Consider the following 57,500-nt stretch of genomic DNA (forward strand, 5'->3'; position numbering starts at 1 on the left):
GCGTCAGGAGGACGCTGGCCGCGAGGATACCGCGCCGCCGCCAGCGGCGGGCGCGCGGAGCGCCCGCCGTGGAGGTGGCCGGGGCGGTCAAGGACGCTTCGCGCCGCGATCGCGGATTTCCACGGTGCTCCATTGTTCGCCCACGCCGCGGATTTCCGGCCGGTACATGTCTTCCGCCACCGTCGACGGCACCGCGTAGCGGCCCGGCGTCACGACGCGCACCAGGTAGAACACGTCCACCTTGCCGCGGCCCAGCGCCACCGCCGCCACATACCGGTCATCGCGGAATTCGCGGTGCTTGATGTTGGGGTTGGACATGGCGTCGGCCACGCGCACGCCGCCGATGGTCCATTCCTGCATCTCGGGGCTTTGCGACAGGTTCATGTTCTCGACCTCGAAGCCGGCCGGCACGCGGTCCACCAGCAGCGCATCCGGGATGCTCTGGTTGGAGGATGCCTGCACCCAGACCACCAGCATGTCGCCGGTCTGCAGGGTGCCGCCGTCCCATGCGCGGCCATCCGGACGGTACCAGCCACGCTTGAGCTGGATCACGTCGCTGCGCGGCGACGGCGTCACGGTCGGGCTGCCCTGGATGTCGTACTCCACGAACAGGGACTGGCTGCCGCTGTTGGTGAGCTGCGTCGAGGCCAGCTCGGCGGGCGCCAGCGACACCGTGGCGTCGGCCTTGCCGCCGGTCAGCTGCTTGCGCACGCCGTTGACGGTCAGCGCGGCTTCCCACGGCGTGTTCTTGTCGCCGCCGATCGCGCGGGCCGCCAGCAGCAGGGCCATCTGCTCCTGCGTGGACAGGTAGGAACGGTTGCCCAGGCGGCTCGTCAGCTGCGACAGCAGCACTTCGCTGCGGTCGTGCTTCAGGCCGTACTGGCTCATCAGCGCATAGGCCAGCGCGTAATCGCGCACGCTGCTGCCATAGTCGCCCATCCACTCGTCGTAGTAGGAGCTGGTGCTGCGACGGACGATGCCGTACTCGCGCGCCATGGCCTGATCCAGCGCGGCCTTCATGCGCCCTTCGTCGCCCATCAGCTTGAACGCCACCGCCAGCTGCACCAGGGGCAGCGGCGAGCGCGCGCGCTCTTGATAGTTGTCGTAGAGCTGGCGCACCGTGGACAGCGGCGCCTTCTTGTCGCGCGCCAGGGCCAGCGCGGCCGTGGCCAGGCCGGCGAAGCGGCGATGGTCTTCACGCAGGGTGTCGACGTAGCCGCTGTCGATGCGGCCCGATTCAACGCTCTTGCGCAGGTTGACCGACCAGGTGCCGAAGGCGTTCGAGCTCTGCTGCACCTGCTCCAGCAGCCACTGGCGCGAACGGTCCAGCGAGACCTCGGGCGTGGTGAAGCCATGGTCGCGGGCATCCTGCAGGAAGCCCACGGCGTAGGCCGTCAGCCACACGTCGCGCGAGGACGAGCTGCCGCCCCACAGGTTGTACGAACCGACGGCGTTGCGCATGCCGGACAGACGGCCGATGGCGCCGGCAACCTTGGCTTCGCGCTCGGCCTGCGTGCGCGGCTTGAGCCCGAACTGCTTGGCGGCATCCTCGTCGATCAGCACCCACGGCAGGGTCGCGCTGATGGTCTGCTCGGTGCAACCGTAGGGATAGTTGAGCAGGCCTTCGACCAGGCGGTTGACGTTGAACGGCGGCCGGTTCGAGACGGTCAGGCTGACCGTGGTCGAGTCCGGGTAGTAGGACGAGATCCATGAAGCCTGCGGCGACTGGCTTTCGCCCGGATTCAGGCGCAGGCGGCGGATCTGGCGCTCGGCGGCGTGCGCGGGCTGCACCTGCAGCACGGACTCGCGCACGATGCGCACCGGCTGCGCGCCGCCCTGCCCGTCCACGGTCAGGCGCATCAGGCCCAGCCCGTAGGAACCGGTGGTGGTGGCGGTGAAGCGCAGCGTGACGCGCTGCTTGTCCTTCAACTGAACCGTGCGCGTGCCATCGACGATGGCCAGCGGATCCAGCGCCTCGAGCTTGACGGTGACCTTCTGCGGCGAGCCGCTAAGGTTGGTCACGTCCAGCGCGATCGCGGACTGGTCGCCCGGGGTGATGAAGCGCGGCGTGTTCAGTTCGGCCACGATGGGCGCGGCCACCACCATTTCGGCGTCGGTGCTGCCGAAGTTGTCGGCGGTGAATGCCACCGCCATCAGGCGCAGCGTGCCGTTGAAGTCGGGCAGGTCCAGCGGGATGTCGGCCTCGCCCTTGTCGTTGAGCTTGACCACGCCAGAGAACAGGTCGACCAGCTTGACCTTCTTGGGCAGGCTCTTGCTGTCACCGCGCATGGCGGCGTCGCCGCCCCACTTCAGCTTGCCCTTGGTGCCGTCCATCTTCTCGATGAGCTTGCCGTACATGTCCAGCAGTTCGGGCGCGTAGCGGTGCTTGCCGAAGAAGAAGTCCAGCGGGTTGGGCGTAGGGTACTGGTTGATGTTCAGGATGCCGACGTCCACCGCCGACAGCGTGACCATGGCCTGCTTGCCCTGGGCGCCGTCCACCTTGATGCGGACGCTGGCCTTGGTTTCGGGCACGGCCTTGGCCGGCGCCGTGATCTTCACGTCGAGCTTGCGGTCGGCGCTGGCGATCGGCAGGTAGGTCAGGCCCAGCGCGCGCGCCGGCGTGACACGGTCGCCTTCGCTGCCGGGACGGAACACCGCGGCCGAGACATACAGGTCGTGGCGCTTCCAGGCCTTGTCGATGGGGATCTCGACCTGCGTGCCGGTCGCCTTGACCGAAACCCAGGTGGACCACAGCATGCGGTCGCCCTCGACCATCACCAGGGCCTGGCCGTCATGCGGCGGCGTCAGCGTGAGCTTGACGCTGTCGCCCGGCTTGGCGGGCACGCCCTCGAGCTTCATCTGCACGCGGTCCGGGCGGTTGCCCATGGCGTCGGCGTCCTGCGCGTTCCAGCCCGCGTAGAAGCGGTAGCGCATGGTTTCGCCGGTTTCCGGATCGGAAATCTCCAGGCGGTAGCGGCCCCACTTGACGTTGACGGTCAGCTGGGCGCGATCGTTCAGCGCGATGGCGCGCGAATCCTGCAGTTCCTCGGTTTCGGTATAGCCGCTGTTCCAGCCGCGCTGGTCGTCGAAGCGCCAGTAGTACTGGCGTTCCTCGCGGTACAGGCGCATCTGGGCCTGGGCCAGCGGAGCCTTCTCGCCGGCCGACGTCACGCGCACCACTTCGAACACGGCGGGCGCGTTCTCGCGCGCCACGTCGCCGTCGAACTGCGGACGCACGGCGATCAGCGTGTCGGCGGGCCAGACGGCGCGCTCGATGGAACGCACCACCGGACGACCGCCCGATTCCAGCAGGCTGGCCGACACGCGCACCTTCATGGGCGAATGCGTGCCGTCGGTGTTCGGGTTCACTTCGATGATGGCCTTGCCGTCGTCGTCCAGCGCGAGCTCGGGCAGCTCGCCGAACGTGCGGCGCGAATCATCGGCCACGTCGCCGAAGATGAAGCCGGGCCATTGCTGCGGCAGGGCAACGCGGTTGCGCTTGACCTGGAAGGTCGCCAGCAGGCGGTTGCCGGCGGCCGGCGCGCCGTACAGGTAATCGCCCTGCACGTCGATCGACAGCTCGTCATCGGGGCTCAGCACCTGCTGTTCCGTGTCGAGCGTCATCTTCATGCGCTCGGGCAGGAATTCCTCGACCTGGAACTTCCACGAGGCATCCGGAGCGCGCGACGCGGGGTCGACGCGCAGCTCCAGCAGCCAGGTGCCGGTCTGGGCGTCCAGCGGCAGATCGATGGCGCGCTCGACGTAGCCCTGCAGGTCCTTCGCGGGCTGCCACAGCGTGGTCTGCACCACGCGGCCGTCGGGGCGCTTGATGGTGGCGGTCAGCGGCGACGGCGGCATCACGCGGCCGTCCAGGTCGCGCGGCAGCACCGACACGTGGAAGGTCTCGCCGGGGCGATACAGATTGCGGCCGGCGTAGACGAACAGGTTGTTGGGGCGCGACACATGGCCGCCGATGTCGAACTCGGACAGGTCCAGCGCGGGCTCGGCCAGCGCCAGCACGGTCATTTCCTTGTCGCGCGAGGCGCGGATCAGGCGCGCATTGGTGAAGCTGCCTTCGAAGCGCACGTGGCCCTGGCCATCGGCCGCGGCCTTGGCGAGCGACTTGCCGGCGCCGTCGACCAGCTCGAAGACCGCGCCGGAGATGGCCTGGCCGCTCTTGAGCGAGACGGAATAGGCTTCGATGCGGTCGCTGTAGCGGCGAGCGTGCAGGCCGATGTCGCTGACGTAGAAGTAGCTGACCTGGTATTCGTAGCGGAAGCGGCCGGGCTGGCTCATCACCGCGATGTAGATGCCGGGCTCCTGCAGTTCCTTGATGCCTTCGACCGGCAGGAAGGTGACGTGGCGGCGGTTCGGCTTATCGTCGGTGACGAAGCGGCCCTGGTAGACGCTGGTCGTCAGCGTGTTCAGGCGGTCCAGGTCCCAGTTGCTGACCGAGCCCTTCAGGCTGCGGTTGTCGGAATAGCGCCAGGCATCTTCGCCATCGTAGTCGCCGCCCTCATCGTCGGAGGACGAGGCGCTGCGGCCCAGGCCCAGCACGGAATCGAACAGTTCGGGCACGCGGTCCGGCTCGACGCGCAGGAACTGCACATCCACCTCGGGCACGTTGACCGTGGCCACGGGCAGGCCGCCGTTCTGGCCGGCGGGCAGCACCACGCCACGGCTGGCGAAGTAGAACGACGGCGGCATGGCTTCCGTGCTCACTTCGCAATGCGACGAGGAGACCAGCGTGGCCTTCTCGATGCCGGGCAGGCCGGCGCGCAAGGCGATGGAGTACGAGCGCTGCGGCTGCACGTAGGGGAAATAGATCATGCGCGGGTTGTCGCCCACGACCCAGCTGCCCTTGACGATCTTGCCCTTGGGCGCGGCGTCGCCGCTCTTGACCGACATGGGCTTGTCGCCGGCGCTGGCCGCCGACTCGTTGTCCTGGTCGGCCTTGCCCGAGCTCGAGCCGGTGTCCGTGACCTGCAGGAAGCCTTCAAGCTCGGCCTTGGCGTCGACCGGCTGGGTGAAGGTCACCGCCAGAGCCAGGCTGTCGCGGAACTGGCGCGATTGGCAGTTCAAGGCGGCGAAGGGATCGGCCTTGCCGACCGTCGCGGTCGCCGCCAGCGCCGGCTTGGCATCGCCGGATGCCGGCTGCGGCGAGGGGGAGCTGCCAGCCGGCGAGGACGTCGCGGCGGGCGTGGACGCGGCGGGCGGACCCGCATCGGACGGCGTGCGCCCCTGCCCCACCCACCAGCCCACGCCGACGGCGCCGGCTACGACTATTGCGCCGGCGATCGCCAGCCAGGACTTGCTGTTCTTTCCACTCACGGCAAACCTCCCCGTTTGCTCGACTTCAACGCTCCTTTGCGGCGGAGCTGCCGACCTGCATGACGCCGCGCGCCTCTCATTGCGCGGCCCGCGTTTTCAGTGACCGGAAAACGCGGCGCCGCCATCACTGGCGGCGGCCTGGTTCCTTGCTGCCTAGACGGGCTCCATCACGCATTGCAGCGGATGCTGGCGCGCCCGGGCGTACTGAGCCACCTGGGCGATCCGCGTCGCCGCGACGTCGCGCGGGTAGACGCCGCAGACTCCGCGTCCTTCGTGATGTACCTGCAGCATGATCCGCGTCGCGTCTTCATGGTTCTTGTTGAAGAACTTCTGCAGCACCTTCACGACGAACTCCATCGGCGTGTAGTCGTCATTGAGCAGCAGCACCTGGTACATCGGCGGCGGCGCGGCGCGTGCCGGCGCCTTCTCGACGGCCAGATCGTGCTGGGTATCCAAGGTAGAACTCATAGCGCGGGTATTCTATTTAAACTGGGGACGGTTTGCATGCAACTTACTCAAAATTACACGTAGAAATGCGTAGTTTCCATACTTGACGCACCAAAGAAAAGCGGCGCATTATCCACGCATTCTGGGGTTTTCAGCTCGCTGAAAAGCTGCCAGGAGGCCGGAGGGGGTAAGGGGTTTCGGCCGCGATGCCCTTCTGTCAAACATACGATTCAATGAGGCAGTCCGCATGTCTGATACGACCGCAACCGCCGTCCAAGGGGACAATCCCAAATCGACGGGCACCGTCAAATGGTTCAACGATGCGAAAGGGTTTGGCTTCATTACGCCCGATGACGGCGGAGAAGATCTGTTCGCCCACTTTTCGTCCATCCAGATGAATGGTTTCAAAACCCTGAAGGAAGGTCAGAAAGTCGCCTTTGAGATTATCCAAGGGCCCAAAGGCAAGCAAGCGCTCAATATCACTGCTGCCTGAGTTACCCTATATAGCGCAACCTCCAGGTTGCGCCATTATCCCAGGCGGGGCTTTCGGGCCCCGCCTTGTTATTTTCTTATTACCGTTCCCGCATATGCTGAAGACCGCCGTATCGAATCCTGTAAGCCGTACGCTGTTTGAGGCAGGACGTTCGGCACTGGCCGCCGCCCTGCTCGCCCTGCCGGCGCTGGCCGGCGCGCAGACCGGCCCGCAGCCGGAACTGCCGCGCACGCAGCTGTCCGCCGGCATCCACATTATCCGCGCAGAAGTCGCCAACACGGAAGAGAGCCGCCGCAGCGGCCTGATGTTCCGCCGCGAACTGCCCGGCAACGACGGCATGCTGTTCGTGTTCGAGAACCCGGACGTGCAGTGCTTCTGGATGCGCAACACGCTCTTGCCGCTTTCGATCGCCTTCATCACCGACGACGGCACGATCGTCAACATCGAAGACATGGCGCCGCAGACCGAGGATCCGCACTGCTCGAAGAAGCCGGTGCGCTACGCGCTGGAAATGGCGCAGGGCTGGTACGAGAAGCATGGGATCCAGGCCGGCCGCAAGATCGACGGATTGCCGTAGAGATAAGCCCACCCCCGAAGCGCTGCGCGCTTCCCCCTCAAGGGGGCGCCGCTGCGGACCGGCAAAGCCGGCTCCGCGCGGCCCGGATGGCGGTGGCTACGTCGGCGAGGGACCTGGCCTGCCGAACTGCTGATATACGGCGTATCGACGAATGCCATGCCTCAAGATAAAGGGAGCCTTTCGGCTCCCTTTTTGCTTGCGCGCTCGCTGGTTGGCGAGCGCGTTGCCTGGTCAGACGCGTTCGATGATCAGCGCGATGCCCTGGCCGACGCCGATGCACATGGTGCACAGCGCGTAGCGGCCGCCGGTGCGGTGCAGCTGGTTGATGGCGGTGGTGGCCAGGCGGGCGCCGCTGGCGCCCAGCGGGTGGCCCAGGGCGATGGCGCCACCGTTCGGGTTCACGCGCGGATCGTTGTCGGCGATGCCCAGGTCGCGCAGCACGGCCAGGCCTTGCGCGGCGAAGGCTTCGTTCAGCTCGATCACGTCCATCTGTTCCAGCGTCAGGCCGGTCTGGGCCAGCACCTTGCGGGTCGCGGGCGCCGGGCCGATGCCCATGATGCGCGGCGCGACGCCGGCGGTGGCCATGCCGACCACGCGCGCGCGCGGCGTCAGGCCGTGGCGGGCGGCGGCCTTTTCGTCGGCCAGCAGCAGCGCCGCGGCGCCGTCGTTCACGCCCGAGGCGTTGCCGGCCGTCACGCTGCCGCCTTCGCGGACCACGCCCTTGAGCTTGGCCAGCGCTTCCAGCGTGGTTTCACGCGGATGCTCGTCCTTGGAGACGATGATGGGATCACCTTTCTTCTGCGCGATCGACACGGGCACGATTTCGGCGTCGAAGTAGCCTTCCTTCTGCGCGCGGGCGGTCTTTTGCTGGCTGGCCAGCGCGAACAGATCCTGGTCTTCGCGGCTGATCTTGAAGTCGTCGGCCACGTTCTCCGCGGTCTCCGGCATGGAGTCCACGCCGTACTGGGCCTTCATCAGCTTGTTGATGAAGCGCCAGCCGATGGTGGTGTCGTAGATCGCGGCGCTACGCGAGTAGGCGCTGTCGGCCTTGCCCATGACGAAGGGCGCGCGGCTCATGCTTTCCACGCCGCCCGCCAGCATCAGGCCGGCTTCGCCGGCGCGGATGGCGCGCGCGGCGCCGCCAATGGCGTCCAGGCCCGAGCCGCACAGACGGTTGACCGTCGCGCCCGGCACCTCGATGGGCAGCCCGGCCAGCAGCGTGGCCATGCGGGCGACGTTGCGGTTGTCTTCGCCGGCCTGGTTGGCGCAGCCCAGGATCGCGTCGTCCAGCTCTTCCCAACGCACGCCGGGATTGCGGGCTACCAGGGCCTTGATGGCCACGGCGGCAAGATCATCCGGCCGCACGGACGCCAAGGCGCCGCCGTAGCGGCCGAAGGGAGTGCGGATCGCATCGCAGATATAGGCATGCACGGTCATGAGTCGCTCTGAAAGAGTAAGGAAAACGGGATCTTCCGATCGGATCGCAGGATCTTAACGCAGCCCATTTCGCGCCAATTTGTTGCCTGCATGGTGTGTCCGCCTTGCGGACGGTGTCCGGCTGATGTTCAGTCAGCGTATCGCGCTCCGCCGGGCACCGCCGCTCAGGATCCGCTCACGGGCGGTGCGGCCGGCTTGGCCGCGCGTCCCGTCTCGACCAGCGCCTGGCGCCTGAAGCGGCCGGCGGCCAGGTGATAGAACGGCTGCGGGCAGAACTGGCGCGACACGCCCGAAGCCAGCAGCGCGCCCACCAGCAGCCAGAACAGCATGGGCTGGCTGCCCGTCATTTCCATCACCACCACGCTGGCGGTCAGCGGCGCCTGCGTGGCGGCCGCCAGGAACGCCGCCATCGAAAGCAGCACCAGCACGCGCTGGTCGACGCCGTCGCCGGCCAATTGCCAGATGTGATGGCCGATGCCGGCGCCGGTCGTCAGCGCCGGCGTGAAAATGCCGCCGGGTATGCCGGCCCAGTAGGACGCCACGGTGGCCGCCAGCTTGGCCAGCCCGAAGCCGGCGGGCACGCCGTCGTTCCCCGACAACAGGCCGGCCGCCGAGCCATAGCCCGTGCCATACACGCTGCCGGCCGAGCACAGGCCGATCAGGGCCAGCGCCAGGCCCATGATGAACGCGGTCCAGACGGGATGCGCCCGGATCCAGGCGCGCCACCTGCGCGGCGCGGCGCCCGCCGCGCCCTTGCCCAGCAGGCGGGCGAAGATGCCGCCCAGCGCACCGTTGAGCGCGCCGCAGACCAGCACCCACATCAGCATGCCCTGGCTCAACGGCGCGCCGGCGAACACGCCGAAGTACGGGTTGTTGCCGGCCACGGCAACCACCAGGAAGCCGGCCGCCAGCACGCCGATCAGCACCAGCCGCTGCCAGCGCAGCACCGTGCCCCGCCCCAATTCCTCGATGGCGAAGATCACGCCGGCCAGCGGCGCGTTGAAGGCCGCGGCCAGCCCGCCGGCCGCGCCTGCCGCGATCAGTTCATTGGCGTGGAAACCGCGCAGTCGCAGGCCGCGGCGCTTCCAGAAATCGCCCCAGGCCAGCATCACGGCCGCGCCCACCTGCACTGACGGGCCCTCACGGCCGATGGAGGCGCCGGCCAGCATGCCGAGAAAGGCCAGCGGCACTTTCCACAACGCCTGCGCCAGCGAAACCAGGCTGGTCTGTCCGGGGCCGGGCGGCAGCGACAAGGCGCCGATGACTTGGGGAATACCGCTGCCGGCGGCGTTGGGCGCGAAGCGCAAGGTGAGCCAGCGCAGCGCGGCCAGCGCGGGCGGCAGGATCAGCAGCGCCAGCCAGCCGCGGTGCCCGACCCAGGCGCGGTTCCATTCCAGCGCCTTGTCGGCCAGCCAGGCAAAGCCCAGCGATACCAGGGCGACCAGCGCGGCGCCGCCCAGCAACAGGCCCATCTGCACGCTCTTGCGCGACAGCCGGTTGATCTGGCGCAGCTTGCGGCGCATCAGATGGCGCGCGCCCGCATAGGCGCGACGCAAGGGATGGAATGGGCTCATGGCGGTCACCTTACCATCGCAAGCTGACCGCCAGCCCACAGGCCCACCGGCGGACGGCGGGCCCGAAGCGTCAGAACGTGGACCAGTCGTCCTCGCCGGCATGCGCCAGCGCGGGCTGGGCCTGCGGCTTGCGCGCCGCGGGCACCGCGCGCGCCACGACGGGCTTGGCCTGCACCAGGCGCGCCTGCGCCTCGCGCGCCGAACCGCCGGCAGCGCCCGCGTCCACCTTGAAGCGGCGCACTTCCTGCGCCAGGCGGCCGGCCTGTTCCTGCATGCTGGCGGCGGCCGCGGCGGCCTCTTCCACCAGCGCGGCGTTCTGCTGCGTCACGGTGTCCATCTGCGCCACGGCCTGGTTGACCTGGCCGATGCCCGAGGACTGCTCGGCCGATGCGCTGGAGATCTCGCGCACCAGCGTAGCCACCTGACGCACGCTGTCCACCACTTCGCGCATGGTGCTGCCGGCCTCGTCGACCTGGCGGGTGCCGCCTTCGACACGCTGGACCGATTCGTCGATCAGGGCCTTGATTTCCTTGGCCGCGACGGCGGAACGCTGCGCCAACGTGCGCACTTCGCCCGCCACCACGGCAAAGCCTCGGCCCTGCTCGCCGGCGCGCGCGGCTTCCACCGCCGCGTTCAGCGCCAGGATGTTGGTCTGGAAGGCGATGCCGTCGATCACGCCCGTGATATCGGCGATGCGGCGCGAGCTGTCGGAGATGGCGCTCATGGTCTGCACCACGCCGTCCACCACTTCACCGCCGCGCAGCGCCACGGCCGAGGCCTGCTCGACCAGGCGGTCGGCCTGGCTGGCGTTGTTGGCATTCTGCTGCACGGTGCTGGTCAGTTCTTCCATCGACGCGGCCGTCTCTTCCAGCGAGGACGCCTGTTCCTCGGTGCGCTGGGACAGGTCAGAGTTGCCCTGCGCGATCTGCGAGGATGCCGAGGCGATGCTCTCACAGCCGTCGCGCACGTCGCGCACGATGCGAGCCAGGCTTTCGTTCATTTCCTTGAGCGCGCCCATCAGGTCGCCCGTTTCGTCGCGCGTGGCCACCTTGATATCGGTGGTCAGGTCGCCGGCGGCGACCTGGCGCGCGGCGCTCACGGCCTGCAGCAGCGGCTGCACGATGCCGCGAGTCACCAGCCAGCCCAGCAGCATGCCCACGGCCACGCCCAGCACGGCCAGCCCGATCATCAGCACGCGCATGCGCTCGTACAGGTCGGTGCCTTCCTGCACGGATTGCGCCGCCGCCTTTTCCTTGCTGACGGCCATGTCGGTCATCAGGTCATCGAGCTTCTGCGACGAGACGATGACGCGCTTTTCGATCTCCACGACGCGCGGGTCCGCCTGCGTCAACGCCATCGACTGGGCAGCCGAGAAGAACGCGGCGGCCTCGCGCTTCCAGACGTCTTCCATTTCCTTGAAGCGCGCGATCAGGCGCTTGCCGTCCTCGGTCTGGAAATTCTCGGCTGCGCGATCGCGCAGCTTGTCCATGTTCTGCACGGCATCGTCGAACTGCTTGCGGATGGCCTGCCGGTCCTGTTCGCTGGAGGCGGCCAGGAAGCTGTTGCGGGCCCGGCCCGCATAGATCAGGTTGATGTTCGCTTCCTTCAGATCCGAAAGCCCGCGCAGCTCGGTGTCGTAGAGGCGATCGTTCATTTCGTTGATACGGGCCAGGCCCCAGACGCCGAAGGCGCCGATCGCGCCGCCTATCACCGCCACAATTAAAAATGCGCCCGACAGGCGGGCGCCAATACGCAGACCAGAAAATAACCGCAACATGCTTCCCTTCCCATGAGGTACCCCAGTGTTATGGCGGCCATGCCGCAGTCCCAGGCTCCGAGGTTCAGTCATGGACTGGCGCCAACAATAGCGCTCGGGATTTTTAGGGGAAACCCTAAAGAAAAGGCTGTTTCTCAGGTAATTCGATGCAATGAACTCGACAATCGACAGGGCGATTGAAAAAACCTCACGTTATCAATGAGTTCCATTGATACAAAATCCCGTCCGAGATTCGTTCGCGCCCCCCGCGAAAAAACAAAACCCCTCGGCAAGGCCGAGGGGTCCGGGTCCGGCGTGGCGCGCGCGCCGCAAGGCGGCGAGCGCGTCTGGCGGGATCAGGCGAAGTTCTTCGCGGCAAAGTCCCAGTTCACCAGCGCCCAGAAGTTTTCCAGGTACTTGGGACGGGCATTGCGGTAGTCGATGTAGTAGGCGTGTTCCCACACATCACAGGTGAGCAGCGGCTTGTCAGCCGTGGTCAGCGGGGTGGCGGCGTTGCTGGTGTTGACGATGTCCACCGAGCCGTCGGCCTTCTTGACCAGCCAGGTCCAGCCCGAACCGAAGTTGCCGGCGGCCGACTTGTTGAAGGCTTCCTTAAAGGCGTCGAAGCTGCCCCACTTGGCGTTGATGGCGTCGGCCAGCTTGCCGCTCGGCGCGCCGCCGGCCTTGGGAGCCAGGCTGTTCCAGTAGAACGTGTGGTTCCAGATCTGGGCCGCGTTGTTGAAGATGCCGCCCGAGGACTTCTTGACGATCTCTTCCAGCGACAGGCTTTCGAATTCCGTGCCGGGGATCAGGTTGTTCAGGTTGGTGACGTAGGTCTGATGATGCTTGCCGTAGTGGAACTCCAGCGTCTCCTTGGAGATGTGCGGAGCCAGGGCGTCCAGTTCGTAAGGCAGGGGGGGAAGAGTATGTGCCATGTGATGGTTCCTTCTGTTGAGAGCACGATCAAGCCGGTCCATTGTATCGGCAAGACAATGAGGATACCGGCTTAACCCCGAGCTGGCGTGGGTTAAGCGGGCATGAGCAAATGCGCGCCGGCGCGGGTCGCGGCGCGCAAATGCGAACGTTACTCTTTCGCGTAGCGCAGCGCCCTGCCCCCGCGCGTTTCGACCAGCGAGCCATCTTCGCGCAACGTCATTGAAGTATGCAGCGGCGAGGCCGACGCGGCTTGCGGCAAAGCCAGGTCGATGCGGATGGCGCGCGCCGCCGGATCCAGCTTCGACACATCGACGAAATGCCAGCGCGCGCCCGAGGGCAGCGGCACGAACACGGCCAGCGCGCGCAGCTTGCCGGCGGAGGCAAGGGGCGCGCTGACGCCGTCCTCGCCTTCGGACTCGCGCGGCGCGCCGGCGTAGTCGTCGCTGGCCGAGGACATGGCCACATCCGCCCTGACCAGCCTGCCCTGGTAGTACACGCGCACGGTCAGATTGTCCGGCCGGGCCGGCTCGCCGCTGGCGCGCACGCCCGCCACCGCCGAGAACGGCTGCAGCGGCGGCGTGTCCAGGTAGACCTGCTTGCCGTCGCTGCGCCAGGCGCCGCTGGCGCTGATGTCCACCGCGCCGTAGCTCATCAGGTAGTCAAAGCTGCCGTCCTCGGACAGCACCAATTCGCTGCCGACCTCGCGCACGCCTTGCAGGTAGTAGTGTCCCGGCAGTCGCTGCGGCGCGGCCGACTTGCTGACCGCCTTGCTCGCGCCGCGGCCATGCTGCGCGGCGGCCTGCACCGGACATTGCGGCTGCAACGACACGCCCTGCGCGGCCAGCGCTTCGCTGAACGCGGGCGCGGCCTGGCACAGCAGGACCTGCGCGAAGTCCTGGCCCGGCGGCGCGGCGACTTGCGTGAAGCGCGCCTTGTGCGTAGCCAGCAGGGCCAGCATCTCGGGTTGCCCGGTCTCCAGCGCGGTCCAGGCCGGGCCGCGGCCCTGGCGATCGGGCGCATCGGGATCGGCGCCCGCCGCCAGCAGCGCATCGGCCAGATCCTTGCGGCCGAGCCGGATGGCGGCGTTCAACGGCGTTTCACCGTCTTCCTGCGGCGCCTGCAAGTCGGTGCCGCCGGCCTTGAGCCGCCGCAGCACGTCCACGGCCGTGTCGCGCCGCGCCACGATCAGCTCGCGGCCCTGCAGCAGGGCCGCCAGCACGCGCCGTCCCAACGGCGCGCCGCAATCAGCGGGGCCGCCGTTGAAGCCCGAGTCCTGCAGGCTGGCGAAATAGCCAGGCTCGTCGAGCAGGCGGAATTCGCCGCCGTCGGGCAGGCAGGCACGGTCCAGCCCCTGCCCCGTGGCCTGTGCAACGCGGCGCGCCAGCGCGATGTCGCCAGAGCCGGCGGCGGCGTTGATCAGGGCGTAGTGCGCGGGCGCCCGGGGCAGACGCGGATCATCCAGCCGCGCGCCGCCGCGCAGCAGGCGTTCCAGCCCCGCCTGATTGCCTTGCGCGATCAGCCAATACAACGCGCTCTGCCCGTCCGCGGCCAGGCCGGCCGGATCGGCTCCCTTGGCCAGCAGGCGGTCGACGATGGCATCCTGGCGCAGCGTCGCGGCGGCCAGCAGCGGCGGCTCGTCAGCATGGTCCTGCGACGCGCCGTCGCCACTGGCGTTCGCCGCCGGCGGCCGCGGATTGACGGGCACGCCCGCATCGATCAGATAGATGGCCAGCGCCTCGTTCCTGCTGCTCACGGCCTGGCGGATGGCATCCGCGTCCAGCGTCTTCAGGTCGAAACCGGCGTCCACCCACAGCCGCAGCATGGCCAGCCCGTCGGCTCCCGGCTGCCTCAGGGCCAGCAGCACCGGCGAGCGGGTCGGATGACGCATCAGCGCCTGCAAGGTGTCGGGCCGCGCCGCCTTCAGCAGCTCGCGCAACAGCGTGGTATCGCCGGCCGTCACCGCCTGATCCAGCGCCGAGCGGCTGTCGTAATTGTCCCGTTGCAGTGCCGGATCGGCCCCGGCCGCGAGCAGTATCCGGGCCGCCTCCGGCCGTCGCTGCGCGACCGCCTCGGCCAGCGGCGTATTGCCATGGCGCTCGTTGGCGTCGCCCTCGACCGGCGCGCCCAGCTCCACCAGCCTGCGCAGGGTGGCCGTGTCGCCCCGCTGCGCGGCCAGATTCATGATCGGGCGGTCGCCCCCCTCGATACGCAGGAACAGGGGATTGGACGACCCGGTGAGAGGACCGCGTTGCGCGTAGGGCATGCCTGCCTGCAGCAATTGCACGGCGATCTCCGGATGACCGCCAATCACCGCGGCCTGGGCCGCATCCAGCCACACATCGCGCACGCCCTTCTCGCCATGGCCGCTGGCTGGCACGGTCCTGGGCACCAGTTCCATCAGCGCGGGCACGGCGCCGGCGTTGCCGGTGTAGGCCGCCAGCGCCAGCGGACTCAATTCGTTGTCGAAGGCCGGGCGCGTGCCGGTGGCGGCGAAGGCCCGCAGCACGTCGCCGCCCTCGGTCAGTTCGACCAGCGGATTCCAGCTCAGGAAATCCGCCATGCGCCTGGGCTCGCCGGCCGCGTCGGTCAATGCGCTCGCGCCGCCCGGTTTGGCATCGTCCAGCCCCAGGAAGGGCCGCTGCGCGCCCGCCTTCAGCAGCGCCTGCACCATGCGGGCCATGTCCGGGCGATCCACCAGACGCGGCAGATAGGTCATGCGGACCGCGAACTCGAAATCGCGATCGAGCAGGAACTCCAGCGGCTTGCGCCCTTCGTCGCCGGCCTGGTTCGGATCGGCCCCGGCCGCCAGCAGCATGTCCACGATCTGCGGCGAGCCATAGAGCAATGCCAGTTGCAGCGCCGTGCGGCGCGACTGGTACGTGGCATCGTTGAGCGCCGGCTTGGTGGCCAGCAGCGCCGCCAGCATGCGCGTGCGCGCAGGCAGCGCGGCGCGGTGCTCGTCTCGCAGGCGCTCGGCTTCATCCTTCGGCATGTCCCAATAGACATGCTTGGAACGCAGGCCGCGCGGCGGCATCAGCAGCACGTGCAGCAACGGCCGGCCGTCGTCGGCATGGTCGCCGGGATGCGGGACGCCGGCCAGGGCGGCCGTGAATGCCGCCTCGTCGTTGGCCCGCGCGGCCTCGAACAAGGCCCGGACCTCGGGCGTTTCCGCCTTGGGATAGTCGCGGTACGGCGACTGGCAATCGCAGTCCCGGGCCGGCGCCTTCCGCGCCACGGGCGGAGGCGGAGGCGGCGCCGGCACCGGCACCGGCACCGCGCTATCCGCCACGGGCACCTCGAACGGGACGCTCGACGCGGCGGCGTCCGCGCCCGAAGCGGCCCAGGCCGGCATTCCTATCGTTCCAACGGCCAGCAGGCCGGCGACGGGCCAAGCAATCGCTTTTCGCAGCATGTGTTTGCCTTGCAAGAGACTGTCGAACCGGGCGCTTGCGGCCCGGACCAGGCATCCTGTTCAGGACGCGTCGGACTCCGGCCGGACCTGGGTGACTTCGGCCTGCGCGCCGCCGCGCGCGAAACGCAACTCCAGCGCCTGTCCAGGCTGCAGGCTGGCGGCATCGCGCAGGATGCGTCCCTGCGCGTCGCGGGCGATCGCATATCCCCGCGCCAGCGTATTGCCCGGATCCAGCGCGCGCAACTGCGCGCCGGCGGCGGCCAGCCGATTGCGCGCCTGCAGCCGCAGCCGCGCATGGGCCTGGCCCAGTTGCCGCGCGGCGTTCGCCACGCGTTCGGCGGCGCGGCGCGTGTCGGGCTTGCGGTGTTCCAGGCGTTGCGCCAGCAAAGCGACGCGCGCGCTGCGCGCGCCTTGCGGCGCGGACCAGGCGGACGCCAGCCGGAAGCCCAGGCTGTTCAGGCGCTCGCGCTGATGCTCCAGGCGCTGCGCCGGCGACACCAGCTGGCCGGCGGCGCGGTCGAGGCGCTGGGCGGCCCGCTCCAGCCGCCGCTGCTGGCCGCGCGCCAGCGTGCGCGCCGCGTCCATGACGCGGCCCAGCAGCTCGCCGCGCGGAGTGCAGGCCAGCTCCGCCGCCGCGGTCGGGGTAGGCGCGCGCAGGTCGGCCACGAAGTCCACGATGGTGAAGTCGGTTTCATGGCCCACGCCGCTGACCACCGGAATGGCGCTGGCCGCGACCTCGCGCGCCAGCGTCTCGTCATTGAAGCTCCAGAGATCCTCGATGCTGCCGCCGCCGCGCACCAGCAGCAGGGTGTCCACTTCGGCGCGCTGATTGGCCAGCCGCACTTGCGCGGCCAGCCGGCCGGCCGCGTCGGCGCCCTGCACCGGGGCCGGATAGATGATGACGGGAACTTGCGGCGCGCGGCGGGCCAGCGCCGACAGCACGTCGCGCAGCGCGGCCGCGTGCAGCGAGGTGATCACGCCGATCGCCCGAGGCAGCGGCGCCAGCTCGCGCTTGCGCGCCGGGTCGAACAACCCCTCGGACGCCAGCTGCTCCTTGAGCCGCAGGAAGGCTTCGTACAGGTTGCCCAGCCCGGCCCGGCGCATGGCGTCGACCTGCAGCTGGTAGTCGCCGCGCGGTTCATACAGCGACACGCGCGCCCGGATCTCGACCTGGTCGCCGGCGCGGGGGACGAAACCGACCGCGCTGGCGCGGCTGCGGAACATGACTGCCCGCACGGCGGCGCGGCTGTCCTTGATCGTGAAGTACCAATGCCCGGAAGCCGCCTGCGTGAAGTTGGAAATCTCTCCGCGCACCCATATTGCCGGGATGCTGCGCTCCAACAACTGCCCCACGGCTTGGTTCAGCTGGGCAACCGTCAGGATATCCCGCGCAAATACGTTGTTTGTGACCGAGAACTCAATTGTCATAAGGCTTTCCGGTGCATACCTGTCCACAGGGCATACGGGGCGGGCCGCAATCATACCTTGTTCAGGGCCTTGTGCGCCCATCGCCCCCAGAGCCAGCATTTACATAGCAAGTCGTTGATTTATATGGTATTTACATGAAAACAACACTGCGCGAAATTGAAGCAAAGGACTGTAAGCCCAGCGCCCATAAGCATTCCTGGCAACTTCTGCACAGAATTATCCACAGATTCTGTGGATAGTTTTGCCCGCCGGGCGGCCTTGCCACATCCCCGCCGCGCCGTTACAGTTCCGGCTTGCATCCGATGCCGATGCGCGTCGACGCGCGCCCCGGCACGCCCTGGAGTTCACCGCTTTGCTAACCATACTGCGCGAGGCCGGCTGGCCGATCTGGCCCCTGCTGGCGACATCCGTGCTGGGTCTGGCCCTGATATTCGAGCGCCTGCTGTCCCTGCGCCGCGGGCTGGTCATGCCACGCGGCCTGACCGAACAGGTCGCCGACATGCTGCGCAACCACCAGGACACGCCCGAATCGCTCGGCAAGCTGGAACGCAACTCCCCGCTGGGCCGCGTATTGGTCGACGTCATCCGCCACCGCCACCTGCCGCGCGAGGAATTGCGCAGCGCGGTCGAGGACACCGGCCGCGCCGTCGCCCATGACCTCAGCCGCTACATCGCCGCCATCGGCACCATCGCCATGGTGGCGCCGTTGATGGGCCTGTTCGGCACCGTGATCGGCATGATCGAGATCTTCGGCTCCTACACGCCCGGCGGCGGCGACCCGGCCCAGCTGGCGCGCGGCATCTCCATCGCCCTGTACAACACGGGCTTCGGCATCCTGATCGCCATTCCGGCCATGATCGCGCATCGCTACCTGCGCGGCCGCGTCGACGGCTACCTCAGCGCCATGGAGCAGGCCGCCGCCCGCCTGGCGCGCGCGGTCGCGTCCGGCCATGCCCATCCGCCCGGCCGCCACGAGGCGCGTCCATGAATTTCCGCGGTTCCCGCGGCGAGCGCGATGAGCTGGACATCAACCTGATCCCGCTCATCGACGTGCTGCTGGTCATCCTGATCTTCCTGGCCGCCTCCACCTCCTTCGCGCGCTTCACCCAGCTCAAGGTCACCCTGCCCCAGGCCTCGGCCGAGCAGGACACGCCGCCCGCGCTGGAAGTCGCCATCAGCCAGGACGGACGCTATGCGCTCAACGGCACCCTGATCGACGTATCCACGCCGCCCGAGATCGCCGACGCGCTGCGCCAGGCCGCGGCCGGCAAGACCGAGCCGCTGGTCGTTATCAACGCCGACGCGCAGGCCACGCACCAGTCCGTGATCAACGTCATGGAAGCCGCCCGGCTGGCGGGCATCGGCCGCGTCAATTTCGCCGCCCAGACCGCCCGGTGAGCGCCCCCCGATCCTCCGCCACGCTGCTCGCGCGCCAGTGGCAGCACGGCGGCTGGCTCTCCACCCTGCTGCTGCCGCTGTCGGCGCTGACCGCCTGGGCCGTCGCGAGAAAGCGCGCCCAATACCGCGACGGACGCAAGCCGGCCTACCGCGCTCCGGTGCCGGTGGTGGTGATCGGCAACGTCTACGTGGGCGGCACGGGCAAGACCCCCATGGTGATCGCCACTGTCGAAGGACTGCGCGCGCGCGGCTTCAATCCGGGCGTGGTCAGCCGTGGCTATGGCGCGAAGATCGGCCCCGAGCCGCGCGTCGGGCATGGCGCGGCGCTGGCCGCGTCGGCATTCGGCGACGAGCCCGCCCTGATCGCGCGCGCCAGCGGCGCGCCGGTCTCGGTGCATCCCAGGCGCGCGCTGGCCGCCCAGGCGCTGCTGCGCGCGCATCCCGACGTGGACGTAATCGTCTCTGATGACGGCCTGCAACACCTGGCGCTGGCGCGCGACGTGGAAATCGTGGTGCAGGACGAGCGCGGGATCGGCAATGGCCGCCTGCTGCCGGCCGGCCCGCTGCGCGAACCGGCCAGCCGGCTGCGCGAAGTGGATGCGGTAGTGACCAATATCGGCGTGCCCGGCGCGCAGGAAGCCGCCCCGACGGCGCGACCGCGCCAGGCCAGGATGTGGCTGGAACCCGGCGACGCGCGCCAGATCGAAGGCGGCGCGACCCGTCCGCTGGCAACGTTCGCCGGCAGGCCCGGCGTGGCCGCCGCGGCCGGCATCGGCAATCCGCAACGCTTCTTCGCGACGCTGCGCAGCGCCGGCATCACGCCCGAGCCCGCGCTGGCGTTGCCCGACCACCATGACTATGCGCAGTCCCCATTCCGGGACTGGTCGGCCGAGAGCATCCTGGTGACATCCAAGGACGCCATCAAGTGCGCGGCGCTGCACGACGCGCGCCTGTGGGAAGTGCCGGTGCGCGCCGGCTTCTCGGATCCGCAGCTGTTCGACTGGCTGGCGCAGGCGCTGCGCCAGCTTCCCGCGCGCCGCTAGCGCTGCGCGGCGGCCGGACCGGCGCTTGCCGGCCGGCCCCTGTCCGCTTCAGAAGAACGCCGGCTTGGCCGCGCTGCGGCGCGCCGAGTATTCGTCCAAGGCCCGCCGGCGCGCGCCGGCCTGCCGCAAGCGGATCACGGCCAGCGGCAGATGCACCAGCACCAGCAGCGCCGCCAGCAACAGCCAGGCCGTGTTGGCCAGCGACGGCCACGGCTCATCCAGGCTGCGTTCCGAGTCCACGCTCAACTCCAGCAGGCCCGACGCGTCGCGGCGCACGCCGGACACCAGGCCATCCACCCGGAACGGCAGCGGCTCGCCCTGGGCCACGATGCGCGACTGGCGGCTCCAGGCCGACAGCAGGTCTTCCTCGTGCTTGGCAATGATGCTGGGCAACATCGCGTGCGGACCCGGCCAGACGCGCAGGGCCACGCCGCCGGTCTGACTGGCCTGCGCCGCGGCGGCCGCGCGGTCCATGGCCTGCATGATGGCCGGAAAGGCGCTGGAGCGGGCGCGCGCACGGACCGTCTCGGCATTGCGCGAAATGATGGCGGACTCGTCGTTCAAGCCCTTGCGCTTGAACGCGCCGTCTTGCGCCAGCTTGAGCAGCTCGGCCCAGTTCTTCGGTTCGTCGTCGGCGAACAGCAGATGCTCGACCAGCGCCGCCTTCAGCTCACCGCAAGCCTGCGCCGCATCGCGGCCGGCCACGGCGCAGCCGCGTTCCACCGCCAGCACGCTATCGGTCAGGCCCGACACGCGGTAGAACGACAGGCCGCGCATGTTGTAGGCGGCCATGGGATTGGTGCGCATGCGCTGCGCCACCTGGCTCTGCAGCAGCATGTCCAGCATGGGATTGGCGCGCGTCCTCAGGAATTCGCCGGTATGCAGCGCCATGATGGCCGGATCGATCTCCAGCTCCGGCACCGTCGGCGCCGCGCCGCCCCAGCGCAGCCGGTCGCAATCGGCGCGCGCCGCCTGCTCGCTCGTGCCCTGCACCAGCTCGCAACGGGCCGCGCCGCGCAGCGACACGGGCTGGCCGAATCCTGGCGGATCCTGCGCCAGCGCCTCGGCCGAGGCGTAGCTGCGCGGACCGTCGCTCTGCACCCAGGCGCGCGTCAGCGCCAGATCGCCCGGCAGGTTGGGCGCCACGGCCCACAGCGCGCCCAGCGCCGCCAGGCCGGTCAGCGCCAGTGTCATGTGGCGGCCCCAGAACACGCGCGGGAACAGGCGCTGCTCTTCATCCACGGAATAATTGCCGCCCAACCGCAGCACCGCGTAGTCCTGCACGCGCAGGTCCATGTCGACGCGCCCGTCGTCGGGCAGTTGCAGATTGGCGCGCCAGTGGTCAGGCAGGTTGACGGGCAGCTTGTCGCCCAGGAACAGCTGGGTGGACACGGTCTGGGAATTGGACGGATTGCTCAGCACGATGGCGTTCAGCTCGCCGCGCGCGCGATTCACTTTTTGCGGCGCGTCCGGCGCGGGCCGGCGCCAGGTCAGCCACAAGGCCAGCGCGGCCAGCGCGCCCGCGCCAGCGGCGAAGGGCGTGCCGCCGCCGCCGCCCGCCAGTCCCAGGCACAGGAAGGCCAGGGCCCACAGCACCGACACCCAGAAGCCGAAACCGCGGCCCTGGCGCGCGGCCACTTCGGCCGGCGTCTCGTCGCGCTGCGCCAGGATCTCGACCCGCGTGGCGTCGTCCAGCTCGCGCTCGGCCTGGGCCAGTTGCTCGGCCGTGCGCGGCGCCTCGTCCGCCTCGGGCGGGTCGACCTCCAGGTCGACGACGTTCTGCATGGAGCCCGTCCGGCCACTGTTCCACTGCTGATCCCGCTTCTGCCGGCGCTGCTCGCGCTCGCGCCCGCCGGCCAGGTCGAACTCGCCGTTCAAGGCCACCACGATGGCGAATTTCTCGGTCAGCACCACCTCTGCATGGTTGTTCGCGACCAGGTAGCTGCGCGCGTCGTACGGCAGCACCACGTCGACATCGCCCAGCGTGTCGTGCATGGTGGTGCCGCCCTGGCTGGCCTCGATGCCGTGGCGCACGAAAGCGCCGTGCAGCGGATAGACGCCGTCGTTGATCAGCTGCGCCTGCTTCTTCGGCTTGGCCGGGTCGAACAGGAAGGGCTGCACCAAGGCCTGCTCTTCGTCCGTCAAGCGCCGCGCGGGCTGGCCGTCCCGCCGCAGATCGCGCAGGGCGTCCTTGTTGCCGCTGCGCCGGGCCATATAGGTGATGCCGCTGTAGATCGACCAGATCAGGATGATGAGCATCAGCCCCAGCTTGAGCATATTCAGATCCATCGTGCCTCTTTCCTCTGCATGTGATCGCGGCGGATGATAACGACGATCCGTCCCGCAACAGGGCTGAACCTACTTCAAAATATGACATTGCTTAACAATTGAAGGAGTCAGCCCCGATGCCAGCGGCGACGATCCGCCTGGCCGCGACCTGCCGGGCGCCAGGCTTTTCGCCGCTACCGCCGGCTTGCCGCCCGCCAAACTGTTTTAGAATCCCGGACATGGAATCCCGCCTTCTCGACATCCTCGTCTGCCCCCTGTGCAAGGGCCGCCTCGAACATGACCGGCAGCACGCCGAACTGGTCTGCCGCGCCGACCGGCTGGCCTTCCCGGTGCGCGACGGCATTCCCGTCATGCTTGAGGGCGAGGCGCGCTCGCTCGACGACGCCCCCGCCAGCTAATTCGTCCGCCGTGAGCTTCATCGCCCTGATCCCGGCGCGGACCGCGTCCACGCGACTGCCCGACAAACCCCTGGCCGACATCGCCGGCAAGCCCATGGTGGTGCGCACGGCCGAACGGGCCGCGCGCTCGGGCGCGGCGCAGGTCTGCATCGCCACCGACGACGCCCGCGTGCTGCAGGCGGCCCAGGCCCATGGCGTGCGCGCGCTGATGACGCGCGGCGACCATCCCACCGGCACCGACCGCCTGGCCGAGGCCGTGGCGCAGCTGGGCCTGCCGGACGACGCCATCGTGGTCAACGTGCAGGGCGACGAACCGCTGATCGAACCAGAGCTGATCGACGCCGTCGCGGCGAAACTGCAAGCCAGCCCCGACGCCGACATCGCCACCTGCGCCTGCCCGCTGGCCGACGCCCAGGCCCTGTTCAACCCGAATGTGGTCAAGCTGGTCTGCACCGCGTCGGATCGCGCCCTGTATTTCTCGCGCGCGCCGATTCCCTGGGCGCGCGATGCGCTGGCCGGCGGCGAACAGGTGCTGGCCGACGGCCTGCCCGCCCTGCACCATATCGGCCTGTACGCCTACCGCGTGTCATTCCTGCGCCGCTTTCCGACGCTGCCCCAGGGCGTGCTGGAACGGTTCGAGTCGCTGGAACAGCTGCGCGCCATGGAGCACGGCCACGCCATCGTCGTCCACCGGGCGTCCACGCCCCCGGCCGCCGGCGTGGACACGCCCGCCGACCTGGAGCGCGTGCGCTTGATCTACGGCAAGCTCTAGGCAGCGAGGCGGCGCGACAGGCCATTGATATAAGGGTTATTTCGTATGGCACCGCCCCGCAAAGGCTGTTGCGTTGCGGCATAATCCCCCGGATCACAAAAAATAATCCCCATCTCAGGAGCACTCATGCGTCTCATCTTGCTCGGACCGCCCGGCGCCGGCAAAGGCACCCAGGCCGCGTTTCTCACCCAGCACTTCGGCATTCCGCAAATTTCCACCGGCGACATGCTGCGCGCCGCGGTGAAAGCGGGCACGCCGCTGGGCATTGAAGCCAAGAAGGTCATGGATGCGGGCGGCCTGGTTTCCGACGAGATCATCATCGGCCTGGTGCAGGACCGCCTGAAGCAGCCCGACTGCGCCAACGGCTACCTGTTCGACGGCTTCCCCCGCACCATCCCGCAGGCCGACGCCCTCAAGGACGCCGGCGTCAAGCTGGACTACGTGGTGGAAATCGAGGTTCCCGAGGAAGACATCATCGAGCGCATGAGCGGACGCCGCGTGCACCAGCCCAGCGGCCGCAGCTACCACGTACGCTTCAACCCGCCCAAGGTCGAAGGCAAGGACGACGTCACCGGCGAGGACCTGATCCAGCGCGACGACGACCGCGAGGAAACCGTGCGCCACCGCCTGTCCGTCTATCGCGAGCAGACCCGCCCGCTGGTCGACTACTACTCGGACTGGGCCGGCAAGAGCCCCGCCGACGCGCCCAAGTACCGCAAGATCTCGGGCGTGGGCGCGGTCGAGGAAATCAAGTCGCGCCTGTTCGACGCCGTCAAGGGCTGAACGGCGCCCGCTTGGCCATGAGGCCTTCGGCGCTGGCCGTGACGCACATCGTCACGGCGCGGCCCGAAGGCCTTTTCGCATCCGGCGCCCGCAGCGCCGCTTTCTTTTTCTTTTGAACCAAGTGGTAGAGACATGGAAATCGCGAACAAGGTATTCATCGTTACCGGCGGCGCATCCGGCCTGGGCGCCGGCACCGTGCGCATGCTGGTGGCCAACGGCGCCAAGGTGGTGATCGCCGACCTGCAGGACGAGCCGGGCGAAGCCCTGGCCAAGGAACTGGGCCAGCGCTACGTGCATTGCGACGTCACCCAGGAAGCCGACGGCCAGCGCGCCGTGGCCGCCGCGCGCGAGCTGGGCACGCTGTTCGGCCTGGTGAACTGCGCCGGCGTCGCCCCCGCCGCCAAGATCGTCGGCAAGAACGGCGCCCACCCCCTGGACCTGTTCCAGAAGGTGGTGAGCATCAACCTGATCGGCAGCTTCAACATGATGCGCCTGGCCGCCGAGGCCATGAGCGCCAATGCGCCCGAGCCCACCGGCGAACGCGGCGTCATGATCAACACCGCGTCCGTCGCGGCCTTCGACGGCCAGATCGGCCAGGCGGCCTATGCCGCGTCCAAGGCAGGCGTGGCCGGCATGACCCTGCCCATCGCGCGCGACCTGGCCAAGACCGGCATCCGCTGCATGACCATCGCCCCCGGCATCTTCGGCACGCCCATGATCTTCGGCATGCCGCAGGAAGTGCAGGACTCGCTGGCCGCCAGCATCCCCTTCCCTGCCCGCCTCGGCCGTCCGGAGGACTACGCCAAGCTGGTGCACAGCATCATCACGAACGACATGCTCAACGGCGAGACGATCCGCCTGGACGGCGCGATCCGGATGCCGCCGAAGTAGACCCACCCCGAGCGCTACGCGCTCCCCCTCAAGGGGCGCCGCCACGGACCGGAGGATGAAACCCACCCTCGCCGCGCTACGCGCTTCCCCCTCAAGGGGGCGCCGCCACGGACCGGCGAAGCCGGCTCCGTGCGGCCCCGATGGGCGATGGGCGGATGTGCGTTGTGGGGAGGGTGCCAGCGCCTTGGATGGCATGATCCGTGTGCTGGAGTGTGTGTAGTGTGTGCGTTTGCGTTTGCGAGGCGGGTGACATCCCGCCGCGTTCCCGGTTGGGACACTGCCCGGTTTTTGCTTCGGGCAACCCCTGGATTTATGGATAACTGAAGTGAGTTTGTTCCGCTCCGCGGCCACCGTCAGCAGCTTCACGCTGCTGTCCCGCATTTCTGGCCTGGCCCGTGACGTCCTGGTGGCGCGCGCCTTTGGCGCGGGTCCCATTACCGACGCGTTCTGGGTCGCCTTCCGTATTCCGAACCTGCTACGGCGGCTGTTCGCGGAAGGGGCTTTCGCGCAGGCCTTCGTGCCGATCCTGGGCGCGGCGCGCAACAACCGGTCCGATGACGAGGTGCGCACGCTGCTGGACCGCGTGGCGCTGTTGCTGACGCTGGCGCTGATGCTGGTCACGCTGGTCGGCATCGTCGCCGCGCCCTGGGTGGTGTCGGCCATGGCCAGCGGGCTGCGCGGCGCGGCGCGCGATGCGGAATTCGGCGCCGCGGTCTGGATGACGCGAGTGATGTTCCCGTACATCCTGTGCATGTCGCTGATCGCCTTCGCGTCCGGCGTGCTGAACACCTGGCGGCGCTTCGCCGTGCCGGCCTTCACCCCGGTGCTGCTGAACCTTTCCATGATCGCCGCCTGCCTGTGGCTGGCGCCGCGCATGGACGTGCCGGTGTATGGGCTGGCCATCGGCGTCATGGCCGGCGGCGTGGCACAGCTGGCCGTGCAATGGGTGGCGCTGGCGCGGCTGGGCCTGACGCCGCGCTTTTCGCTGCGGGTGCGCGAGGCCTGGGCCGACGCCACCGTGCAGCGCATCCTCAAGCAGATGGCACCGGCCACGCTGGGCGTGTCCGTGGCCCAGATCTCGCTGCTGATCAATACCAATATCGCGACCTGGCTGACGCCGGGCAGCGTGACCTGGCTGTCCTTCGCCGACCGCCTGATGGAATTCCCCACCGCCCTGCTGGGCGTGGCGCTGGGCACGGTGCTGCTGCCCAGCCTGTCGGCCGCCAATGCGCGCGACGATCATGCCGGCTACAGCGCGCTGCTCGACTGGGGCCTGCGCCTGGTGCTGCTGCTGGGCCTGCCCGCCGCGGTGGGCATGGCGCTGCTGTCCGACGGACTGGTCGCCACGCTGTTTCACTACGGCGCGTTCGCGGCGCAGGATGTGGCGCAGACGCGCCTGGCCGTGATGTCCTACTCGGCCGGGCTGATCGGCCTGCTGGCCGTGAAGATCCTGGCCCCGGGCTTCTACGCCAGGCAGGACATCCGCACCCCGGTCAAGATCGCCATCGGCGTGCTGATCGTGACCCAGTTGCTGAACCTGGCGCTGGTGCCGCTGCTGGCCCACGCCGGCCTGGCGCTGGCCATCGGCCTGGGCGCCTGCCTGAATGCGCTGGCCCTGCTCATCGGGTTGCTGCGGCGCGGCGTCTACCGTCCCGCGCCCGGCTGGACCCGATTCGCGCTGCGGCTGCTGCCGGCGCTGGCCGCGCTGGCCGGACTGCTGGCCTACGCCGACGGCCGCATCGACTGGATCGCGCTGCAGGCCCATGCCGGCCTGCGGGCGGCCTGGCTGAGCGGCGTGCTGGCCGCCAGCGGCGCGATCTATTTCGGAATGTTGTTCCTGTTCGGGTTCCGTCCCCGAGACTTCGGACGGCGCTCCGCGCGTTAATTCCAGGCGTTTTCGCCACATCCTCGTAAAAAGCCGGCTTATCCGCCGGCTTTTTTTCGTCCGATTCGTCAAGAATTGACAAGCTCGCCGTAATCTTTGGTAAAAAACCTTTATTATTTACAAATTGCCAATGAAAGGATCCCCACCTGGGAAAACGCGTGGGAGATGAAGTGAAGTACGCCCAAGGACTACCCGTGGCGGACCAGGTCATCAACTGGTTGCTGCTGCTGCGCTCGGGCCGAGCGACGCCGCAGGACTATAACGATTTCCTGGCGTGGCGTGCGGCCGACCCGCTCCATGAGAATGCCTGGCAGCAGCTGATAAGCACTCTGGAAGGGTCGACGTTCGGCCGGCTCGGCGACGCCTATCCGATAGGCTACGCTGCGGCCGCCCCTGCGTCGCAGCCCGCCGCCCCGCCCCCGCCCCTCGTTTCACCGTCGCGCCGCCGCTTCATGAGCGGCTCGGTGGCGCTCGTCGGTGCGGGCGCCTGCGCCGGCTATGTCGGCAATGCCTTCTACCCTTTGAACAACGTCGCCGCCGACGCCGCCACGGCCACCGGCGAACGCCGCCGCTACGTACTGTCGGACGGCAGCCAGCTTCTGCTGGACGCGCGCAGCCGGGTGAACCTGGACTTCACGCCCGCCTATCGCCAGGTGCGCCTGCTGGACGGCGCCGTCACCGTGTCCGTGGCGCCCGACGCGCGCCGCCCCTTCCTGGTCCAGACCGCCGAAGGCACCGTGCGCGCGCTCGGCACTCGTTACATGGTGCGTCAGCAGGCCCAGCGCACCGTGGTGGTGGTGCACGAACACGAAGTCGAGGTCGAGACCATGTCCGGCGCCCATGGCACCGTGCGGGCCGGCACCGGCGCGCGCTTCGACGCCTTGCGCATGGACACGCCGCGCGCCGAACTGATGGCCGAGGCCGCCTGGGAAGCCGGCTGGATCGACGTGCGCGGCCGGCCGCTGGCCGAGGTGATCGCGGCGCTGCGGCCCTACCGCAGCGGCTCGCTGCGCATCTCCATGGCCGCGGGCGGCCTGCCCGTCTCGGGACATTTCCCGCTGGACGACACCGACGCCGCCCTGCGCTCGCTGCAGGAAAGCATGCCCATCCACATCCGCCGTTACACCCCCTGGTACGTGTCGATCAACGTCGCGACCTGAACCGTCACCTTCTTGCAACGTGCCGTGTTCTGCGTGACCGTCTCGTTGTATACTCGCCACAGCGTTTTTACCCGCATTTTTACCCCAGCAGGCGCCACCCGGATTTCCCGGCAGCCGCGACAAGCGGCACGGCCGACCCGGACATCCCCGGAACTTTCCACAGGGATCGCGACCGGAACCGCCGCCCTGGCGCTCCCGCCCGACCGTCGGGCGTCATCGGTTTGACGGCACATTGAACTTGCAATCCCCCTGGGACTTGCTACAATGTCCGACTTTGCCGAATTCAACTTACTGATACACAATGGCCAACACCGCCCAAGCCCGCAAGCGCGCTCGCCAATCCGTTGAGCGCAACAAGCACAATTCCAGCCTGCGCTCGATGCTGCGCACCGCCATCAAGCGCGTTCGCCAATCCATCGCCGCCGGCGACAAAGCTGCGGCCGGTGAAGTGTTCCAGAAAGCCAGCAGCGTGATCGACCGCGTGGCTGACAAGAACATCATCCACAAGAACAAGGCCGCTCGCCACAAGAGCCGCCTGGCTGCCGCCATCAAGGCGCTGGCCTAAGCCATTCTGCCGCCCCGTTCCCCGGGGCGTCATGAATACGGCAAATAAAAAAGGATGCCCACGGGCATCCTTTTTTCATGGCGGCTTCAGATCGGACGGCCGCCGCGCCCTGCCCCGGCCCCCAGCCTGCCCGCCATCTCGCGAGCCTGCGCGCGCACCGCTGCGGCAAAGGCGTCGACCAGCGGATTCTTCGGCCGATGCTCGGGATACACCGCATTCACCCTGAACGGGAACGAACGCGTCAGCGGCCGCACCTGCAAGCCATTGCCGATGAAGTCGAGCGCCGTCAGCGGATTGACGATGGCCACGCCCAGCCCCTGGCGCACGAAGGCGCAGACCGACACGGCCGACGGCGTCTCGACGATGGAGCGTGGCGCCACGCCCTCGGCCGCGAAAGCCTCGTCGATCTGCAGGCGATAGGGATCGCTGGCCGACAGGCTGACGAACGCCTGCCCCTCGAAATCGCGCAGCTCGATCGCATCGCGCGCCAGCAGCGGATGGCCCTCGGGCAGCGCGCAGACTTCGTCCACCTCGACCAACAGTTCCAATCGCGTGCCCGCCGGCTCGGCGTCGCTCTCGGTCAGCCCCAGATCGTAGCGCTGCGCGCTCAACCACTCTTCCAGGAAGGGCGATTCCTGCGTCTCCACCGACAGGCTGACGCCGGGATGGCCGGCATGGAAGCGGCGAAACGCGCCCGGCAGCACGGAATGGGAAAACGCCGGCAGCGCGATCACCGCCAGCTGGCCGTCCGAATAGGCGCGCAGCCGCGCCGCGGCGGATGCCACCCGCTCCAGCCCCGCGTAGGACTGCCTGACCTCGTCGTACAGCGCCAGCGCCTGCATGGTGGGCCGCAGGCGGCCCCGGATGCGCTCGAACAACGGGAAGCCTATGCTGTGCTCCATGCGGGCCAGTTCCCGGCTCACCGTGGGCTGCGACGTATGCAACAGCTCGGCCGCGCGGGTCACGCTGCCGGCGATCATCAAGGCGCGGAAGACTTCGACGTGCCGGTGCGTCAGCATGGCAATTCCATATCAAGAATGAATGGATCAGGAAATTCAAAGCATTTTACTGGATAGCCCGTCGCAGGCATCATGGCGCTCCAGTTTCACTACCGCATAACAAGGTCCGCCCCATGGCACTCGATCCGCGCCAACTCACCGAACTCGCCACGCAACACGGCACCCCGCTGTGGGTCTATGACGCCGCCGTCATCCGCGAGCGCATCGCCCAGCTGCGCCGCTTCGACGTGATCCGCTATGCGCAGAAGGCCTGCTCGAACATCCATATCCTCAAGCTGATGCGCGCCGAGGGCGCCGTGGTCGACGCCGTGTCGCTGGGCGAGGTCGAGCGCAGCCTGGCCGCGGGTTTCCGCCCCGAGGGCGAGCCGGCCGGCATCGTGTTCACCGCCGACCTGATCGACCACGCCACCATGGCCGCCGTGATCCAGCACGGCATCCCGGTCAACGCCGGCTCGCTGGACATGCTCGAACGCGTCGGCCAGCAGGCGCCCGGCCACCGCGTCTGGCTGCGCATCAACCCCGGCTTCGGCCATGGCCACAGCAACAAGACCAACACCGGCGGCCCGCAAAGCAAGCATGGCATCTGGATCGACGACGTGGCCCAGGCCATCGCCATCGTGCGCCGCCACGGCCTGAAACTGATGGGCATCCACATGCATATCGGCTCGGGCGTGGACTACGGCCACCTGTCCAGCGTCTGCGACGCCATGGTCGACGTGGTCCGCAACCTGGGCCACGACATCGAAGCCATCTCCGCCGGCGGCGGCCTGTCCATCCCGTACAAGGATGGCGAGGCGCGCATCGACTGCGACCATTACTTCGAACAGTGGGACGCCGCGCGCAAGCGCATCGAGCAGCACCTGGGCCATCCGGTCCGACTGGAGATCGAGCCGGGCCGCTTCCTGGTGGCCGAGTCCGGCGCGCTGATCGCCGAGGTGCATGCGATCAACCGACGCCCGGGCCGTGACTTCGTGCTGGTGGACGCCGGTTTCAGCGACCTGATGCGCCCGGCCATGTACGGCAGCTATCACCGCATCTCGGTGCATGCGCCCGACGGCTCGACGCCCCCGGGCGAACCGGCGCGCCTGTCCGTGGCCGGCCCGCTGTGCGAGTCGGGCGATGTGTTCACGCAGGACGCCGGCGGCGTCGTGACCGACAGGCTGCTGCCGCAGCCGCGCATCGGCGACTATCTGGTGCTGCATGACGCCGGCGCCTACGGCTCGTCCATGTCCTCGAACTACAACACCCGGCCGCTGGCGCCGGAAGTGCTGCTGGACCAGGGCCAGGCGCGCCTGATCCGCCGCCGCCAGACCGTCGCCGACCTGCTGGCGCTGGAAAGCTGAGCCCTCGCGGCGCGGGCGGCATCGCGCCGCCGCGCCTGATCGCGGGCCCCAAGACTAAGTCGGGAACGCCTCGCGCAGCCCGAACACCGCCTGCTTGAACACGCCCAGGTCCGTGCCCACCGCCACGAAGTGCATGCCCATGTCCAGGTAGCGCCTGGCGTCGGCATGCACCGGCGCCAGGATGCCCACCGCCTTGCCCTGCGCCGACACGCGCTGGTACAGGTGGCGGATCGCGTCCTGCACCTCGGGATGGCCGGGATTGCCGAGATGCCCCAGCGCGGCGGCCAGGTCCGACGGACCGATGAACACCCCGTCCACGCCCTCCACCGAAGCAATCTCGTCCACCGCCTCGATGCCCGGCCGGCTCTCGATCTGCAGCAGCACGCAGATGTTGTCGTTGATGGTCTGCAGGTAATTGGGCACCGTGCCGTAGCGGTTGCTGCGCTGCGCGCCGGCCACGCCGCGCATGCCCTGCGGCGGATAGCGCGTGGCGGCCACGGCGCGGCGCGCGTCGGCCTCAGACTCGATGAAGGGGATCAACAGGTTGTAGAAGCCGATGTCCAGCATCCGCTTGATCTCGACCGGATCATTCCACGACGGCCGCCCCACCGCCGCGCTGGCGCTGGACTGCAGCGCCTGCAGCTGCTGCAGGAACATCGGCACCTCGTTGGGCGAATGCTCGCCGTCGAGCAGCAGCCAGTCGAAATCGGCCAGCCCGGCCAGCTCGGCCGTGATGTGGCTGGACATGCACATCCAGAATCCGATGAGCCGCTCGCGCGCCAGGATGCGCTGGCGGAAACGGTTGGGCAAGGGTGAATCCATGATGGTCCTCTGTTGCTGCGGGATCCGCGCGGCGAACGCGAAGTCCGCCGCACGGCATGCCGGCGCGGCAAGCCGGCGGAAAACAATGCCGCAAGAATCAATCAATCCATGCGGGCGCCGGATGCCTTGGCGGCCTGGCCCCACTTGGCGATTTCACTGGTGACGAAGGTCGAAAAGGCCTGCGGGTCGCTGCCCACCACCACGAAGCCCACGCTCTCCAGCTTCTGCCGCATGTCGGCCGAGGCCATGGCCTTGGCCGTCGCCTGGCTCAGGCGCTGGATCACGGCGGGCGGCGTCCTGGCCGGCGCCGACAGGCCGAACCAGGATTCGGCCGCGAAACCCGGATAGCCGGACTCCGCCACCGTGGGCGTGTCGGGATAGGCCGGGTTGCGCTTGACGCTGGCCACCGCCAGCGCCCGCAGCTTGCCGGCCTGCACCTGCGGCAACAGGGTGTCCTGGTTGAGGAACAGCACCGTCACGCGGCCACCCAGCAGGTCCGTGATGGCCGCCGCGCCGCCCTTGTACGGCACGTGCACCAGGTCGATCTTGGCCTGCTGCTTGAGCATTTCCATGGCCAGGTGGCCGGACGAGCCGCTGCCCGAACTGGCATGGGTGTACTTGCCCGGGCTCTCGCGCGCCAGCCGGATGAAGTCGGCGAAGGTCTTGCCCGGAAAGTCCGGCGCTGCCACCAGCACGTTGGGCCCGGTGGCCAGCAGCGAGACATGCGCGAAGTCGCTGTCGCGGTACGGCATGCTGGCGTAGAGCGCGTAGTTGATGGCGTTCGAGCCCACGCCCGACAGCAGCACCGTGTAGCCGTCCGGCTCGGCCTTGGCCACCGCGTCCGAGCCGATGTTGCCGTTGGCGCCGCCCTTGTTCTCGACGATGACGGTCTGGCCCAGGTCCTTGGCCAGTTCCACGGCCAGCAGCCTGCCCACCGCGTCGGTGCTGCCGCCGGGCGGGAACGGCACCACCAGCTTGACGGGCCGCGCCGGCCATTGCCCGGTCTGCGCGTACAGCGCGGCGGGCGTCGCCGCTGCCGCCGCCATGATCAGCGCGGCCAGTCCCAGTCGCCGGCGCGCCGGCATTGCGTTGCGTTCCATGTGTGTCTCCTCCTTGTGTGTTCTTCGCCGGGCCGTCTCGACATGAGCGGCCCGGTCGGGGATGGCAGGCCCGCGCCGTCGAACGCGGCTTTGGGGGCATGCACGTTGCGACCCGTCGCCCGGGTCAGTGGATCTCCGGTTCGCCCGCGGACTCCGCCCGCGCTGCCGTCTGCAGAAAATCGAAATCGCAGCCGGTGTCGGCCTGGCCGATGTGCTTGAGGTACAGCACGCCATAGCCACGCTCGAAGCGCGGCGGCGGCGCCTGCCAGGCCGCCTTGCGCGCGGCCAGCTCGGCGTCCGGCACCAGCAGGTTCAGGCTGCGGCCCGGCACGTCCAGCGCCACCAGGTCGCCGTCGCGCACCAGCGCCAGCGGACCGCCCACATAGGCTTCCGGCGCCACGTGCAGCACACAGGCGCCATAGCTGGTGCCGCTCATGCGCGCGTCCGAGATGCGCACCATGTCGCGCACGCCCTGCTTGAGCAGCTTCTGCGGGATCGGCAGCTGGCCCCATTCCGGCATGCCCGGCGCGCCCTGCGGCCCGGCGTTCTGCAGCACGATGACGCTGTCGGCGCTGATGTCCAGCGCCGGATCGTCGATGCGCGCGGCCATGTCGTTGTAGTCCTTGAAGACCACCGCCGGGCCGGTATGCACCTGCAGATGCGCCTCCATCGCCGGCGGCTTGATCACCGCGCCGTCCGGCGCCAGGTTGCCGCGCAGCACGGCCAGGCCGTCGCGCTCGACCAGCGCCTGTCCACGCGCGCGGATCACGTCATCGTTGAACACGCGCGCGCCGGCGATGTTCTCGCCCAGCGTGCGGCCGTCGACCGTGCGCTGCGTCAGGTCCAGCAGGTCGCCCAGCTGCACCAGCAGCGCGCGCAGGCCGCCCGCGTAGTAGAAGTCTTCCATCAGGTACTTGCCGGCGGGCCGCAGATTGGCCAGCACCGGCGTGGTGCGCGCCAGATGGTCGAAGCGGTCCAGGTCCAGGCCGAAGCCGCTGCGCCGCGCCATCGCGATCAGGTGCACCACCGAATTGGTGGAGCCGGACAGCGCCAGCACCGTGCGCACCGCGTTGTCGTAGGACGCGGCGGTCAGCAGGTCCGAGGGCTTGAGGTCTTCCCAGACCATCTCGACGATGCGCTTGCCCGACAGGCTCGCCATCTGCGCGTGGCGCGAGTCGGGCGCCGGAATCGAGGAGTAGCCCGACAGGCACATGCCCAGCGCCTCGACCGCGGCGGTCATGGTGGAGGCCGTGCCCATGGTCATGCAATGGCCGGGAGAACGGGCGATGCCGTCCTCCACGCCCTGCCAGTCTTCCTCGGTGATGTTGCCCGCGCGCAGCTCGGCCCAGTACTTCCAGGTGTCGGACCCGGAGCCCAGCGTGTTGCCGTTCCAGTTGCCGCGCAGCATCGGGCCGGCCGGCACGAACAGCGTGGGCAGGTCCATCGACACCGCGCCCATCAGCAGGGCCGGCGTGGTCTTGTCGCAGCCGCCCATCAGCACGCAGCCGTCGGCCGGATAGGAGCGCAGCAGCTCCTCGGTCTCCATGGCCAGCAGGTTGCGGTACAGCATGGTGGTGGGCTTCTGGAACGGCTCGGACAGGCTCATGGCCGGCATTTCCACCGGAAAGCCGCCGGCCTGCCAGATGCCGCGCTTGACCTCTTCCACGCGCTGCTTGAAGTGGCTGTGACAGGGATTGATGTCGCTCCAGGTATTGATGATGGCGATCACCGGCTTGCCCGCGTAGTCGGAGCGGTGATAGCCCATCTGGGCCGTGCGCGAACGGTGGCCGAACGCGCGCAGGTCCTTCACGCCATACCAGCGGTGGCTGCGCAGTTCCTCGGGAGTCTTGCGGGTCTTGGGTTTGGAAGAATCGCTCATTTGTCTGCTCTTGGTCCTCTGCGCTTGTTGTGCCGCGCTTGGGTGGTGAAAATCCTGATGCCGCGCTCAGTCGCGCTCGCGGTCGACCAGCCGGTGCCGCGCCCGGCCCAGGTGGAACTGCATGGCCACGCGCGCGTGCTCGCCATCCTGCGCGCGAATGGCCGCGAGTATGGTGGCGTGCTCGTCCAGCACGGTCTGGGCGCGCTGGCGCGAGCCGGTGCGCGTAAGGCTGAGCGCCAGGCGCATGAAGCCGCTGATGGAATCGTGAATGCTCTCCAGCACGCCCAGGTAGAAATCGTTGCCGCTGGCCTCGGCGATGCTTGCATGGAACGCCAGGTCGGCCTCCGCCGACATGCGCCCCTGCGCCAGCGATTCGGCGAAGGCCTCGTGCGCCTCCTCTATCTTGTGCAGCTGCTCGTCGGTGCGGCGCAGGGCCGCCAGGCGCGCGGCATCGCCTTCCAGCGCCACCCGCACCTCCTGTGCGCGCAGATAGGCGCTGACGTGCTCGACCTCGCCGAAGGTCTTCAGCCGGGGCGCGGGCTGATGGCTGACGAAGGTGCCCAGGCCCTGATGCGCCGTGACCAGCCCATCGGCGCGCAGGCGCAGCAGCGCCTCGCGCACCACCGGCCGCGAGACGCCGTAGCGCTCGGAGATCTCGTTCTCGGAAGGCAGCTTGTCGCCGACGCCGAGATTGCCCGAGACGAGCTGTTCGAAGATCTGGCCGTAGAGCTGGTCCGCCAGCCGCACGCGATGGCGGCGCTCCAGCGGCTGCGCGGTTTCCGCGTCCGCGGGCGCTTGCGGCGCGCTTGGCGATGGGGTCGGTTTTCGGGCCACGGAATCTCCTTCGGCATCGGGCGCAAAGACAGCGCACATCGTACCGTCAAATACGAGCCCGACGGACGATGCGCGGGCTCACGCGGCCACGGCTTCCCGGTCCCATTCGGCCAGCGCGCGCGCCACCGGCGCCACGCGTTCGCGTTCGGCGGCGGACAGTCCCGTGAGCAAGGGCAGCATCGGCCCCATGTCGGCCACGCCGGCCAGCGTCACCGCGTCGTGCAGCACGCGGATGGGGCTGATGCCATCGCGGCAGTCCTCCAGCCCCAGGTAGCGCTGGCGCACGCCTTCGGCCTCGTCGTAGCGGCCCTCGGCCAGCAGCCGCAGCAGGCGCATGGAGCCCCGCGGCGCGACGCAGACCGAGCCGGACGTGAAGCTCGACAGGCCGAAATGCCGGTAATGCGCGATGGCCGGCCGCTCGCCGATGCCGCTGACGATCCAGCTCGCCTCGACCTCGTCCAGCAGCGCGCGCAGGTAGTCGTCGCGCAGCGGATCCTCGCGCACCACGGCGTACTTCAAGGCCACGATGCGGCCTTCCTCGATCAGCCGCGCGACCGTCGCCGGCGCCAGGTAGCCGGCCGACTTGATATAGACCACGGCCGGCTTGGCCAGCGCGTCGGTGAAGCGCCGCACGCCATCCGCCAGGCCCTCGTCCGTGTACGGGAAGGACATGGGCAGCAGCATGGCCGTCGGAAAGGCGCGCGTGCGCAGCACCAAGGCCTGGTCCATCATCTTGCCGTAGTCCGGCCCCGCCGACGGCAGGATCCAGGTGTCGGGGCCGGCCAGCGCGGCCAGCATGTCCACGATGCGCGCGTACTCGCCGAGCCCCACGTTGTAGAAGTTGGCATTGCCGCCGTACATGACGCTGCGCACGCCGCCGGCCTCCAGATGCGCCAGCAGCGCCCGGTTGGCGGCCTCGTTCAGCGTCAGGTCCGCGCGGCGCGCCAGCGGCGGCACCGCGATGACCGAGCGTTGCAGGTCCTGGTGGGTGACCGGGGAGGTTTTCATGGGCGGCTCCGGGCAGGCTGGCTTGTCGGATGATCAAGTCCGGCACAGCATACTTGATTGACAAGTTAAAGCTCAATACCCGTCTTTGTATTACAAGCTGTCCCGGCAGGATGCCGCGCCTTGCGCGCCGGCGTCGTGAGCGGCAGGAACAAGGTTCGCCTTGTTCATCCTTGCCTGGCCATGCGCCGCAGCGCCTGCGGCGGCTGGCCATAGACACGCAGGAAAGTCCGTCGCATCCGTTCGCTGTCGGTAAAGCCAGCCCGCCGCGCCACGCTGTCGATACTGTCGGCGCCCGCCTCGAGGTGCGCGCGCGCCGCCTCCGCCCGAATGCGTTCGACCGCCTTGGCGGGCGTTTCGCCGGTCTCGGCCTTGAAGCTGCGCAGGAACTGGCGCGGGCTGACACAGGCCACCTCGGCCAGATGCTCGACGGTCAGCGCCGCGCCAAGATTCCCGCGGATGTGCTCCAGCACGGCGCGGATGCGTTCGCTGTCGGGCGCCAGGTCCTGCAGCGCCGAGAACTGCGACTGGCCGCCCGAACGTCGGTGATAGACCACCATCTCGCGTGCGGTGGCGCCCGCCACCTCCGCGCCCAGGTCGGACTCGACCATCGCCAGCGCGAGGTCTATGCCGGCGGTGATGCCGGCCGAGGTCCAGGTATCGCGATCGCACACGTGGATCCGGTCGGCGTCGACGCGCACGTCCGGATGGTTGCGCGCGAGTTCGGCGGCATGACGCCAGTGGGTGGTGGCGCGCAGCCCGTCGAGCAGGCCCGCGGCTGCCAGCACGAACGCGCCCGTGCAGACGCTGGCCAGGCGCCGGCCGGCCTGGCGATGGGCGTGCAGATACCTGCGCATGGCCGGTGTGACGGCGGCCGCGCGCGCGCCCTCGCCGCCCGGCACCACCAGCGTGCCTGGCGGCGCGTCGCGCCAGGATCGAGTCAGGACTTCGACCCCGCAAGAACTACGCACCGGGCCGCCACGCTCCGACACAAGGTGAACCGCGTAGGCCGGACCGGCGGCGGTCTGAGCCTGCTTGCCGGCGGTCTGGAACACCGCGGCAGGGCCTGACATATCCAGCAATTGGAAGTCCGGCACCAGCAGGAAGATGACGTCGTGTGGCATGGCGGTTTTTGAGGGAATTATGTCATTTACGCCATAGTTTGCGTCGCTAAAGTGAGGCCTGTCAAACCCGTCAGCCCCACGCGGCCGCGCTTGCCGCGCCGCTCCCCATACCGCTCATTCCCAATCGACCCTGCCATGCCCCCGTCAGCCTCCCCCACCCACGGCCGTCGCAACGCCCGTCTCCTGGCCATCTGCCAGGGCCTGTTCGTCGCCGCCATCTCCATCGACCTGACGCTGACGGCGCTGACCGGCCACATGCTCGCGCCCAACAAGGCCTTGTCGACCCTGCCATTCGCGCTGATCACGGTCGCGGGCGCACTGGTCACCTGGTTTGCCTCGTTGCTGATGCAGCGCATCGGCCGGCGCAGGGGATTCACGCTGGGCGCGCTGGCTGGCGCGGCGGGCGGCGGTTTGTCGGTATGGGCCGTGTTTCATGCCGATTTCTGGGTGTTCTGCGCCGGCACCGCACTCGTCGGCGTCTTCCAGGCCTTTGCCCAGTACTACCGACTGGCGGCGGCGGACGCCGTCGAACCCGCCGCCAAGAGCCGCGCGATCTCGGTGGTGATGGCGGGCGGCGTCATCGCCGCCATTGCCGGCCCCGCATTGGCCGCCTGGAGTCGCGATCTTTTCGCGCCGGTCGCCTTCGCCGGCGCGTATTTGATGGTGGCCTTGCTGGCGCTGCTGTCGGCCGCGCTGCTGTGGGTCGGCTATCGCGACACCGAAGCACCCGCCGCGCCAGGCGAGACCCAGGCCGGCCTGCCGGCGCGGCCGCTGCGCGAGGTGGCCCGCCAGCCGGTGTTCGTCGCCGCGCTTGCCAACAACGTGGTCGGGTCGGTGTCGATGATGTTCATCATGACCGCCGCGCCGCTGGCCGCCGTGGCGTGCAGCCACAGCATCGGTGACGGCGCCAACATCATGCAATGGCACCTGGTCGGCATGTACGCACCGGCTTTCTTCGCCGGCACGCTGATCCAGCGCTTCGGCCTGCCCCAGGTGCTGGGCGCCGGCATGCTGCTGAACGTCGCGTGCGCGCTGATCGCGATGACCTCGCCGTCGCTGCCCGCGTTCTATGCGGCGCTGTTCTGCCTGGGGGTGGGATGGAACTTCATGTTCGTCGGCGGCACCACGCTGCTGGCGCAGTCCTACCGTCCGTCGGAACGCGCCCGCGCGCAAGGCGCGGCCGAGATGCTGCGTTATGCCGCCACCGCGCTGGCCACCCTGGCAGCCGGACCGGCGCTGGACGCCTTCGGGTGGCAAGCGCTGAACGCGGCCATGCTGCCGGTGGTGCTGGCGGCCGGCCTGATGACATGGTGGTGGGCGCGTGGGCCGGCCCGGGGGGTAGCGGTGGCCGGGTCGGATTGACCCGGCGGGCCACCGGCGCCAGGCGAGAGCCTGGGCCGATGGCCCGCGCGACCCGCGCCGCAGACCAGGCGCACGCGCTAGTGCGAGGCGGGCGCACTGACTCCCACTCCGGTCTGGCTGCGCACATATAGATCAAGGAATCGTGCGCGCTCTGACGCCGCCGCCTCGCTGCGGTCCAACAGCGACACGACGATGGCCACGGCGAACGCCAAAGGCATCGAGAACAGCGCTGGCTGCTCATACGGAAAGAGCGCATCCGCGTAGCCCAGAACGTTGACCCACACGGACTTCGAGGCACAGACCAGGGCCACGGCGGACACCAGGCCGGTATAGCCGCCGGCCAATGCCCCTCTTGTTGTAAGTCCGCGCCAGAACATCGAAAGAAACAGGACGGGAAAATTGGCCGACGCCGCCACGCCGAACGCGATGGCCACCATGAAAGCGACATTCACTTTCTGGAAAACAATGCCTAGCAGGATGGCCACGACACCCAGTGCCAGCGTCGCGAACTTCGTGAGTCGCAGTTCCTTGGCTTCGTCGGCTACCCCTCGACAGATGACGTGAACATAGAAGTCACGCGCGATCGCCGATGCCCCGGCAAGCGCCAGCCCCGACACGACGGCCAGAATGGTGGCAAACGTGATCGCCGCGAGGAAACCGAACATCAAGTCACCGCCCACGGCATGCGCAAGGTGCATCGCCACCATGTTTCCGCCGCCCAGCAACTTGCCGTTGATGTCGCCCGCCTCGAAGAACCTCAAGTCCTGGCTGACGATGACGATGGACGCCAGCCCCAGAATCAGCAGCACGTTGAAGAAATATCCGATGAAGCCACTGGCATACAGCACGGATTTTCTCGCTTCCTTTGCATCCTTCACCGTGAAGAATCGCATCAGGATATGAGGCATCCCCGCCGTGCCGAAGATGAGGCCAAGGCTCAAGGAAATCGCGGCGAGGGGATCCCCCAGAAGCTTGCCCGGCATCAGCAACGCCGCCCCGCTCCGGTGAATCTCCATGGCACGGGAAACCAGCGCCCCGAAATCGAAGTCGAATTTCGAGAACGCGAGCAAGGCCACGATCGTGCCACCGATCAACAACAGAAACGCCTTGGTGATCTGCACCCACGTGGTGGCCACCATCCCCCCGAAAATGACGTACGCCATCATCAGGAAGCCGACGATGATCAGCGCCCAGTTGTATTCCAGCCCAAACAAGAGCTTGATCAACTGTCCCGCGCCAACCATCTGGGCGATCAGATAGAAGCAGACCACGACCAGCGAGCCAAGCGCCGACATGGCCCGGATCGGACGCTGGGCCAGCCGGTAGGACGTGACATCCGCGAAGGTGAACTTTCCCAGGTTCCTCAATCTGTCGGTCATCAGCAGCAACAGCACCGGCCAACCGGTAAAGAACGCGATCAGATAGATATAGCCGTCGATGCCATCCGTGTAGATGATCGCGGTGATCCCCAGCAGCGTCGAGGCGGACATATAGTCTCCCGCCAGGGCCAGCCCATTCTGCATGCTGCTTATGCCGCCACCCGCGCTGTAGAAATCCGAAGCGGATCGGCTCCGCTTCGCTGCCCATACGGTGATTCCCAGCGTGACCAGCACAAAGCAGAAAAACAGCGCGATCGCATGCACATTGACGGGCTGGCGCGACGTCTCTCCGATTGCGACATCAGCCCATGCCGCCGGCGATGCCAGCGCCCACCCCAGGAAAAGAATCAAGAGCTTTCGCGCGAGAGTCATTGCATCCTCCCCTCGCCCGCCTTCTCCACGAGGCTGCGGAGCATCGGATCGAACTTGCCGTTCGCGAACGAGACATAGATCGTGGAGATGATCAGGAACAGCAGGAACAAGGCCAGCTCGGCGGCGATCCCCACCGTCAAGCCGCTCCCGGCGTAGAACGGCTGCGCGGCGAATTTCGGCATCAGGCATACAACGCCCAGAAATCCGAAATAGCCCAGGAAAATAACAAGCAACAGCGAACAAACAAGTCGATTTCGACTGGAAACCAGTTTCGAGAAGCTCTTGTTGGCATATATCTTCTCGAATTGCAGCGAGACTTCCGCGGCGGCCTTGTTCACCTGAATAGGCACGGAATGGCTATCAGACAAAACTGTCTCCTTTGGATTTCAAGCGATCACGGGTGCTCGCGGCGCCTGTCATTGCCTGTGTTGGGTTTTATTCTTGTGAATGTGAATGCTCGACTTCCAGCTATCCGGGAAATAGCGCTTCGGCCGCACCTCCGACGGCCTCCTTCCGTATCGCCGCTGGGGCGCACGAACCATCGTGCGTGGACCATCAATCCAGAAAGTGACGCCACCTCCATGTGGCATCACTCCCTGCGCTAGCTCATTTTTCGCGCTTCGGCCCGTTGCTTCAGGTAGGTATCCTGGATGTACCGCGTATGGATCCTGGCTTCTGCGAAGTCAGGACTGCCGATCAGCTGAAGATGGAATTCGCGCGTCGTCTGCACGCCTTCGATTTCAAGCTCCTGAAGCGCGCGCTGCATCCGCGCAATCGCCTCGGCCCTGGATTCTCCCCAGCAGATCACCTTGCCCAACAGGGAGTCGTAATAGGGCGGCACCACGTAGCCCGAAAAGATATGGCTATCCATTCGCACGCCGATGCCGCCGGGCGGGGAATACCGCTGGACCTTGCCAGGCTTGGGCTGGAAATCCTGTTCCGGGTCTTCGGCATTGATGCGGCATTCAATGGCGTGACCGTTGAGCCGGACGTCCGCCTGAAGCAGCTCGATGCGTTCCCCCGACGCGATGCGGATCTGGGCCTTGACCAGGTCAATTCCGCAGACCATTTCAGTGACAGGATGCTCGACCTGGATCCGCGTGTTCATTTCCATGAAGTAGAAGCGCTGCGACGCGGGATCGAGAATGCACTCGATCGTGCCGGCGCTGCGATACTGCACATGCCTGCACAAGCTGACTGCCGCCTCGCCTATCTTCGCGCGCAACGCTGCGCTCAACACCGGCGACGGGCTCTCCTCCACAAGCTTCTGATTGCGGCGTTGCGAAGAACAGTCGCGCTCGCCCAGATGCAGGATGTTGTGGCCATCACCCAGCACCTGAATCTCGATGTGCCGGATATCTGTCAGGAATTTTTCCAGATACATGGCGCCATTGCCGAACGCAATCATGGCTTCGCGCGAGGCTTCGAGAAACGCCTTCTCGATCATCGACGCATCGTTGACGACGCGCATTCCCCGCCCTCCGCCACCCGCCGAGGCCTTCAACAGCACGGGATAGCCGATGCTCTCCGCGATCGATGCCGCTTCCTCGGCGGACGCCACGATGCCCTTGGAACCGGGAGTGGTTGGCACGCCGGCCTCTTCGGCCAGCTTCCTCGCCGTTGCCTTGTCTCCCATCGCGCGTATCGAGGCGCCGGTCGGCCCCACGAAAATGAAGCCCTCCGCTTCGACCAGATCGGCGAAATCGGCGTTCTCCGAGAGGAATCCATACCCTGGATGAATCGCATCCACGCCAAGCGCCGACGCCGCTCCCAGAATCCGCTGCGCGTTCAAGTAGCTATCTTGCGGCTTGGGACCGCCGATGCAAACCGCGCGGTCCGCCATGCGAACCGCGAGCGAGTCCCTGTCCGCCTCGGAGAAAACCTGAACCGTTTCAATGCCCAACTCGCGGCACGCCCGCAGGATGCGGACGGCGATTTCGCCACGGTTTGCAACCAACAACCGCTTGATCTTCGAACCCATCGACACACCCCTCTCAGTTGGCAGGCTCGATCACGATGAGAGGCTGTCCGTATTCCACGGTGTCCCCGTCGGAGACCAGGATTTCCCGGACGATGCCACCCGATTGCGCCGACAGTGCGTTCATCAACTTCATGACTTCAATGATGCACACCGTGTCGTGCGCGGCAATCACGTCTCCGACGGCGACAAAGGGCTTCGCGCCAGGCTCGGGAGCGCAATAGAACGTTCCGACCATGGGCGCGCGGACCGTGACGAAATGCTCCGGCCATTCATTGCGGACATGGGCAGCGGGTGCCGGCGTCGTGTTCGGTGCCGCCCCGGGGACACGGATCGCGACTTGCGGCGCCGGCTCCACGGACGCGGCGACCGGCTCGGAGCCAGGCAAAGGACGTTGTGCCTGAGTCGCGGCATCGCCAAGCGGCGCATGCTTGCTCAGCGAAATCTCGATGTCGTTGTAGCGCAATCGAAACTCGCCAAACTTGTCGGCTTCCTCGACAAGCTTGATGATTTCCCTGACGTCCTGGTAGGTAAGGGTCTTATCGGTCATTCAGTTTTCTCCTGGGGTGGGCCGGGATGTTTCAGGAACCCACGATGTTCAATTGGAAATCGCCCTGCGAAATATGCACGCGGCCGATCTTGGGGCGCTGCGCGAGATGCTTGAGCAAGGCGACGATGGAATGCTCGTGCTGGTACTCGTATGTATTGGCGCCCTTCTCGCGCAGCATGTCGTCGACCTGCGAGCCGGCGAACATGTATCGCAGCAGGCGCTCATCGTCTGACGCCGTCGGATACTTCTTGCGAAGCGCGGCGACCGCGGGCTCGGGCGCGACCGGCTTCAACGCGATCTGCTTCGAGCCGTTCTCCACAATGCGATCGATCACGTCGGGGACAACAGGCGCCAAAAGCTTCCCGTAATATCCCAGCGCGTATTTCTTGATCTCATTCGGCACGACGCGATATCGCTCGCCGTGAACCACATTGAGTACCGCCTGGGTCCCGACCAATTGCGCAAAGGGCGTGATCATGATCGGGTAGCCCAACTCCTCGCGCACCCTGGCCACTTCCTCCAGCAGCTGATCGAATCGATCGGAAAGCCCGGCCTCGGCCAACTGCGACTTGAAATTGCTCAGCATGCCGCCCGGCATCTGGTGCTGGTAGTGGAACGCGTCATACTCCAGCACCTCGCCAACAGGCTTTCCCTCGGCTTCGGCGATACGCCTGAAATGCTCGCCCACATGATCGACGGTCAGGTCGTCAATCGGCACGTCGTAGCCCATCAGCCGAAGGTTGCGGGCGACACTTTGCGTGGCGGGTTGCGCCGCGCCGTTCGCCAGCGGCGCGATGGATGTGTGCAGGATATCCGCGCCGCACTTCACTGCTTCCAGGTAAACAAGCGGCGCGAGTCCGGTCAGACAGTGGCTGTGAATTTCCAGCGGCATGTCACCGATCACCCGCTTGATCGCGGGAACCAGCGTCCGGATTCGATCAACCGTCAGCAGGCCGGCGGCATCCTTGAGCATGATGCCGTCGATGACCTTGCTCTGGACCAGTTCGCGCGCGGTCTTGACGTACAGCTCGTCCGTATGGACAGGACTGAGCGAGTACGACAAGGCGCCAAACGTCGTCACGCCCAGGCGCTTCGCGACGCGCGTGGACGCCAGAATGTTCTCGACGTCGTTCAGGCCATCGAACGCGCCGACGACGCGAAAGCCATTGGCCACGGCCCGCTCGACCCACAGCTCCAGGATGTCGTCGGGCAAGGTGTCGAACGTCATCAGGTTCTTGCTTCGGACAAGAAAGCGCAGCGGCGTGTTTTGAACCTTGCTGCGCATCAGGCGCACTCGCTCCCACGGATCCTCTTTCAGGTAGCGAACGCTGACGTCGAATTGAATCGGCGCGACCAGGTCTATCTGCGCGAAGCCTGCCTTGTCCATGGCTTGCGCCACGGGAAGCATGTGCGCTGTCTTCATTCGTGTCGCCCAAAGGCACTGATGGGCATCGCGCAGCGTGGTGTCAACGATGCCGATCTTCTTGCGTTGCACGTCCATGGGACCCTCCTTTCAAGATCAATTACTATATAGTAATAGAAGAAAAGAAAGGAATCGGATTGGTGTTTTCCCTGACTGATCAAGCTGATTTTCTTGGGACTATCTAGGGAAATGACATATCGTCCGGGCGATCGAAGACAGCCAGAATATAATCAATACTATGGTGTATCTAGAGACATATCACTAGCAAGATGGCCACTGGACCGCCCCGTGGGCCCGTGCCACGCAGGTCAGCACGATGTCTCGGGCAGTTCGGGCGCGCGCGGCGCCGGCAACCACCATGCAGGCGAGATGACGGCAATCCCTGTACGCGAGAACGATGTCTTGCCGCGCATCGAACGGCAAGGCCACCGCCACGGTGCTCAGGAACCGATGGCGAAGCAAGTCTCGTGGTGGGCCTGATCTGCTTCTGTTGACGTGCTTTTGATAGTTGTAGGTATCAAACAGAGCATGATTCGATTCGCACGACCGCCCAACACCTGGGCGGGCAGGATTCCCGTGAAAAATCCAGGGCGGAATTCAGAGGCACAGGCGCAGCCCGCCCGCGGGCAAGAACAGCTGCTGATAGAAAACGGGTTGCCCGGCGGAGGTGCTCCCCATGATTTCAACGTGAGTCCCAGACACCTTTCCCGACACATCAAGATCGCTCAAGATGCTCTTTGGAAGCGCGATGGTTCTAACCGAGCGCATGACATTCGAGGCGGATACCTTGTATACATTCTTGGTCAACTGCACGAAGTTCTCTCCCTTCATGCTGTCCAGCGTAGCCTCCATGAAGTATGGGAACCGGTTCACATCCGCGAAGTACTGGCTGATGAAGGCATAGCCCTCGGCGACGATCTTCCGGTCTAGGCGGACAATCTCACAATCATTGGCGTCGCCGCGCAGCCAATCCGCCCACAGCGCATCCGATTCAATCTGGATCCGCCGCAGCACGGTGCTGGTCATGGGCACGAATCTTGTCCCATCAACCGAAAGCACGCGATAGATCCAGGGTTCCCCCAATCGCTTCTCTCTGGGGATGATGAACGTTCCCGCGCCCCGCTTTCTCTGGACATAGCCGCTGCTGACCAGGGAACCGACGGCTTTCTGGATGGTCCCCAGACTGAACGGCACCAGCGCCGCCATCTCCTGCTCGGTGGGAAACTTGTCCCCGTCGCGCCAATAACCGTCCTCGATCGCAGCGATGAAAATTTCTTTGAGATATTCGTGTTTGACAGGGTTCTCGGAAACCTGAACCTGATACAGCTCGAAGAAATTATTGGATTTCATATCGATAGCACACCTTCCATATCCATCTTGCCCTGCGACCCACTCTGGCGGGCCCCATTGATCCATCCGACAACAGGAGCCCCATTCGTCTTGGGAGCAGCAAATTCAATACCAGCACGAACGCCGGGAATCTACACGATCGAATTCCCGATCACCGCCAGACGATAACCCAGACAAGTCGGCTGAACGCGTTCAGCCCGCCCGCGAAGCCAGACGGCTGGCACAAGACGCCTGCTGGAGCGCCCCGCGTGCGGGGCCGGGGCCGCGCACGCGACGAGCCACGGGCCATCTCTGCTGAACCCGCCCCTGGCACCTGGCCCGCTCAAGCACAGGCTCGCCATCCGCGTCGAATCAAGTAGCATGGACCTTTCGCCACCCACTTGTACGACAACATGACCACCAAGCCTCGCATCATCCAGGTCGGTTCGCTGGCCGGTTCCCCCTCCGCCAACCAGACCCTGGCCGACCGCTACGACGTCGTCGAACTCTGGAAATTCCCCGACCGCAAGGCCGCCCTGGCCGAACACGGCAAGGGCATCACGGCCATCGTCACCTCGGCCAACTTCGGCGCCAACGCCGAACTGATCGACGCCCTGCCGGACCTGAAGGCCATCTGCAGCTGGGGCGTGGGCTACGAGACCATCGACGTGGCGGCGGCGCAGGCGCGCGGCGTGCAGGTCAGCAATACGCCCGACGTGCTGACGGACTGCGTGGCGGACCTGGCCTGGGGCCTGTTGATCGCGGCCGCGCGCCGCATGGGCCAGGGCGAGCGCTTCGTGCGCGGCGGGCAGTGGGGCCAGATTCACGGCAGCATTCCGCTGGGCATGCGCGTCAGCGGCAAGAAGCTGGGCATCGTCGGCCTGGGCCGCATCGGCGATGCCATCGCCAAGCGCGGCGCGGGCTTCGACATGCAGGTGCGCTATCACAACCGCAGAAAGCGCGACGACGTGGCATACGGCTACGAAGCCTCGCTGGTCGAGCTGGCGCGCTGGGCCGATTTCCTGATCGTGGCCACGGTGGGCGGCGCGGGCACGCGCCATCTGGTGAACCAGGAAGTGCTGGAAGCGCTGGGCCCCAAGGGCATCGTCGTGAACATCGCGCGCGGCCCCGTCATCGACGAAGCCGCGCTGGTCGCCGCGCTGGAAGCGGGCAAGCTGGGCTGGGCCGCGCTGGACGTGTTCGAGCACGAGCCCAAGGTGCCGCAGGCGCTGCTGGGCAGCGACCAGGCCGTGCTGCTGCCGCACATCGGCAGCGCCACGCTGGAAACGCGCCAGGACATGGAAGACCTGATGCTGGACAATCTGCGCGCGTTCTTCGAGACCGGCCGCGTGGTGACGCCGGTGGAGTAGGTCCACCCCCGAAGCGCTGCGCGCTTCCCCCTCAAGGGGGCGCAGCTGCGGCCCGGCAAAGCCGGCTCCGCGCTGCCCCGCTTGGGAGCATCTGGTTCTTGCGGTGGTTCTTGCTCGCGTGTGTGTTGTTGGCGAGATTGTTGCGCCTGGACACCGGAATGAAAAAAGCCTCCCGGTGCCCATACCGGGAGGCTTTCGAGTTTCCGGGCGGCGACGGCGCCGCGTCGGAATCTCTTTGCAAAGGAACTGCGGGTGTGGCCCGCGCCGGCTTACTTGGCCGGCGTGGTCGCCGGCGTCATCGCGCCGGCCTTGTCGGTCTTGTCCATCTTGTCGGACTTGGCGGCGGCGGGCTTGGCGGCCGCCGGCTTGGCCGAGGTCTTGTCGGCCTTGTGGTGTTTGCCGCCGTGCTCCATCTGGCTCTTGGTTTCGCCCGGCTTGGCGGTCGCGTCCGCGGCGAAGGCCGCCGGCGCTGCCGCGAGACCCAGGCACAGGGCCGAGGTGGAAAGGAACGCGGCAATACGGGAGTGGGTCGTCATGTCATGTACTCCTGAATGATCAAAGGCCCAGGGCCTTCTTCCAGCAAGGTGCGGCGAGGTGTTCGCCGCAAGCCCCGTACTTCGTTGGAATGCAGACCGGCGCGAAGGTTCTGCGCGGAACCAGAAATTTTCCCGCGCTAACGCTTGGTCATGAGATCGTGACAATCATGCTTCGAATGCCAGCAGCGCCACCGTGGCGAACAGCATGAGCGCGAAGCAGGCTCTCAGCCGGCGTTCAGGAAGACGATAGGCCAGGCGCACGCCCACCGGCACGAAGGCGAGGCTGCCCACGGCCAGCGGCGCGCCCACCATCCAGTTGGCCTGCCCGGCCCAGGTGTACGTGATGAGCGCGATGGTGGAGCCGGGTATCACCATGCTCAGGGCCAGCGCCTGCGCGGTGGTCTGCGGCAGGCGGAACACCGAGGTGATGATGGGCACGGCCAGCACCGCGCCGCCGACACCGAAGAAGCCGCCGAGCGTGCCGCACAGCATGCCCAGCGCGCTGGCGCGGCGCGGCGTGAAGACAGGCGCGGCGCTCTGCTGCGAGGCTTCCTTGCCGGTGCTGTTGCGTGCGTCCTTGTCCTGATCCTTGCCCGCGCCGCGCGCCACCGTCGGCCGCGAGGCGCGCCAGGTCTGCCATACATAGAACAGCGCGATGAAGAACAGGAACACGGCGAAGCTCAGGCGCAGGCTGCTTGAGTCGATGCCCAGCGCCAGCCTCGCGCCGAACCAGGTGAACACGACCGCGCCCGCCGCCCCGGCCGCGGCCACGCGCTTGTCGATGCGCACCTGCTGGTTGTACTTGCGCACGGCCATCATGATGGTGGGCAGCACCATGATCAGCGCCGTGCCCTGCGCCAGCTGCTGCGGCATGTCCATCAGCAGCACCAGCGCCGGAATCGCGATCAGCCCGCCGCCGATGCCCAGCACGCCGCCCATGAAGCCGATGAGGCCGCCCGCGGCCAGGCACAGGACGATGACGAACAGGTTCACGGCTTGCTCCAGCTTGCCCGCGCCATGCGCGCGGGCGGTCAAGATGTCGGATGAGAATCGCGTTCAGGCCCGGGGCCTGGCTCGCGCCATGCGTGAGTTCGGACAGGCCGCTCTCAGCGCAATTTTTCCAGCGCGGCGTCGAGCCGGTCGACCGCCCAGATCTCCAGGCCCTCGATGGGCTGGCGCGGCGCGTTGGCCTTGGGAATCAGCGCCACGCTGAAACCCAGCTTGGCGGCCTCGCGCAGGCGCTCCTGGCCGCGCGGCGCGGGCCGGATCTCGCCGGCCAGGCCGACCTCGCCGAATGCGATCAGGCCGCGCGGCAGCGGCCGGTCGCGCAGCGACGACATGATGGCCAGCAGCACCGGCAGGTCGGCCGCCGGCTCGGTGATGCGCACGCCGCCGACGGCGTTGACGAACACGTCCTGGTCGAAGGTGGACACGCCCGCGTGCCGGTGCAGCACCGCCAGCAGCATGGCCAGGCGGTTGCCCTCCAGGCCCACGGTCAGGCGCCGCGGATTGGGCGCGTGCGAGCTGTCCACCAGCGCCTGGATCTCGACCAGCAGCGGCCGCGTGCCTTCCTGCGTGGCCATCACGCAGGAGCCGGCGACCTGCTGCTCGTGCTGCGACAGGAACAGCGCGGACGGATTGGCCACGCCGCGCAGGCCACGGTCGGTCATGGCGAACACGCCCAGCTCGTTGACCGCGCCGAAGCGGTTCTTGAACGCGCGCACCAGCCGGTACGAGGAATGCGTGTCGCCCTCGAAGTACAGCACCGTGTCGACGATGTGCTCCAGCACGCGCGGCCCGGCCAGCGCGCCGTCCTTGGTGACATGGCCGATCATGACGATGGCGATGCCGGTCTGCTTGGCCAGCCGCGTCAGCTGCGCGGCGCATTCGCGCACCTGCGACACCGAACCGGGCGCGGCGGTCAGCTCGCCGCTGTACAGCGTCTGGATCGAGTCGATCACGGCCACCGTCGGCTTCTGCTCGGACACGGCGGCCTGGATCGCCTCCAGCCGGATCTCGGCCAGCAGGTTGACGTTGCCGGTGGCCAGGCCCAGCCGGCGGGCGCGCAGCGCGACCTGCTCGGCCGATTCCTCGCCGGTCACGTACAGCACCGAGGTGGTCTCGGACAGGGACGCCAGCGCCTGCAGCAGCAGCGTGGACTTGCCGATACCGGGATCGCCGCCGATCAGCACCACGGCGCCGGCCACCAGGCCGCCGCCCAGCACGCGGTCGAATTCATCCAGGCCAGTGGGCTGGCGCGGCGTCTCGCGGGCCTCGATTTCGGACAGGCTGCGCACCGGACTGCTGCTGGCCAGCGGCGCATACCGGTGGGCGGCCGCCGACGGGGCGGACGACTCCACGGTTTCCTCCAGCGTGTTCCAGGCATTGCAGTGCGGGCATTTGCCCTGCCACTTCGGGGTGGTGCCGCCGCATTCGGCGCAAACGTAGACGGTTCGATTCTTTGCCATCCCCCAGAGTTTACCGATGAAATGGGCTCCCCCCGAGCGCTGCGCGCTTCCCCCCAAGGGGCGCAGCTGCGGACCGGCAAAGCCGGCTCCGCGCTGCCCCGATCTCGACGGCCTTGCCGGAGCGTGGAGCAGAGATATACCGCCAAACGAAGGAAAGCGCCGTGCAGCGCCATGGCGTCACGTACAAAAAATGTGCCCAGCTTGCATCAGCCTTTCGAAAATCTCATCAAATCGAGAATTTCGGGCACGGATACAAGAAATTAACTGCCGGATTTCTTCAAATCGCGCATAATCAGGCGATCACACGCAACGACAATCCGCCGGCCTTTCAGGCGGTGCCGGCGCCCGGTCCTGGTCCGGGCGCAATGGCGAAATCGCCGCGTGATCGCTGGGCGGCTTTCCAGGACGCCGCACTAAACCGGAACACGACCCAAGCCTGACGAGACCGCCGGACCACCGGCGCGGCGAACGCGAAGGTCAAACGTGCATGCGCCTTGCCACCGGGCGCATCCGCGAGGAGTACGCGCATGAGCACTACGTATCGCCCCCCATTCGACGAAGACGACGAGCTGGACCTGCGCGCCCTGTACCGTAAGACCAGATCCGGCAGTCCGGAACTGGACGCGGCGGTACGACGCAGCTGGCATCCCGGACATAGCTGGCACCCCGGCTGGGCCGCCGCCGCCTGCGCCTTCCTGGTCGCCGGCCTGTTCACCTGGACCAACATGCGCGAGAACGCCGACGCGCTGGACGGCAATCCCATCGCGCAACTGATGGCGCCCAGCGAACCAGGGACGGATCAAGACCGCGCCCCCGCCGCCGAGCCCGTCGTCGCCCAGCCGCAGGAAGCGCCGGCCATGCAGCGCGCCACGCTGCCCACGCCCGAGGCCACGCTGCCGCCGCAGCAGGCCGCCCCCGCGGCCGAAGCACAGGCGCCAAGCGCCGCCCAGCCCGAGGCGGCCGCTCAGGAACCCGCCACGGAGCAGGTTGCCCTGAGCGACGAAGAAATCGAGTCGCGGCTGGCCCATATCCGCAGCCTGATGCAGGACGATCAACAGGAAGACGCCGCGCACGCGCTGCAGGAACTGCGCCAGGCCGTTCCCGACCTGGCCGTGCCGGACGACCTGCAGGAACTGGCCCAGCAGCATCCGGCCTGATCGTCGTTCCGGCCCAGGCATGGATGGGCGCAATGCCGCCCGCCCCCTAGCTGTCATCCTCCTTACGCCAGACCCATGTTTCATGCGGGTCTGGCGATAAATTGCGGGTAAGAACCGGCGGCTTCTTGCTAACATAGCCGCCATGAGTCCGAGCTTCCACCACCGCAATCTCCCCCATCTGCTGCTGTACGCGCGCGAAACCCTGATGGCCCACTTCCGGCCCTTGCTGCATGCGGCCGGCGTCACCGAACAGCAATGGCGGGTCCTGCGCACGCTGAGCGAAGTCGGCTCGATGGAACCCAACCAGATCGCGCGCAGCTGCCAGATCCTCAGCCCCAGCCTGACCCGCATGCTGGCCGGCATGGAAGAGCAAGGACTGATCAAGCGCGCGCGTTCCAGCCAGGATCAGCGGCGCCAGGAAATCTCGCTGACGGCCAAGAGCAACAAGCTGATCGACCGCATGCGTCCGCAGGTTGACGCCAAGTACGAAGAACTCGAAGCCCGCATCGGCAAGGAACTGCTGGACCGGCTCTACCGCGACGTGGACGCCATGGTCGAGCAGGTCCGCCGCGACGCGGAGTAAGGCCGGCGGGCGTTGGCCCGCGCCGCGCGCTCAGGCCGGCACGGGAAAGACCGCGTTGAGCTGGCCCGTGCCGGAACTGGCGAAGTACTCGGTGATGATCTCCGCTGGCTGGTCGTAGGCATCCCAGCCCAGCAGGCCCAGCAGCATGGCGGTGTCGTGCATGCCGCCCTCGCCCACGCACAGGTCGGCGTATTCCGGCAGCATGGCGCAGAACGTCTTCCAATCGCCCTGGCGCCACAGCTCCACCACGCGCAAGTCCACCTGCCGGAAGAACTCCCGGCTGATCTGATGCATGGTCGCTTCGCCGCTGCCGTTGTCGTTGAAGCGATGCGACAGCGAGCCGCTGGCCAGTACCGCCACGCGGCTGTCGCTCTGCTCGATCGCCTGGCGCAGCGAGGCGCCGAAGCGCCGGCTGTCCTCCAGCGTGTGCCAGGCGCACCAGGCAGCCACCGACACCACCTTGAAACGGTCATCGCCGTTCATGTAGCGCATCGGCACCAGCGTGCCGTATTCCAGTTCCAGGCTGTCGATCTCGTGCGCGCGCGTGCCCACGCCCGCGGCGTTGGCGCATTCGGCGATACGGCGGCCCAGCTCGGGATCGCCACGGTAGGCGTAGCGCATGTCCTTGATGAAGTGCGGCAGCTCGTTGCTGGTGTAGCAGCCCTCGAAGCTGTCATTGCAATTGATGTGGTAGCCGGCGTTGACCAGCCAGTGCACGTCCAGCACCACCATCGTGTCCACATCGAGTTCGCGGCAACGCCGGCCGATCTCCCGATGCCCCTGGATCGCCGCCTCGCGGCAACCCTGATGCTTGCCGGGCATTTCCGACAGGTACATCGACGGCACATGCGTCACCTTGGCCGCCAGCGCGAGCTTGCCCATGGTGTTTGTCTCCTGGTTCTGGTCTTGTGTTGTGGGGATATGAAGGACGGCCTACACGCCCCAGCGCGGGATGTGGTGGCTGCCCATGGAAACGCAGACGTTCTTGACCTCGGCGAATACCTCGTAGCTGTACTCGCCGCCTTCCCTGCCCGTGCCCGATTCCTTGGTGCCGCCGAAAGGCTGGCGCAGGTCGCGCACGTTCTGGCTGTTGACGAACACCATGCCGGCCTCGATGCCGCGCGCCAGCCGATGCGCGCGGCCGATATCGCGGGTCCAGATGTAGGACGCCAGTCCATACTTCACATCATTGGCCAGCGCCAGGCCGTCGGCCTCGCCCTTGAAGGGCAGCAGGCAGGCGACCGGGCCGAAGATCTCTTCCTGGGCGCAGCGCATGCGGTTGTCCACGTCGGCCAGGACCGTGGGACGCACGAAGTTGCCGCCAGCCAGCCGCGCCGGCAGGCCGGCGGGCAGATCCGGGCCGCCGGCGAGCACGCGGGCGCCCTCTTCCTCGGCCAGCCGGATGTAGCCAGTGACCTTCTCCCAGTGCTGGCGCGTGATCATCGAACCGACGTGGGTATGCTCGTCGGCCGGGTCGCCCACCACCAGACGGTTCGCGCGCTCGGCGAAGCGGCGCACGAAATCGTCGTAGATGGTTTCCTGCACGAAGATGCGCGAACCGGCGGTGCAGCGCTCGCCGTTGAGCGAAAAGATGGTGAACAGCGCCGCGTCCAGCGCGCGCTCGACGTCGGCGTCGTCGAACACCAGCACCGGCGACTTGCCGCCCAGCTCCATCGAGTATTTCTTGACGCCGCCGGCGCTGGCCAGGATCTTCTTGCCGGTGACGGTGCCGCCGGTGAACGAGATGGCGCGCACGCCCGGGTGGCGCACCAGCGCATCGCCCGCGTCGGCGCCATAGCCCTGCACCACGTTCAGCACGCCGGGCGGAATGCCCGCTTCCAGCGCCAGCATGCCGAGCTGATCGGCGGTCAGCGGCGACAGCTCCGACATCTTCAGCACCGCCGTGTTGCCCAGCGCCAGGCACGGCGCCGTCTTCCAGGTGGCGGTCATGAAGGGCACATTCCACGGCGAAATCAGCGCGCACACGCCCACCGGCTGGTACAGCGTGTAATTCAGCATCTGGTCGTCGACCGGATAGGTGTGGCCGTTCATGCGGGTGCAGACTTCGGCGAAGAAATTGAAGTTCTCCGAGGCGCGCGGGATCAGCTGCTTGCGCGTCTGCGAGATCGGCAGGCCGGTGTCGCGCGTTTCCAGCTCGGCCAGCATGGGCACGTTCTGGTCGATCAGCTCGCCCAGCCGTCGCATCAGGCGGGCGCGCTCCTTGGCGGGCGTGTTGGCCCACTTGGGAAAGGCCTCGGCGGCGGCCGCCACGGCCGCGTCGATCTCGGCCTGGCCGCCGGCGGCGACTTCGGCGATCGCCTCGCCCGTGGCCGGGTTATAGGTGACAAAGCGATCCTTGCTGTCGACCTGCCTGCCGTTGATCCAATGCTTGATGCTCACGCTCGACTCCTGGCTGCGGACCGACGCGCGGGCGGCGCCGCACGGTCGGACATATCCTATTAGTTAACTCGTTAACATTATTCTCGAAGACCCACGCCTGTCAACAGCCCGCGGCCCGCAGCGGGAAATCCCCAAGGCCGTTTGTGACGCTGCCGCATTGCCGCTGGCGGGCTTTTTCACTATCATTAATTAACATGATAACTACTTAGCACGGAGGGGAACCCCGTTCCCGCAACCGCCATGCCGCATATCTGGATCGAGTATTCAGGCAACCTGGACCTGGACACGCGCGCGCTGATGCGCACCGTGCAGGATGCTGCCATCGGCGACGGATCGCTGTTTCCGCTGGCCGGGGCGCGCACCCGCGCCGTCAGGATCGACGACTGCCTGATCGTCGACGGCCATCCCGATAATGCCTTCGTGCATGTGCTGCTGCGCATCGGCCACGGACGCAGCGACGCGCAGAAGTCCGCGCTGGGAGAACGCGTGTTCCAGGCGCTGACCGCCGCCATGGCGCCGCAGATGGCCGCGCGGCCGCTGGGCCTGTCGCTGCAGATCGAGGAAGCGGATCCGGTGCTGAACTACAAGCTCAACAACTACCGCGACTACCTGAAGGCGCGCGCCGAGGCCGCACTGCGGCCGCCGCGCACCGTGGTCGGCGCGGCGCTCAACTACCGGCAGCAGCTGGAAGCGCTGGGCGAGGCCGCGCACGCCGCACCCTACCAGCGGCCACCGCAAGCCCCCGTGCTGTACATCAAGCCCGCCAACACCTACGCGCAGGACGGCGACGCCATCCTGATGCCGGCCGACGTGGCCGAGGTGCAGGTGGGCGCCTGCCTGGGCATCGTGTTCGGCCGGAGCGCCACGCGCGTCAGCGCGGCACGGGCGCTGGAGTACGTGGCGGGCTACCGGGTGGTGGCCGACCTGTCCGAGCCGCACGCCAGCTACTTCCGGCCCGCGCTCAAGCAGCAGTGCCGCGACGGCTTCTGCCCCATCGGCCGAGACCTGACGCCCGCCGCATCGGTCGCCAACCCCGACGCGCTGGATATCGAGGTGCTGGTCGACGGCCAGACCGCGCAACGCGCCACCACCGCTGACCTGATACGCCCGGTGGCGCAGCTGATCGCCGACGTGACCGCCTTCATGAGCTTCGAGCCGGGCGACATCCTGCTCGCGGGCGTGCCCGCCGGCGCGCCGCGCCTGCGGGCCGGCCAGCGCTACGAGATCCGCATCGCCGGCGTCGGCTCGCTGGCCAACCGCCTGCAGGCGGCCTGACTCCTTCCACTACCAGACACGCCATGAAACACGCCCGCATCGTCCTGGACGGAATCGTCCACGCCGCCACCGAAGCCGGCCCCGGCCAGGTGCGCCTGCCGGACGGCCGCGTCCTGGCCGAAGACCAGGTCCAGTGGCTGCCGCCCATCGAGCCGCGCACCACCTTCACCCTGGCCATCAACTACGCCGACCACGCCAAGGAACTGGCCTTCAAGGCCCCGGCCGAACCGCTGGGATTCCTGAAGGCCGCCAACACCTTCGTCGGCCACCGCGCCCGCACCTTCCGTCCGGCCGACGTGGCCTTCATGCACTACGAGTGCGAGCTGGCCGTGGTCATCGGCAAGACCGCGCGCAATGTGCGCCGCGACCAGGCCTACGACCATGTGGCCGGCTATACGGTGGCCAACGACTACGCGCTGCGCGACTACCTGGAGAACTGGTACCGCCCCAACCTGCGCGTCAAGAGCCGCGACACCTGCACGCCGCTGGGCCCCTGGCTGGTGGACCGCGACGACATCCCCGACCCCATGAACCTGACGCTGTCCACCCATGTCAACGGCGTGCGCACGCAGCTCGGCAACACGCGCGACATGGTGTTCGACGTGCCCGCGCTGATCGAGTACTTCAGCAGCTTCATGACGCTCTCGCCCGGCGACCTGATCCTGACCGGCACGCCCGACGGCATCGTCAACGTGAAGCCCGGCGACGAGGTCGTGACCGAAATCGAAGGGGTGGGAAGACTGGTCAACACCCTGGTCCCCCTGCCCGCCTGACATCCCCAACTCCTGGAACCCCCATGCTGGACACCGCCACCGTGCGCGCCCTCGCGGCGCGCCTGCACGAAGCCGAACGCACCCGGACGCAGATCCGCCAGATCTCGCTCGACCATCCCGACATCGCCATCCCCGACGCCTACGCCATCCAGAAGGCCTGGATGGAAATCAAGCTGGCCGAGGGGCGCGTCAAGCGCGGCCACAAGATCGGCCTGACCTCGCGCGCCATGCAGCAGGCCTCGCAGATCGACGAACCCGATTTCGGCATGCTGCTGGACGACATGTTCTTCCAGGACGGCGCCGAGATCCCCGCCGGCCGCTTCATCCTGCCGCGCCTGGAGGTCGAGCTGGCCTTCGTGCTGGGCAAGCGCCTGCAAGGCCCGAACGTCACGCTGTTCCAGGTCTACGACGCGGTGGACTACGTGATCCCTGCGCTGGAGATCATCGACGCGCGCTCGCACGGCATCGATCCCGACAGCAAGCGGCCGCGCAAGGTCTTCGACACCATCGCCGACAACGCCGCCAACGCCGGCGTGGTGCTGGGCGGCCGGCCGGTGAAGATCGGCGAGCTGGACCTGCGCTGGATCGGCGCCATCCTGTCGCGCAACGCCGTCATCGAAGAGACCGGCGTGGCCGCCGGCGTCTTGAATCATCCGGCCAATGGCGTAGTATGGCTGGCGAACAAGCTGGCCGCCCATGACGTGGCGCTGGAAGCGGGCGAGATCATCCTGTCGGGTTCCTTCACCCGGCCGGTCGCGGCCCGCGCCGGCGACACCTTCAACGTCGATTACGGCGTGCTCGGCTCCGTCAACTGCCAATTCATCTGAGCCCGTCGTACATGGAC

At 67.6% G+C, this 57,500-nt stretch carries 49 protein-coding genes (1 of these 49 running past the window's edge); 22 read left to right on the plus strand and 27 right to left on the minus strand.

Features of this window, described 5'->3' with window-relative positions:
- Positions 1–87: 87 nt before the first annotated feature.
- Both AC6LJ9_RS10395 and clpS read right to left on the minus strand, forming a co-directional pair.
- Positions 88–5,331: an alpha-2-macroglobulin family protein gene (locus AC6LJ9_RS10395; RefSeq protein WP_498147475.1), complete on the minus strand. Its 5,244-nt coding sequence runs from the start codon at positions 5,329–5,331 to the stop codon at positions 88–90.
- A gap of 153 nt (positions 5,332–5,484) precedes the next feature.
- On the minus strand, positions 5,485–5,799 hold the full coding sequence (clpS, locus tag AC6LJ9_RS10400) for an ATP-dependent Clp protease adapter ClpS (RefSeq protein ID WP_103275152.1): 315 nt from the start codon (positions 5,797–5,799) through the stop codon (positions 5,485–5,487).
- 226 nt (positions 5,800–6,025) lie between these two features.
- Here clpS and AC6LJ9_RS10405 point away from each other — a divergent pair, with 226 nt between their 5' ends.
- Together AC6LJ9_RS10405 and AC6LJ9_RS10410 are read left to right on the plus strand one after the other, a co-directional pair.
- Entirely contained in the window at positions 6,026–6,271 is a 246-nt protein-coding gene (locus tag AC6LJ9_RS10405) for a cold-shock protein (protein ID WP_006220277.1), read from the plus strand.
- Between the two features lie 70 nt (positions 6,272–6,341).
- Complete coding sequence (locus tag AC6LJ9_RS10410) at positions 6,342–6,848, plus strand: DUF192 domain-containing protein (RefSeq protein ID WP_498147519.1); 507 nt, start codon at positions 6,342–6,344, stop codon at positions 6,846–6,848.
- Between the two features lie 231 nt (positions 6,849–7,079).
- Here the strand turns inward: AC6LJ9_RS10410 and pcaF are convergent, their stop codons facing one another.
- From pcaF to xseA, 6 genes are all read right to left on the minus strand, one after another.
- Entirely contained in the window at positions 7,080–8,285 is a 1,206-nt protein-coding gene (pcaF, locus tag AC6LJ9_RS10415) for a 3-oxoadipyl-CoA thiolase (protein ID WP_212317421.1), read from the minus strand.
- Between the two features lie 164 nt (positions 8,286–8,449).
- Complete coding sequence (locus AC6LJ9_RS10420) at positions 8,450–9,859, minus strand: chloride channel protein (RefSeq protein ID WP_498147476.1); 1,410 nt, start codon at positions 9,857–9,859, stop codon at positions 8,450–8,452.
- 70 nt (positions 9,860–9,929) lie between these two features.
- Positions 9,930–11,636 carry a methyl-accepting chemotaxis protein gene (locus AC6LJ9_RS10425; protein ID WP_498147477.1) on the minus strand — a complete coding sequence of 569 codons (1,707 nt, stop codon included), beginning with the start codon at positions 11,634–11,636 and terminating at the stop codon, positions 9,930–9,932.
- Positions 11,637–11,971: 335 nt separating this feature from the next.
- Entirely contained in the window at positions 11,972–12,550 is a 579-nt protein-coding gene (gene sodB, locus AC6LJ9_RS10430) for a superoxide dismutase [Fe] (RefSeq protein WP_498147478.1), read from the minus strand.
- Positions 12,551–12,699: 149 nt separating this feature from the next.
- Complete coding sequence (locus tag AC6LJ9_RS10435; RefSeq protein ID WP_498147479.1) at positions 12,700–15,903, minus strand: ankyrin repeat domain-containing protein; 3,204 nt, start codon at positions 15,901–15,903, stop codon at positions 12,700–12,702.
- A 120-nt stretch (positions 15,904–16,023) separates the two neighbouring features.
- Positions 16,024–17,391: an exodeoxyribonuclease VII large subunit gene (gene xseA / locus AC6LJ9_RS10440; protein ID WP_498147480.1), complete on the minus strand. Its 1,368-nt coding sequence runs from the start codon at positions 17,389–17,391 to the stop codon at positions 16,024–16,026.
- Positions 17,392–17,743: 352 nt separating this feature from the next.
- Here xseA and AC6LJ9_RS10445 point away from each other — a divergent pair, with 352 nt between their 5' ends.
- Genes AC6LJ9_RS10445 through lpxK form a run of 3 tightly spaced genes read left to right on the plus strand, consistent with a single transcriptional unit; the run spans position 17,744 to position 19,832 of the window.
- Positions 17,744–18,379, plus strand: coding sequence for a MotA/TolQ/ExbB proton channel family protein (locus AC6LJ9_RS10445; RefSeq protein WP_498147481.1), 636 nt, complete (start codon positions 17,744–17,746; stop codon positions 18,377–18,379).
- Positions 18,376–18,789: an ExbD/TolR family protein gene (locus AC6LJ9_RS10450; protein ID WP_103275159.1), complete on the plus strand. Its 414-nt coding sequence runs from the start codon at positions 18,376–18,378 to the stop codon at positions 18,787–18,789. Before AC6LJ9_RS10445 ends, AC6LJ9_RS10450 begins: the two co-directional genes overlap by 4 nt.
- Entirely contained in the window at positions 18,786–19,832 is a 1,047-nt protein-coding gene (gene lpxK, locus AC6LJ9_RS10455; RefSeq protein WP_498147482.1) for a tetraacyldisaccharide 4'-kinase, read from the plus strand. The genes AC6LJ9_RS10450 and lpxK overlap by 4 nt, the downstream gene beginning before the upstream one ends.
- 48 nt (positions 19,833–19,880) lie before the next feature.
- Here lpxK and AC6LJ9_RS10460 read toward each other — a convergent pair whose 3' ends face one another.
- Positions 19,881–22,121 carry an IgaA/UmoB family intracellular growth attenuator gene (locus tag AC6LJ9_RS10460; protein ID WP_498147483.1) on the minus strand — a complete coding sequence of 747 codons (2,241 nt, stop codon included), beginning with the start codon at positions 22,119–22,121 and terminating at the stop codon, positions 19,881–19,883.
- A 218-nt stretch (positions 22,122–22,339) separates the two neighbouring features.
- On the opposite strand from AC6LJ9_RS10460, the gene AC6LJ9_RS10465 reads away from it, so the two are divergent.
- The 7 genes from AC6LJ9_RS10465 (at position 22,340) to rpsT (ending at position 28,575) form a co-directional block, all read left to right on the plus strand.
- Entirely contained in the window at positions 22,340–22,519 is a 180-nt protein-coding gene (locus AC6LJ9_RS10465) for a Trm112 family protein (RefSeq protein ID WP_085479903.1), read from the plus strand.
- 10 nt (positions 22,520–22,529) lie between these two features.
- The gene (kdsB, locus tag AC6LJ9_RS10470) at positions 22,530–23,291 is read left to right on the plus strand and encodes a 3-deoxy-manno-octulosonate cytidylyltransferase (protein ID WP_498147484.1); all 762 of its coding nucleotides are present in this window, start codon (positions 22,530–22,532) and stop codon (positions 23,289–23,291) included.
- A gap of 126 nt (positions 23,292–23,417) precedes the next feature.
- On the plus strand, positions 23,418–24,074 hold the full coding sequence (gene adk, locus AC6LJ9_RS10475) for an adenylate kinase (RefSeq protein WP_212322420.1): 657 nt from the start codon (positions 23,418–23,420) through the stop codon (positions 24,072–24,074).
- A gap of 132 nt (positions 24,075–24,206) precedes the next feature.
- Positions 24,207–24,965, plus strand: coding sequence for a 3-hydroxyacyl-CoA dehydrogenase (locus tag AC6LJ9_RS10480; protein WP_392408922.1), 759 nt, complete (start codon positions 24,207–24,209; stop codon positions 24,963–24,965).
- A gap of 277 nt (positions 24,966–25,242) precedes the next feature.
- A complete protein-coding gene (gene murJ, locus AC6LJ9_RS10485) occupies positions 25,243–26,850 on the plus strand; it encodes a murein biosynthesis integral membrane protein MurJ (RefSeq protein ID WP_498147520.1) in 1,608 nt (535 codons plus the stop codon).
- Positions 26,851–27,044: 194 nt separating this feature from the next.
- Positions 27,045–28,010, plus strand: coding sequence for a FecR domain-containing protein (locus AC6LJ9_RS10490; RefSeq protein ID WP_498147521.1), 966 nt, complete (start codon positions 27,045–27,047; stop codon positions 28,008–28,010).
- A gap of 301 nt (positions 28,011–28,311) precedes the next feature.
- On the plus strand, positions 28,312–28,575 hold the full coding sequence (rpsT, locus tag AC6LJ9_RS10495; protein WP_006396042.1) for a 30S ribosomal protein S20: 264 nt from the start codon (positions 28,312–28,314) through the stop codon (positions 28,573–28,575).
- Positions 28,576–28,661: 86 nt separating this feature from the next.
- Here rpsT and AC6LJ9_RS10500 read toward each other — a convergent pair whose 3' ends face one another.
- Entirely contained in the window at positions 28,662–29,594 is a 933-nt protein-coding gene (locus AC6LJ9_RS10500; protein ID WP_498147485.1) for a LysR family transcriptional regulator, read from the minus strand.
- Positions 29,595–29,707: 113 nt separating this feature from the next.
- On the opposite strand from AC6LJ9_RS10500, the gene lysA reads away from it, so the two are divergent.
- Entirely contained in the window at positions 29,708–30,937 is a 1,230-nt protein-coding gene (lysA, locus tag AC6LJ9_RS10505) for a diaminopimelate decarboxylase (protein WP_498147486.1), read from the plus strand.
- 54 nt (positions 30,938–30,991) lie between these two features.
- On the opposite strand, the gene garL is transcribed toward lysA, so the two are convergent.
- The 6 genes from garL to AC6LJ9_RS10535 all read right to left on the minus strand — a co-directional run bounded on the left by garL (position 30,992) and on the right by AC6LJ9_RS10535 (position 37,701).
- The gene (gene garL, locus AC6LJ9_RS10510) at positions 30,992–31,759 is read right to left on the minus strand and encodes a 2-dehydro-3-deoxyglucarate aldolase (RefSeq protein ID WP_103275169.1); all 768 of its coding nucleotides are present in this window, start codon (positions 31,757–31,759) and stop codon (positions 30,992–30,994) included.
- A 101-nt stretch (positions 31,760–31,860) separates the two neighbouring features.
- A complete protein-coding gene (locus AC6LJ9_RS10515; protein WP_498147487.1) occupies positions 31,861–32,859 on the minus strand; it encodes a tripartite tricarboxylate transporter substrate binding protein in 999 nt (332 codons plus the stop codon).
- Between the two features lie 124 nt (positions 32,860–32,983).
- Positions 32,984–34,738 carry an L-arabinonate dehydratase gene (gene araD, locus AC6LJ9_RS10520; protein WP_498147488.1) on the minus strand — a complete coding sequence of 585 codons (1,755 nt, stop codon included), beginning with the start codon at positions 34,736–34,738 and terminating at the stop codon, positions 32,984–32,986.
- Positions 34,739–34,804: 66 nt separating this feature from the next.
- Entirely contained in the window at positions 34,805–35,611 is an 807-nt protein-coding gene (locus AC6LJ9_RS10525; RefSeq protein ID WP_498147489.1) for a FadR/GntR family transcriptional regulator, read from the minus strand.
- Between the two features lie 39 nt (positions 35,612–35,650).
- Entirely contained in the window at positions 35,651–36,580 is a 930-nt protein-coding gene (locus AC6LJ9_RS10530; protein WP_498147490.1) for a dihydrodipicolinate synthase family protein, read from the minus strand.
- A 164-nt stretch (positions 36,581–36,744) separates the two neighbouring features.
- The gene (locus AC6LJ9_RS10535; RefSeq protein ID WP_498147491.1) at positions 36,745–37,701 is read right to left on the minus strand and encodes a GlxA family transcriptional regulator; all 957 of its coding nucleotides are present in this window, start codon (positions 37,699–37,701) and stop codon (positions 36,745–36,747) included.
- A gap of 135 nt (positions 37,702–37,836) precedes the next feature.
- Here AC6LJ9_RS10535 and AC6LJ9_RS10540 point away from each other — a divergent pair, with 135 nt between their 5' ends.
- A complete protein-coding gene (locus AC6LJ9_RS10540; RefSeq protein WP_498147492.1) occupies positions 37,837–39,063 on the plus strand; it encodes an MFS transporter in 1,227 nt (408 codons plus the stop codon).
- Positions 39,064–39,140: 77 nt separating this feature from the next.
- On the opposite strand, the gene AC6LJ9_RS10545 is transcribed toward AC6LJ9_RS10540, so the two are convergent.
- The 6 genes from AC6LJ9_RS10545 to AC6LJ9_RS10570 form a co-directional block, all read right to left on the minus strand.
- Positions 39,141–40,814, minus strand: coding sequence for a cation/acetate symporter (locus AC6LJ9_RS10545; protein WP_498147493.1), 1,674 nt, complete (start codon positions 40,812–40,814; stop codon positions 39,141–39,143).
- Entirely contained in the window at positions 40,811–41,182 is a 372-nt protein-coding gene (locus tag AC6LJ9_RS10550) for a DUF485 domain-containing protein (protein ID WP_498147494.1), read from the minus strand. The genes AC6LJ9_RS10545 and AC6LJ9_RS10550 overlap by 4 nt, the downstream gene beginning before the upstream one ends.
- A 233-nt stretch (positions 41,183–41,415) precedes the next feature.
- The gene (accC, locus tag AC6LJ9_RS10555) at positions 41,416–42,795 is read right to left on the minus strand and encodes an acetyl-CoA carboxylase biotin carboxylase subunit (protein ID WP_498147495.1); all 1,380 of its coding nucleotides are present in this window, start codon (positions 42,793–42,795) and stop codon (positions 41,416–41,418) included.
- 13 nt (positions 42,796–42,808) lie between these two features.
- The gene (gene accB, locus AC6LJ9_RS10560) at positions 42,809–43,342 is read right to left on the minus strand and encodes an acetyl-CoA carboxylase biotin carboxyl carrier protein (protein WP_498147496.1); all 534 of its coding nucleotides are present in this window, start codon (positions 43,340–43,342) and stop codon (positions 42,809–42,811) included.
- Positions 43,343–43,373: 31 nt separating this feature from the next.
- On the minus strand, positions 43,374–44,843 hold the full coding sequence (locus AC6LJ9_RS10565) for a pyruvate carboxylase subunit B (protein WP_498147497.1): 1,470 nt from the start codon (positions 44,841–44,843) through the stop codon (positions 43,374–43,376).
- A 519-nt stretch (positions 44,844–45,362) separates the two neighbouring features.
- A complete protein-coding gene (locus tag AC6LJ9_RS10570; RefSeq protein WP_498147498.1) occupies positions 45,363–46,115 on the minus strand; it encodes a GntR family transcriptional regulator in 753 nt (250 codons plus the stop codon).
- Between the two features lie 392 nt (positions 46,116–46,507).
- On the opposite strand from AC6LJ9_RS10570, the gene AC6LJ9_RS10575 reads away from it, so the two are divergent.
- On the plus strand, positions 46,508–47,464 hold the full coding sequence (locus tag AC6LJ9_RS10575; RefSeq protein WP_212313314.1) for a 2-hydroxyacid dehydrogenase: 957 nt from the start codon (positions 46,508–46,510) through the stop codon (positions 47,462–47,464).
- Positions 47,465–47,733: 269 nt separating this feature from the next.
- Here AC6LJ9_RS10575 and AC6LJ9_RS10580 read toward each other — a convergent pair whose 3' ends face one another.
- The 3 genes from AC6LJ9_RS10580 to radA all read right to left on the minus strand — a co-directional run bounded on the left by AC6LJ9_RS10580 (position 47,734) and on the right by radA (position 50,468).
- Positions 47,734–48,000: a hypothetical protein gene (locus AC6LJ9_RS10580; protein WP_212313316.1), complete on the minus strand. Its 267-nt coding sequence runs from the start codon at positions 47,998–48,000 to the stop codon at positions 47,734–47,736.
- Positions 48,001–48,165: 165 nt separating this feature from the next.
- Positions 48,166–48,993 carry a sulfite exporter TauE/SafE family protein gene (locus AC6LJ9_RS10585; RefSeq protein ID WP_498147522.1) on the minus strand — a complete coding sequence of 276 codons (828 nt, stop codon included), beginning with the start codon at positions 48,991–48,993 and terminating at the stop codon, positions 48,166–48,168.
- A 113-nt stretch (positions 48,994–49,106) separates the two neighbouring features.
- On the minus strand, positions 49,107–50,468 hold the full coding sequence (gene radA / locus AC6LJ9_RS10590) for a DNA repair protein RadA (protein ID WP_212313318.1): 1,362 nt from the start codon (positions 50,466–50,468) through the stop codon (positions 49,107–49,109).
- A 161-nt stretch (positions 50,469–50,629) separates the two neighbouring features.
- Between radA and AC6LJ9_RS10595 the strand changes: the two genes are divergently transcribed.
- The 3 genes from AC6LJ9_RS10595 (at position 50,630) to hpaR (ending at position 52,208) form a co-directional block, all read left to right on the plus strand.
- The gene (locus AC6LJ9_RS10595; protein ID WP_498147499.1) at positions 50,630–50,908 is read left to right on the plus strand and encodes a hypothetical protein; all 279 of its coding nucleotides are present in this window, start codon (positions 50,630–50,632) and stop codon (positions 50,906–50,908) included.
- A gap of 87 nt (positions 50,909–50,995) precedes the next feature.
- The gene (locus AC6LJ9_RS10600; RefSeq protein ID WP_498147500.1) at positions 50,996–51,625 is read left to right on the plus strand and encodes a hypothetical protein; all 630 of its coding nucleotides are present in this window, start codon (positions 50,996–50,998) and stop codon (positions 51,623–51,625) included.
- A 142-nt stretch (positions 51,626–51,767) separates the two neighbouring features.
- Positions 51,768–52,208, plus strand: coding sequence for a homoprotocatechuate degradation operon regulator HpaR (gene hpaR, locus AC6LJ9_RS10605; RefSeq protein ID WP_212313324.1), 441 nt, complete (start codon positions 51,768–51,770; stop codon positions 52,206–52,208).
- A gap of 30 nt (positions 52,209–52,238) precedes the next feature.
- Here the strand turns inward: hpaR and hpaD are convergent, their stop codons facing one another.
- A complete protein-coding gene (hpaD, locus tag AC6LJ9_RS10610) occupies positions 52,239–53,090 on the minus strand; it encodes a 3,4-dihydroxyphenylacetate 2,3-dioxygenase (protein WP_498147501.1) in 852 nt (283 codons plus the stop codon).
- A 51-nt stretch (positions 53,091–53,141) separates the two neighbouring features.
- The gene (hpaE, locus tag AC6LJ9_RS10615) at positions 53,142–54,608 is read right to left on the minus strand and encodes a 5-carboxymethyl-2-hydroxymuconate semialdehyde dehydrogenase (RefSeq protein WP_498147502.1); all 1,467 of its coding nucleotides are present in this window, start codon (positions 54,606–54,608) and stop codon (positions 53,142–53,144) included.
- A 240-nt stretch (positions 54,609–54,848) separates the two neighbouring features.
- On the opposite strand from hpaE, the gene AC6LJ9_RS10620 reads away from it, so the two are divergent.
- The 4 genes in view from AC6LJ9_RS10620 to hpaI are tightly spaced (at most 23 nt apart) and all read left to right on the plus strand, a layout consistent with a single transcriptional unit that may run on beyond the window.
- Complete coding sequence (locus AC6LJ9_RS10620) at positions 54,849–55,883, plus strand: fumarylacetoacetate hydrolase family protein (protein WP_498147503.1); 1,035 nt, start codon at positions 54,849–54,851, stop codon at positions 55,881–55,883.
- 23 nt (positions 55,884–55,906) lie between these two features.
- Positions 55,907–56,656 carry a fumarylacetoacetate hydrolase family protein gene (locus AC6LJ9_RS10625; protein ID WP_212313331.1) on the plus strand — a complete coding sequence of 250 codons (750 nt, stop codon included), beginning with the start codon at positions 55,907–55,909 and terminating at the stop codon, positions 56,654–56,656.
- Between the two features lie 23 nt (positions 56,657–56,679).
- Positions 56,680–57,483 carry a 2-oxo-hept-4-ene-1,7-dioate hydratase gene (gene hpaH, locus AC6LJ9_RS10630; protein WP_212313334.1) on the plus strand — a complete coding sequence of 268 codons (804 nt, stop codon included), beginning with the start codon at positions 56,680–56,682 and terminating at the stop codon, positions 57,481–57,483.
- 11 nt (positions 57,484–57,494) lie between these two features.
- A protein-coding gene (hpaI, locus tag AC6LJ9_RS10635) for a 4-hydroxy-2-oxoheptanedioate aldolase (RefSeq protein ID WP_498147504.1) crosses the window boundary here: on the plus strand, positions 57,495–57,500 show its start. It continues 795 nt past the right edge of the window; only the first 6 of its 801 coding nucleotides appear in the window; its start codon is at positions 57,495–57,497; its stop codon lies off the right edge, out of view.

Source organism: Achromobacter sp. 1011811831 (genome assembly GCF_059760905.1).

Excerpts from the sequence above, each read along its gene's own strand:
- AC6LJ9_RS10480 (WP_392408922.1), top strand. The coding sequence starts at position 24,207 with ATGGAAATCGCGAACAAGGTATTCATCGTTACCGGCGGCGCATCCGGC.
- sodB (WP_498147478.1), bottom strand. The coding sequence starts at position 12,550 with ATGGCACATACTCTTCCCCCCCTGCCTTACGAACTGGACGCCCTGGCT.
- AC6LJ9_RS10545 (WP_498147493.1), bottom strand. The coding sequence starts at position 40,814 with ATGACTCTCGCGCGAAAGCTCTTGATTCTTTTCCTGGGGTGGGCGCTG.
- hpaR (WP_212313324.1), top strand. The coding sequence starts at position 51,768 with ATGAGTCCGAGCTTCCACCACCGCAATCTCCCCCATCTGCTGCTGTAC.
- pcaF (WP_212317421.1), bottom strand. The coding sequence starts at position 8,285 with ATGACCGTGCATGCCTATATCTGCGATGCGATCCGCACTCCCTTCGGC.
- AC6LJ9_RS10575 (WP_212313314.1), top strand. The coding sequence starts at position 46,508 with ATGACCACCAAGCCTCGCATCATCCAGGTCGGTTCGCTGGCCGGTTCC.
- hpaD (WP_498147501.1), bottom strand. The coding sequence starts at position 53,090 with ATGGGCAAGCTCGCGCTGGCGGCCAAGGTGACGCATGTGCCGTCGATG.
- AC6LJ9_RS10600 (WP_498147500.1), top strand. The coding sequence starts at position 50,996 with ATGAGCACTACGTATCGCCCCCCATTCGACGAAGACGACGAGCTGGAC.
- AC6LJ9_RS10525 (WP_498147489.1), bottom strand. The coding sequence starts at position 35,611 with ATGTGCGCTGTCTTTGCGCCCGATGCCGAAGGAGATTCCGTGGCCCGA.
- lysA (WP_498147486.1), top strand. The coding sequence starts at position 29,708 with ATGGCACTCGATCCGCGCCAACTCACCGAACTCGCCACGCAACACGGC.
- AC6LJ9_RS10450 (WP_103275159.1), top strand. The coding sequence starts at position 18,376 with ATGAATTTCCGCGGTTCCCGCGGCGAGCGCGATGAGCTGGACATCAAC.
- accB (WP_498147496.1), bottom strand. The coding sequence starts at position 43,342 with ATGACCGATAAGACCCTTACCTACCAGGACGTCAGGGAAATCATCAAG.
- rpsT (WP_006396042.1), top strand. The coding sequence starts at position 28,312 with ATGGCCAACACCGCCCAAGCCCGCAAGCGCGCTCGCCAATCCGTTGAG.
- AC6LJ9_RS10405 (WP_006220277.1), top strand. The coding sequence starts at position 6,026 with ATGTCTGATACGACCGCAACCGCCGTCCAAGGGGACAATCCCAAATCG.
- AC6LJ9_RS10625 (WP_212313331.1), top strand. The coding sequence starts at position 55,907 with ATGAAACACGCCCGCATCGTCCTGGACGGAATCGTCCACGCCGCCACC.
- AC6LJ9_RS10465 (WP_085479903.1), top strand. The coding sequence starts at position 22,340 with ATGGAATCCCGCCTTCTCGACATCCTCGTCTGCCCCCTGTGCAAGGGC.
- hpaH (WP_212313334.1), top strand. The coding sequence starts at position 56,680 with ATGCTGGACACCGCCACCGTGCGCGCCCTCGCGGCGCGCCTGCACGAA.
- araD (WP_498147488.1), bottom strand. The coding sequence starts at position 34,738 with ATGAGCGATTCTTCCAAACCCAAGACCCGCAAGACTCCCGAGGAACTG.
- AC6LJ9_RS10540 (WP_498147492.1), top strand. The coding sequence starts at position 37,837 with ATGCCCCCGTCAGCCTCCCCCACCCACGGCCGTCGCAACGCCCGTCTC.
- AC6LJ9_RS10420 (WP_498147476.1), bottom strand. The coding sequence starts at position 9,859 with ATGAGCCCATTCCATCCCTTGCGTCGCGCCTATGCGGGCGCGCGCCAT.
- radA (WP_212313318.1), bottom strand. The coding sequence starts at position 50,468 with ATGGCAAAGAATCGAACCGTCTACGTTTGCGCCGAATGCGGCGGCACC.
- adk (WP_212322420.1), top strand. The coding sequence starts at position 23,418 with ATGCGTCTCATCTTGCTCGGACCGCCCGGCGCCGGCAAAGGCACCCAG.
- AC6LJ9_RS10435 (WP_498147479.1), bottom strand. The coding sequence starts at position 15,903 with ATGCCGGCCTGGGCCGCTTCGGGCGCGGACGCCGCCGCGTCGAGCGTC.
- AC6LJ9_RS10535 (WP_498147491.1), bottom strand. The coding sequence starts at position 37,701 with ATGCCACACGACGTCATCTTCCTGCTGGTGCCGGACTTCCAATTGCTG.
- AC6LJ9_RS10530 (WP_498147490.1), bottom strand. The coding sequence starts at position 36,580 with ATGAAAACCTCCCCGGTCACCCACCAGGACCTGCAACGCTCGGTCATC.
- AC6LJ9_RS10620 (WP_498147503.1), top strand. The coding sequence starts at position 54,849 with ATGCCGCATATCTGGATCGAGTATTCAGGCAACCTGGACCTGGACACG.
- clpS (WP_103275152.1), bottom strand. The coding sequence starts at position 5,799 with ATGAGTTCTACCTTGGATACCCAGCACGATCTGGCCGTCGAGAAGGCG.
- AC6LJ9_RS10515 (WP_498147487.1), bottom strand. The coding sequence starts at position 32,859 with ATGGAACGCAACGCAATGCCGGCGCGCCGGCGACTGGGACTGGCCGCG.
- AC6LJ9_RS10500 (WP_498147485.1), bottom strand. The coding sequence starts at position 29,594 with ATGCTGACGCACCGGCACGTCGAAGTCTTCCGCGCCTTGATGATCGCC.
- xseA (WP_498147480.1), bottom strand. The coding sequence starts at position 17,391 with ATGACAATTGAGTTCTCGGTCACAAACAACGTATTTGCGCGGGATATC.
- garL (WP_103275169.1), bottom strand. The coding sequence starts at position 31,759 with ATGGATTCACCCTTGCCCAACCGTTTCCGCCAGCGCATCCTGGCGCGC.
- accC (WP_498147495.1), bottom strand. The coding sequence starts at position 42,795 with ATGGGTTCGAAGATCAAGCGGTTGTTGGTTGCAAACCGTGGCGAAATC.
- AC6LJ9_RS10460 (WP_498147483.1), bottom strand. The coding sequence starts at position 22,121 with ATGGATCTGAATATGCTCAAGCTGGGGCTGATGCTCATCATCCTGATC.
- AC6LJ9_RS10580 (WP_212313316.1), bottom strand. The coding sequence starts at position 48,000 with ATGACGACCCACTCCCGTATTGCCGCGTTCCTTTCCACCTCGGCCCTG.
- AC6LJ9_RS10570 (WP_498147498.1), bottom strand. The coding sequence starts at position 46,115 with ATGAAATCCAATAATTTCTTCGAGCTGTATCAGGTTCAGGTTTCCGAG.
- AC6LJ9_RS10565 (WP_498147497.1), bottom strand. The coding sequence starts at position 44,843 with ATGGACGTGCAACGCAAGAAGATCGGCATCGTTGACACCACGCTGCGC.
- AC6LJ9_RS10425 (WP_498147477.1), bottom strand. The coding sequence starts at position 11,636 with ATGTTGCGGTTATTTTCTGGTCTGCGTATTGGCGCCCGCCTGTCGGGC.